The sequence below is a fragment of the Micromonospora sp. SL4-19 genome (assembly GCF_047921475.1).
In the GTDB taxonomy this organism is placed as follows: domain Bacteria; phylum Actinomycetota; class Actinomycetes; order Mycobacteriales; family Micromonosporaceae; genus Micromonospora.
In genome coordinates this window covers 113,996-169,402 of the sequence record NZ_JBLROB010000005.1, presented here as the reverse complement: position 1 = coordinate 169,402, position 55,407 = coordinate 113,996, and the positions used below count along the sequence as shown (strand labels likewise).

The window sequence follows — 55,407 nt, the reverse complement described above, 5'->3', positions numbered from 1 at the left end:
GTCGGGGAAGATCCAATCCGGCGGGACGACGGAGGCCAGCACCACGAGCGCGACGCCGGTGAGCACGTACGGCAGCACCCGGGCGCCCAGCCCCCGGGCCCGGGCGACCCGCAGGTATCCGCCGGCGATCACCACATATGCCACCACCATCGCCGCCAGCCAGTAGAACCCCACGGCCTGAAACTCGACCTTGCACACCTGGCCGCCGTCCACCACGTGGCAGTCGCTGACGGCCCGGTGGCCGAACCGGTGAACGGGAATCGCGCCAAAGGTCACCAGGGCCAGCACCAGCAGCGGCAGCCACGTCACCCGCTGGGCAAGACGGACCCGGCGCGCGAGGTCACGCGCGTCAGCCAGCAGCCGGCGTGGGTCACCGCCGGCGGGTATCGGATCGGTAGTCATGCAGATAGGTTTGCACAACAAACCGATTGGCGCTAGTGGAGTGCGCGAAGTCCTTCGAGCGTGCCCCTGCCCCTTGCCCGCGGCTCATGGAAGCTGGCTCAGCTGTTCCTTGCGGGGTAGCAGAGCCGCCCCCGCACGTCGGGCGGTGCGCAGATTGGCGATGGCCAGGACACCCAACGCCAATTCCACGACCACCAGCGACGGCTCGAGCTTGTGCCGCAGGGTGGTGATGACCAGCCCGCCGACGGTGAACAGCAGCCAGGCGCCCAGTCCGAGCCAGCCCGCGACGACGCGATCCTGAGCGAACATCGGCGCCCGGCGGGTCACGGCCCAGCCGCCGAAAGCCGCCCAGCCCAGTCCGATCGTCAGCAGTACCGCGAACGCCACCATCGTCCGTGGTGGCAGCCCGGGCTCGGTTGCCCACAGCAGCGTCTCAATGCGGTGTGCCGGCTTGTCGCTGTGGACCAGTGGTGACCTCTGTATCGGGCACGCTCAGCCGTCGACCGTCACAGTCGAATGCTGGGTCAGCATAGCGCGCGTGCTTGCCATATACGCTCTACGCGTATATAACTTCGTCATGACTATGGGACAAGGGAGACTTCAGGCTCCGAGCTACTTCGTTCTGGCGTCGTTGCTCGACGGCCCGCGCCACGGTTATGCGATCCTCGGCCAGGTCGAAGCCCTGTCCGAGGGGACCGTGCGGCTGGCCACCGGCACGCTGTATGCCGTACTCGACCGGCTCCATCGAGCCGAGCTGGTCGAAGTCGTCAGCGAGGAAATCGTCAATGGACGCACCAGGCGCTCCTACGCCTTGACTCCTGCCGGTCGGGACGTCCTTCGAGCCGAGGCTGCCAGGTTGGCCGCTGCCGCAACCGTGGTGACCGATCCCGCTAAGCGGTCGGCCGTTCAGACGTCAGCGGTGAGGTTCGCGTGAGCGACAAGCTGGCTCGCCGGTACGAGATTCTGCTGCGCGCCTACCCCGCCCGGCACCGTCGGCAGTGGGGCGACGAACTGCTCGGAACGTTGCTGATGCGAGCCGATTCCAGTCGACGCTGGCCCCCGGCTGGTGAGGCGATAGCGCTGCTGACGTCCGGGGTGCGTGTTCGGCTGAACTCGGACAAGGACCGGGCACCACGGGCCACCTGGGCCGCTGGGCTACGCGTTGCGGTAATCCTCCTGTTGGCGTCCCAGTTGGCGGACCTGATCATTCTGACCACGCTGGACGGGCTTGTGTATCGCGCCGGCCTCGCCAAGCTGGCCTTCGGCGTGCTCGCCCTTCTCGCCATACTGCGAGACCGTCGCTGGGTGGCGCTGCTGGCCTTACTCGGGTGGCAAGCGATTTATCTGCAGGGGTACCACTCGGTGTCCTTGCCGGTGGCTACCGAGATCATTCTTCTAGTGGTCGTGGCTCTCATCCAGCGCACGCATCGAGCTGTGTTGCCAGGCCTCTGGTGGCTCGCCGTGCCGGCGATGATGGCAATATTTTGGGGGCCGCAGTTGCTCTCGTCCGAACCGGTGTTCCCCCCTCACTACGAGCAAGTGATGACGCTGACTGTTGTGGCGCTATGCGCCGTCGCGACCCTGCTCGACTCGCGGGCAGCGTTCGCAGCGGTAGGCCTACTCCTGGCCAAAGTCTTGACTGACACAGTGTCCATAACGTGGGCGGGCGACATTCCGGCTGGCGGCATCTTCTATCACGCTCCGTCCTCATGGAACACGGTTATGGGCACCGCAGCGGCGGCCCTGCTCATCGGCGGGCATCTGGTCACTCGGCGCAGAGCCAGCCTGTAGAGCCCTTGTCGCCTGCGTCGCGATGAGGTCGTGGTGGGATGCGGCGCGTGTCCCCTAGGCAGGCCCCTGGCGTGCCGGCGATCGCCGGCCGGAGGGGCGGCGCCGCACTCTCCGCGCCGCATCCTCCCACCACGACCGACCGTGACTCGCCCTACGGCACGGCGGTGTCGCCGCGCCCCGGCCGGCTGCTGGCACACCAGTTCCCCACCAAACGGCCTGTCATCGTGCGGCGGCCCTCCGGGCGGGTCGGTGCCGAACTGCTGCAGCTTCGGAGAGCGTGCCAAACACAGGAGGGTCAACGCTGGCGGCCGATCCACTGCTGTACTTCGCTGCTGTGTGCGCGATCGCGGCAACAGCGGCCCTGGGGCGGGGGACCTGCGTACGAGTGGGCCGCCAGGGACTCGAACCCTGAACCCCTCGGGAGACATCTCGATCATCTGCTATCGGACGGATCGGCCTGCTGATCTGGGCGGCGTCTGCTGTTGCCTTACAGCGGTTGACAGCCCTTGTCGGCGTCAGTTGTGCCCGGCTTGTGCCCGATGATCTCGCCAGTCCATCACTCACCGTCTACGTCCGTCCCGCCCGAGCCGTCCGTCCGCAGGCCTCCGCCGCGCGCTTCGCCCCGAACGCGTGCAAGGCGCGGCAGAGGGGCTGGATGCGGGCCCAGTAGGTCGTCAGTCGGTCGATCCGCGGTCGCGCCAACTCCCGTCGATCCGCCGGCCTCACCTTCGGCCCCGCGCTGACTTGATCGCCCGCACTAGCCTCGCTGCATGTTTCCCCGGGCCTATCCAGCGGTCCCCATTTCGGGGCTGGTGGCATCCCTGTTGATCCTTTTGGCCGGTCTCTTCTCCGACCTGGGGCCGCCCCCGCCGGCGGGGGAACTGCTTCGCGGCACCGTGATAGCCGTCCAACGGGACAGCGGCGGCCAGCTGGTGACGGCGCTCGTGGAGGTCGACACTGAAGGCGGTCCGGTCATCTGCGGCATCGACCGGGCGGCGTTTGCCGGCCAGGGGCTCCCGGCGCTACACGCGGAGCTGAGCGTCGATTACCAGCCCATGGGCTGCGCGCTCCCCCCGGTGTCGCGGCAACTACCCCGTGGGGCGATCCTCGCGCTTGGCGGTATCGGCGCGGCGCTCATGGTGCTGTGGCTCCGCGCGGGCCGCTGAGGCACCCAGCCTGCCGTTCGTCACTGGCCGGCACGTCGCCGACCCCTGCCTTGCAGAGGCGGATCGATGCAGCTAACGCTCGCCGATCAGGGTCGGTGAGTGGCGCTCGCGTCGGGCCTCGCTGTCCAGTGCCAGCGGCTATCGCTTGTTGTCGCACATCTCGCTGACTTCTTGCTGACGATGGGGCCCATGAGGTGGGCCATTCGGCACTAGCCGGGACACGGTACCCCTACCTGGTGGAACCAGATCACGAACGGCCGTGTATCGGGCCGCGTAGGCCCTTCACGATCCAGTCGCCTGGTATCTGCGGAGCGCAGCTTCGGCGAGCTGGATGAGGTACTTGTCGCCGCCGGGTTCGTTGCCCTGCTCCTTGACGACCACCAGAGTGGTGCCGATCCGGACGAGTACGCTGTCCCATTCCAGGGTGCCAGAACCGGACGTCGTGCTGCAGCTGACGTGGATGCTGTCATCGCCCAGCCGCGGCCCTGCTGCCACTGCGAAGCGATACCTGTCGCCGATGCCAAGGCCGGACGACACGACGAGGGTGGGGCAACGGCTGATGAAGGTCCGTAGGTCGGTCATCGCTCGTCGTGCACCGTCATCGGCGTAGGTCCTGAGGACTTCAGTTCCCACCCAGCCCCAGCCATCGGGGTCCCCGTCATAGCTGAGGGTCGCTGCGGCCATCGCTGACGGGGTCCCGGTTAGCCGCGTGGCCGACAGCAGCGGGATCATGCTGTCCGAACAGGCCACGCCGGCGCCTGAGGGTTGATCGCCAGCATCCGACGCCATGACTGTCGCGATCTCCACAGTGAATCCAGGCGGCAGTGAATCCGTGGTCACCAAGCGTGCGGACAGCGTCGCGGAATAGCCGGATCCGCCGGTCGCCGGAACTGCGGTGGGAGCCGGCTTCGTGGCCGTGGCCGAGCCTGTCGCCTGCGCCGTGGAAGCGATCGCTTCGTCCGCTGATCCATCCGCTGTATGAGCCGTTGAAGAATCGCACGCCGCCACCATGCAGGCGGCCGCCACCGCGACTAACCTACGCAGCACCATCCAGAGCACGTGGCAGACCCAATCTCTCACGCGAGCCGCGTCAGGCTACCAGCGCATGTGACGCTGTCAGCTTGGGAAGCTGATCAACGATCGCTACTGGGCGGAACTGTGGGCGGGCTGGCGCGAGGCCGCTGGCTGGCCGAAGGAAGGGACCTTCCATTCCTGCGCCACTTCTTCGCCACCACGCTCATGAGCAACGGCTTCGAGCCGCAGGACGTGCAGAAGGCGCTGAGGCACGCCAACCTGCGGATCACCTTGGAGACCTACGTCCACTGGCTGCCGAAGAAGGACCGGCCTCGTGGCGTGGTGGGAGCCCTTCTCCGGTAGGCCGACAGCAAACGGCGAGACATCTCCGCGAGTCAAGATCAGCGCTAGGTTGTGCCCGATGATCTCTTCTCCGCGTTGCCGCAGCTCAGAGACCGTCTATGGTGGGCCGCCAGGGACTCGAACCCTGAACCTATGGATTGCCGGCAAGCCGGGCGGATCAGGTGCCTTGCGAGGTCATCCGGGCTGGTGGCGCACTTCTCGGCTCGGTTCGGCTGGCACGGTTGCTGTACATCGCTGCTGTACTGCTGGCGTCGGCCGAGCGGCCTCCCTGGTCCAGCCGAGAAAGCGGCGGTGCAGCACGCCGGCCGGCGTCCACGGCATGTCCTCGGTGGCTTGGACGAGGTAGGAGCCAAGGTAAAGGGCCAGCGACACCGGAGCATCCGCATACTCCGCCCGTAGCTCCCGCTTACGGGTCGGGCAGGGCCAGGGCAGGTCGCAGCCTCCGCAGCTCCAGATCGGCAGGACCGGGCCGTGGGTGGTCACCGCACACCCTGCAGGAAGCGAGCGGTGATCGTCCGGGCCTGCCGGCTGGTTGCCCAATCCACCTGCCAGCACGGGTACGGAGTCAACCGTGACCACCAGGCGCGGCAACCGACGCACATGCCGTCGAGCCCGCGAACGTGTACGGCCAGGATCGCGTGCTCTTGGTCGTATTTCACTGCGCCTCCTCTCCTGGCCAGTGGCCACGATTGATCGGCATCCGGTGCCGGGCGCGACACGGCAGCTCGGCACCGCAGCGGCAGATCCGCCGCCACTTCCGCCAGGACCAGATCGGCCGGTGCCGGCGGGCAAGGGTGAGGGCGACGGCTATCAGGTACTCCTCGTACGAGACGCGCCGCACCGGATCTCCCCTCAGGCATGGGTCGACGGCGCGGCGGCCGGGCCTGAGCTGGTCATCCGGTCGCCGCACCTGCACGTTCACCGTACCGACGTAGGACTGTAGATACAATAAGATGTAGAACTGTTGGACACGTAGCGTCACATTCGTGATCGACCCCAGCTCGGATCGGGCCGTGTTCCGGCAGCTCGCAGACCTCCTGCGGGACCGGATCACGTCTGGCGACCTCGCGCCCGGTGCGTCGCTGCCGAGTGAGCTGCGGCTGGCTCAGGAGCACGGGCTGAGCCGCACGAGTGTGCGGCAGGCGATAGCGCTACTCCGGTCGGAAGGGCTCGTGATCGTAAAACCGCCGCGCGGCACGTTCGTCCGCGCCGTCGAACCAACCGAAACGGTGACTCTCCTCAAGGGCGACACCGCCACCGCGCGGATGCCTACCCCTGCCGAGCGGCGCGAGCTAGAGATGGGCGAGGGCATCCCGGTCATCGTGATCTTCCGCGCCGACGGCTCCCGCGAGCTGTACGCCGCCGACCGTATCCGCGTGGGAAGGTAGAGCTGGCGACGGCCTACGTTGCGCCTGGGCGCTGTTGCGCTAGGGAGTCGATCACGCCTTGCCTGCAAACTGCCCGGCAACGCTGATCGCAGTGGCCACGATCGTGGAAAGCATCCCCACGATGGCGCCCAGTGTCGTCAGTCCTTCCCTAGGCGACGCCCAAAGCCCGCGGTTCATCTGCCGCCAGGCATGTGGAACGAACGTCATTCTGAGCTTCTGCCACTTGTGCTGCCGCTTGCTGCAGGAAAGCAGCAGGCCAGCCGAGTTGTTACGGCACAAGGTCCCATCGCGGTTCACGGCGCAGCACCAGACAGGCGCCTGGAACAGGAAGAAGCCGGTCACCAACAGCGATAGCACGAGTAGCGCTACTGGCCCCACAGAGCGAGTCCACCAAGCCGTGACGAGGATGACGAACGCCAGATAGCCCAGTACCGCGCCAGACCCTTCATGGAGATCGACCGTAGTGGATCGCGTGCGGCCAGTAAGGGGCATCTGTCCGGGACCCGACAAGCGGTCTGGGCCGCTGCAGAATCCGGCGTACAGGTCGACTCGTCCGTCGCCCACCAGGTCAGCCGTCAGAACATGGTGGCTGACCTGCTGTTTCCTCGGGCGCTGATAGGGGTTGCCGGCCGTCTCTGGTCGTTGTCTGACGGCCCGTAGACGGCCCAGGCAGAGACCCCTCGCTTGTAAGTTCTAGGCGCTACGTCCGGCGTTGTCCGTCCATGCTCGGGGCCTCGGGGCGACTGTCCGCGCTCGGCCGCCGGCGGCTGCCCGTGTCCCGGCTCGTTGCTGTCGCCGCCACCCACGGGTGGGAGAGTGAGCGCGTGGGGCTGAACACTGAGACCGCAGCGCAGCTCGCCGAGACACGCCTAGCGGAATGACGACGCAACGGCTATGACGAGTGGCGCGCAATGCTCGACGACAAGGAGATGCGCAACACACGTCTGCGACCCGTACACGGACATGATCGGATCGACTAGGGAGCGCATTTTACATCAATAACATTGAGTGTGTCCGTAGCGCTGCGACGATAAACCTCGTCAGGCATCTCTTTGATTAATTGTCGAGCGAGTTCAACCTGATTCTTGAACTCAGAACAGTTCCCGGCTCGCCGCTCGGTCTCTGCCCAGTAGGTCCGGGTACTTGTTTGGGACCACTGTCTTATCCGCAACGGTTCGGCATTTTCCAACTGGAGGGCACGTTCGAACTGGTCTCGGCCCTTCGCAGCGTCACCGAGGTTGAAGTAGCATGTGCCGAGGAGCCTCAATAGGCCGTTTCGGATCGTGGCATTAGCTGGTCGCTCAAGCCCCTTCCGCGCTAGTTCAATTGCTCGCGAATACTGCTCGGAGAAACGGAAGGCGTCGGCGATTACCAGGTACTCGGAGGATAGGCCATCACCGCCGGGTACTTTCTCGATAAGAACGGCCGCCTGCTCAGCAAGTGCAAGATTTTCAGCGTTCACATCGCCGGAATACGAGTAAGCAATCAACCGGCCGTCATCATCCTTCAGTTCGGCGGCCACGTCCCTCGCCGACAGCGATTGCAATCGTTGGATAATCTGACTCAACTCGGTTCGCACGGCAACTTGTTGCTGCTCGCGGGTTTGCGCGAAAGAGATATAGGCTGCACCGGCAGATGCGATCATTGCCAGAATTGCAACAACCACAGCGGCTTCTCGATACCATGGAGCCTGACGCCTTTCACGTTCGGCTTCGAGCAGGGATAGCCTGGCCGTGATCCGCTCGATGTCGCGCTCCTGATCAGAGTGCAATGAGGGCGACCGGTCGCCGGAGGTAGTGCTTACAGTTCGGGGCCTACTATTTGAGCCTTTACGTCGAGCCAATTTCTCTCCTACGCTGGCGATCTCACTAGACCAGAGCCACGCTTGCGAAGGTATCAATGGCCCGCAAGACTGGCCACCTCCCGAACCCGGGAACGGCCTTCGGCCTGTGTGGGCGATACTGCGATCGAACCAGTGACCTCTTCGGTCTGAAAGAATGATCAGCCGTCGATGAGCTGGGCGAGTAGCCGGGGTGAGCTGCCGGAACAGTCCACCGTCGTCCGTGGGCGTCCGGCGTCGGCCGCCCCGGTCGTCACCCAGCTAGTCACCCCGGGCCGATCCGCTGGGACGGCCCTCCAAGATGGTTCGCGTACGGAAGTCACGCTCCAAGGTGCGTTGAACCTCGTGAGCGATCTGGCGCATCCATGCAGTCACGAATGCCCGCCGAGGAATCGTTGCATGCCGGCCATTTACCACCAGTCCGACGACCCCATCGTGGTCTACCAAGGCACGGTAGTGTTCCGGCATCTGCGGGTCCACATGCGCACCGCCATCCTTGTTCGCCATCTGGAGCACTACGTTCCGCCGGCTGTAGGTGAAGGCTCTCCGCCCACCACGGAGAGGTGACTCGTTGGTCAGGAACCGGGTGACCCACCACTCATCGAAGGCTTGAAGCGGGTTGGTCCGATCGGGGCCAAGGTCGTCCAGCACGGGAGTGGGCGCGGCAGTGCCGACGTCAAAATTTACGCGAATCGTACATAGTCCCGGATTGACGACGAAGGAACCCGGGGGGAGGTCCGGCAGCTGGAGGGCCGTGTTCACGAACCGCAGCCTCTGCGGCAGAAGCCCGAGCTGGTGCAACAGGGATCGGCTGTTTGCCGTCTGGTGGCAGAGAACGCGAACCGTCGTCGCGAGCCGGAACGCCTCGTCTATGGCACCCTCGTCGTACGCGGCGGCGGACCGTCTGAGATAGGCCACCTGGCGGCGCAGGTGCTCCTCCAGGTCGGCCAGGGCAAGTACATGCTGTCCACTCATGTCGGCCCCTCCATTCGGCGGTGTTCCGATCCGGTGCCGGCGGTACACAGTAGCCCGGGCGGCACAACCTCCAACAACGCCAACGGTCACCCCGGCTCCGCTTGTCAGACGTTGAAGCGGAGCTAAGAGCCGCTAGCCCCGCCACCAGCGGAAACAGGACTTGACACCAGCTCACAGGGCGTTCGGGCTGTCATCGCTGGTCGCTGGTTGACAATGTTTCACGCTGTCTTGTGGCCCGTGTGTGCCGCAGGTGACCCCTTGCCCCCCACAAGATCGGTAAAGCTTTTCGGTGAGGGTGGATGCGAGCACAAGCGGCACGATCAACACCGGTGGGTCGGCTTCGGCCTGCAACGTTGCTGTACTGGCAGAGCCCGACTCCTTGCCCCATGCACCTACCTGCCACGTTCCGGGTCGTACGCTGCACTCGCGTTCGCCACGGTCCACGGGCGTCCGGCCGGATACTCCCCCACATAGGCGCTCACACGGCCTCTGCATGCGGTACCTTATTTGCCTACCTCGACCGCGATCTTTCTCCCGGGTGGCCGTATGTCGTTCAACGTGCAAATAAGAGAAGTGCGCTTCATGGATGGCAGTTCTGTGGTCGCGCCCCCGGGCGGTGCGCTGATTGTCGTTGGCGCGAATAACAGCGGGAAGTCTCTCCTCCTGCGGAGTATTGCAAATCGTCTAGTGAATGAGCCATCACCCGATGACCGGGCACTCTTGGACGATGTCGAAATAGTCAAGGAGGGCACCTCCGAAGATATACTGGATTGGTTTCGCCGGAATATCTCGGAAGAGAGGCGACGGCCTTATGAACATTACACCACCTATTTTAAGAACTCGTTTGGAGAGATAGCTCGCGATGCAGTGATTTCTCGCCATGGGCAGCCACGCCTGAGTGAACTCGGCGGCTTCCTTGTCGCTACGCAATTTGCTGAAAGTCGACTCGGACTGATACCCGAGAGCTCACTGTACGACATGCTCGCAGATGTACCTGGGGATCCGATCCAAGCTCTCTACGCCAACCCGGACATGATGCAGCGCCTATCGAGCTGGACCCAGGACACCTTTGGGTTCAAGGTATGCATGAATCGGTACGGAACAACGCTCAGGCTGTTAATCGGCGAAGATCCGAAAGAACTACCTCCGCCGCCTCCGCCAACGAACGTCCTGAAGCATTACGCAGCATTACCGCCAGCCGCATCGCAAGGCGACGGCGTCCGCGCTTTCGTGGGCCTACTGTTGCAAGTCATGCTATTGCCGCGTCCAATCGTAATAATTGATGAGCCTGAAGCATTCTTGCATCCGCCACAGGCTCGCCGGCTCGGCAAGTTGCTGATGGATGAATCGCCAAAGTCCTCTCAACTTATTGTCGCTACCCACAGCGAGGACTTTTTGCAGGGAGTTCTAGACTCCCGCGATCGGCCCGTGCAGATCGTACGAATGAGCAAGAAGGGCCCTGTCTTTAAGCCGCGCACGGTGGCCCCAGAGCGAATTCAAGAGACCTGGGCTGATCCGTTGATGCGCTACTCCAACCTACTGGATGGCCTATTCCATGCCGGGGTCGTACTCTGTGAAGGAGACAGCGATTGCCGGTTCTATCAAGCCGTAATGGATGAGCACCTCTCGGATCTGCCGGGAGCAAGGGATCTCCTCTTCACCCACGTGAACGGCAAAGCTCGCATCGGGAAGGGCATTCGGCAACTTCGTGAGTTCCACGTCGAGTGCGCGGCGATCGTTGATATTGACATCCTAAATAGTCAGCGGCTGCTTCAGTCAATTATCGAGGACGCGGGAGGTAACTGGGCTGATTTCGAGAAGGACTTTGAGGCGGTCAAGCTTGCAGTTGAAAGCCTTGGTCTTTCCGTCCCAACAACTGAATCCACTCGAACCAAGATTGCTGAGCTGTTCAAGGGGTTGCCCGGAAAAGAAGCGGTGCCCGACAAGATCACAGAGGCAATCAAGGATGCCCTAGCACCTAAGTCGCCCTGGCATCTGCTAAAAAAGGGCGGAGCAGACATCATCCCCGATGCCGGCGCAGAGTCAGCGCCGCGATTGTTCAGCCAGTTGCGGGAGATCGGAATATTCATCGTGCCAAAGGGGGAGCTTGAGCGCTGGATTCCGTCGAATGTCAACAAACAACATTGGCTAACGCACGTCCTGGAAGGGAACCATTACCGCCAGCCCCCCACTCCGCTGATCGACTTCTTGTCGTCCGTGGCTGGCTATCTGAACAGGACGCTATAAGCCATTACCGGCTTGATCTAGACTTTGCCATCCCGTCTGCCCTCGACCCGCCCCTTGGGGAGCGGGCCGCCGCCCGGCCCGCCACGTCAAGCGGACCTTGACGGCTCGTACGGACGCTGGCGGGCCGGGCGGTGGTCTGCTCGGCTTGCCCGGGTCGATGGCAGGCGGGATGGCCTACCGCAACCACCCACGGACCGCGACCCGCCGACGGAGCCCCGGCCATCCTGGAGCCGGAGCGCCCCCGCCGGAGGCGCAGTAACCGCAACCCCGCGACCGCCGCCAGCTCGCCGACGCGGCCGGCGTGCGCTCCCTGGCGCCGCGCGGGCTGCTGGCCGCGCGGTCCGGCCGGCTGCCGGCCCACCACACCACCAGCAAACCGGCTTCCGTTCGCGGCGGCACTCCGGGCTTCCCGCTCTCCGCGCCAGCCGCCGGGCATTCGGCGTGACGGCCGCAGAGCGACAGCGGCAGCGGCCGGCGCGCGCCCAGGCGGCGGCGCGTGCGGCCCGTCAAGGGCCGCCTTGATAGACGTACGGAAAGTCCTCCCACACCGGCCGGCAGCCGGCCGTCCCGCCCGGCCCGGGGGATCACGGCGGGTTGACGTGTCGGTACCCGGTGCTACTCTTGCGCTCGTCGAGCACGCTAGCGCGGTCTTCCTGCCGGATCGCTGGACTCGACGTCGGAGATGCCGAGCGGCCTTCTTGCCGCTGATGCGGGCCACGTCCCGCCGGCTCTCGATCGCACCGGCCGTAGTGCCGGTTTCCCGGATCCATTGAGCGGCCCAGCACGGCCTGTCCTGCCGTCCACGATGGCCCGGATTCGCTCAACTGGACGGGTGGGTGCAGTCTGCGGCCACCGCCGGATGCCGATATCCCAGGCTCCCCACCCGTGCCGGCCCCGATCACCGAGTCCACGAGCGCGAAAGGACACGACCCATCGGCGGGACGTGGCACCACCACGACTCCGCCCTCCGGCGTCAGCCGCCCTCTCGGCGGTGCCAGGAGACACGACGAACACCACCAGCGGACCCACGTCCACGGCTGGTGGTGCTTCGTCTCCCCTCCCTGCCACCCCCTGATGAGGAGACAGTCGTGTCCACCATCCCGCTCACCATCTACCGGCCCGACCTCGCTGTTGGCCGGGACGCCCAGGTCCTGCACCGCGCCGCCACGCCGGAGTTCTCCGGCTGGCTGGAGCACACCCGACCCGCCAGCGGCTGTGCTCGCCCGATCCGCCTCATCGGCACCATCGCCGCCGTCGAACGAGACACCGGCCGCATCACCAGCCAACGGCACACCGACGAGCTGCCCGACCGGACGCTCTACAAGGCGTGCGGCAACCGCCGCGAATCGGTGTGCCCGGACTGCGCCTGGGTCTACCAGGGCGACGCCTACCAGGTCGTCTGTCGCGGGCTGACCGGCGGCAAGGGCGTCCCCGAATCGGTCGGCCTTCACCCGGTCGTCTTCGCCACCTTCACCGCCCCGTCTTTCGGCCCGGTCCACCACCGGCACGTCGCCCGCCACACCTGCCGCAGCCGGCAGCGCTGCGACTGCCGTCCCGCCCCCTGCCGCGCCCGCAGCAACGCGGGCACCTGCCCACACGGGCAGCCCGCGGCGTGCTTCGCCCGCCACGATGCCGACGATCCGCGGCTCGGCCGGCCGTTGTGCCTGGATTGCTACGACCATGACCACCAGGTCGTGTGGAACTACTTCTCAGGGGAGTTGTGGCGGCGCACCAAGCAGGCCATCGAACGTCACCTCGCCGCCCTCTGCCGCCGACGCGGCATCCCGCTCGTCCGGGTCGTCACGGCCTCGGGCAAGGTCCGCTGGGTGCCGCCCGTGCGGGTGTCTCATGGCAAGGTCGCCGAGATGCAGCGCCGGTCCGCCGTGCACTTCCACGTCCTGCTGCGCCTCGACGGCGTCGACCCGGACGACCCGGACGCTCTCGTGCCGCCGCCGGCCGGCATCACCGTCGACGACCTGGACGACGCGGTCCGCGTCGCCGCCCGGCAGATCACCGTCACCACGCCCGCGCACCCCGACCGGCCGCAAGGTTGGCTGGTCGCCTGGGGCGAGCAGGTCGACGTCCGCCGCATCAACACCGCTGGCGGTGAGCTGACGGACGGCAAGGTGGCCGCCTACCTGGCGAAGTACGCCACCAAGGCCACCGAAGCCACGGACCACTCATTCCCCCGGCTCACCCCGGCCACGATCGACGACTACGCCGACCCCGAAGGCGACCACATCGCTCGCCTCATCGACGCCTGCTGGCATCTCGGCCGCCCCACCCACACCGACACCAGTAGCGGCGCCGCAACCGCCGTCGACCGTCAAGACAGCCTTGACAACAAACCTCGCCCCTACGCCGGGTTGCGCCGTTGGGCGCACATGCTCGGCTTCGGCGGCCACTTCCTCACCAAAGCCCGCCGCTACTCCGTCACCTTCGCCCTGCTCCGGGACACCCGCGCCACCTACCGTCGCACCGAAGACAACGAACCGCCCGACACCTTGACTGTCGGCACCCTCACCTACATCGGGTCCGGCTGGCTCACCGAAGGTGACGCCCTGCTCGCCAACACCGCCGCCCGGCAGCGACGTGAGAGCAGGCGCATCGGCAGGGAAGAACTCGCCCACGAAGCCTGGCTCATCGGGGCCGCCGCATGACCCATGACCTCCGCCCCCGCTGGTACTCGCCGGCAGAAGTCGCCGTGCTGCTCGGCTTCGGCATCTCCAAGGTCAAGATGAAGATCGCCACCGGCGAGCTGCGCTCCATCAAGGACGGCAAGTACCGCCGCATCCTCCCCGAATGGGTCGACGACTACATCCGCGAGCAGGTCGAACGCCAGGAGGCTGCCTGATGCCCGCACGCGCACGAGCCAACGGCGAGGGATCGATTTTCCCGTACCGGAACGGCTTCGCCGCGTACGTCTGGGTCGAGAAGCCCGACGGCAAGCGGGGCCGGAAGTGGGTCTACGGCAAGACCCGCGAGGAGGTCCACGACAAGTGGATCAAGCTGCACGGGCAGGCGAAGGCCGGCCCTGTGGCGACCCGCTCCCCGACGGTAGGGGAGTACGCCGGCTACTGGCTGCGCGAAATCGTCAAGCCGAACCTGGCCCCCGGCAGCTACGTCACCTACGAGGTGGTGGTCCGGCTCTACCTCGCACCCGGGCTGGGCCGGAAGCGCCTCGACAAGCTCCGGGTCAGCGACGTCCAGACGTGGATCAACGAGGTCGGGCGGACCTGCCAGTGCTGCGCCCAGGGCAAGGACGAGCGGCGCAAGCCCGCCCAACGTCGCTGCTGTGCCCTCGGCCGCTGCTGCCAGGATCTGCCCTCGGCAACCAGCGTCACCCACCTCCGGACCGTGCTCCGGACGCTGCTGTCCCAGGCGATCACCGAAGGGCTGATCACCCGCAACGTCGCGTCCCTGGTGAAGCTGCCACCGGTACGGAAACGCAAGCGGAAGGCGTGGACGAGCGACGAGGCACGGCGCTTTCTGGAGTCGGCCCGCGCCGACGACGATCCGCTCTACGCCGCGTACGTCCTGGTCCTGGTGCTCGGTCTGCGCAAGGGCGAAATGCTGGGGCTCACCTGGGCCGACGTCGACCTCGACGCCGGGGAGCTGACCATCGACCGGCAGCTCCAGCGGGTCGGTGCCGAACTGCTGCACCGGGAGACGAAGACGGCCGCCTCGGACGCCACCCTGCCGCTGCCGGACATCTGCACCGTGGCCCTCGACCGCCGCCGCGCCGCACAGTCGGCCGCCCGGGACACCGCCGGCCCGGCTTGGCAGCCCTCGGACCTCGTCTTCACCACCCGCTACGGCCGGCCGGTCGAGCCGCGCAACTTCAACCGCTTCTGGGACCGGCGTTGCGACGCGGCAGGAGTCCGGCGGATCACCGTGCGGGACGCCCGGCGGACCTGCGCCTCGCTCCTGGCTGACCTGGACGTGCACCCCCCGGGTGGCGATGCAGATTCTTCGGCACGCCCAGTTCGCCATGACCATGGAGATCTACACGGTGGTGTCCTCGGCGGCCACCCGCGACGCCCTCAAGCGGCTCGGCAGCGCACTGGACCGGTAAGGCGCTACTGCTGTACTTCGCTGCTGTACCGGCCCGACTCACCGCAACAGCGGCCCCGCGAAGGGCCGCTGACCTGCGGAAGAGTGGGCCGCCAGGGACTCGAACCCTGAACCTATGGATTAAAAGTCCACAGCTCTGCCATTGAGCTAGCGGCCCGCCCGCTCAGGCTACCGGACCCCGTCCGCGCCGGGCTTCCGGCTTCCGCCAGCCATCGATGCCCGGCCTCGAACGCCGAAGCGAACCGCTTTTCGGGGTGGCTCGGAGCGTCGTTCTCCGCTTGGCTCGGGGCATGACGATCTTACGTACGGGGGTGCTGGCCGCGGCGACCTTGCTGACCGGGCTGATGGCGGGATTGTTCTTCGCGTACTCGTGCTCGGTGATGCCGGGGTTGGCCGCGACGGACGACCGGAGCTTCGTGGGCACCATGCAGTGGATCAACCGGCGGATCCTGAACGGCTGGTTCCTCACCGCGTTCCTCGGGTCGATGGTGCTGCTGGTGGCGGCGGTGGCGCTGCATTTCACGGACGGACCGGTGCTGGTCTGGACCGGCGCGGCCCTGGTCCTCTACGGGGCCACGTTGGTGATCACCATGCGGTGGAACGTGCCGCTGAACGACCAGCTCGACCAGGCCGGCCCTACCGACGATCCGGCCGTGGTCCGCGACCGCTTCGAGGCGCCGTGGGTGCGGTGGAACCTGGCCCGGACGATCACGTCGGTCGCGGCGTTCGGTTGCCTGATCGCCGCCCTGGCCAGCGATTGACCCGCGCCGGATCGGCGATGTGGGGGTGTCGCGCTGGCGAGGACACCGCCGGATCGGCGATCTGGCGTCGCACTACGCGCCGCCCGGCCGATCCGGGGTTGGGGTCGGTTGCAGCGGGTACCGCAGCCGTATGCGCATCGTGATCGTGGGGGCCACCGGCAACGTCGGGACCGCGCTGCTGCGCCGGTTGCGGCGGGAGTCCGAAACGGAACTGGTCGGCGTCGCGCGCCGGTTGCCCGGGCTGGACCCGGGGGAGCCGTACGACCGGGTGGAGTGGCACTCGTGCGACATCGGGAGCCCCGAGGCGGTCGGGCGGCTCGCCGCGATCTTCGCCGGGGCGCGGGCGGTGGTGCACCTGGCCTGGCAGATCCAGCCCAGCCACGACCAGCGCACCTTGTACCGGACCAACGTCGGCGGCAGCCGCGCGGTGCTCGGCGCGGCCGTCCGGGCCGGCGTCCCCGCCCTGGTGTACGCCTCGTCCGTCGGCACGTACGCGGCCGGCCCGAAGGACCACCCGGTCAGCGAGCGCTGGCCGGCGACCGGGGTGCCCGAGTCGTCGTACAGCCGGGACAAGGCCGAGGTGGAGGCGCTCCTCGACGTGGTCGAGCGGGAGCACCCGGAGCTGCGGGTGGTCCGGCTACGGCCGGGACTGATCTTCCAGCGGGATGCCGGCACCGAGATCAGCCGATACTTCCTCGGCCCGCTGGTCCCGGTCCGGCTGCTGCGGTACGGCCGTATTCCGCTGGTACCCGCGAACCGCCGCCTCCGGATGCAGGCGGTGCACGCCGATGACGTCGCCGACGCGTACGCGAAGGCGGTCCTGGGTGAGGCGCGGGGTGCCTTCAACCTGGCCGCGGACCCGGTGCTGACCCCGGAGTTGGTGGCCCGGCACTTCCACGGCTGGACGGTGCCGGTGGCCGTGCCGCTGCTGCGCGCGGCGGCGGCGCTGACCTGGCGGGCACGGCTGCAACCGGTCGACGCCGGCTGGGTGGACCTGGCCTTGAACGTGCCGCTGATGTCCAGCGAGCGCGCCGAGACCGAGCTGGGCTGGACCCCGCAAGTCGACTCGGTCACCGCGCTCCGGGAACTCCTCACCGGCATGGCCCACCGCGCCGGCACCCACTCGCCACCCCTGTCGACCGCCCCCGCTCTCCCCGGCCGCCCCGCCGCCCTGCTCCACTCCCGACCGCCCGGCCAGGCCAACCCCTACTGACCGTCGTCGATCACGAAGTTGCCGTCGCCGGCTACGGCGTGCCGGGCCGACAACTTCGTGGTCAACGCCGAGGTGCGGGGCGGTCAGCGGAGGGTGGCGGCAACCAGCGTGGGTGGGCGGGCGCCCAGGAAGAAGATGCCGGGGAAGCCGTTGGTCTCGAAGCCCTGGCTGGGGTTGCGGCGCAGGGTCGAATCCTCGATCCGCAGGGTGCCGGTGCGGTTGTTGCTGACGAAGAAGATCGCGCCGCCGCCCTCGCTGGCGCGGTTGCCCTCGATGATCGTGCCGGCGATCCGGACGGTGAACTCGTTGCCGTCGCAGTAGATCGCGCCGCCGCTGCCGCCGCCGGCGGTGCCGGCCCGGGCGGGGTTGGCGCCCGTGCCGACCGCCCGGTTGTCGCGGAAGACGCTGTTCAGCACGGTCCAGGACACGCCGATGCTGCTCGTCGCCGCGCCGTTGGCGCACAGCCCGCCGGTGAAGGTGCTGTTCACCACGTACACCGGCTTGTTCTCGTACTGGCTGAGCACGCGGAGTGCGGCGCCGCCCAGGTCCGGCCCGGTCCGGTCGCACCGGTTGTCGACGAACCGGGAGTTGACCACCTTGAACCGCCCGCCCCGCACGAAGATCGCGCCGCCCCCGCCGCCCTCGGTCCGGTCGCCGGTGGAGTCGCCCTCGGCGAAGGTCAGGTTCTGCACGGTGAGCTGCGGGTGGTCCTGGTTCTGGCAGTGGGAGGTGGTCCAACCCTGGGCCTGGTCGCAGGTGTTCAGGTAGAGGATCCGCCGCTTGCCGCCACCGCTGAGGGTGACCTTGCCGCCGCCGTCCAGCACGATCCGCGGCCCGTGGGAGTTGACAACCTTCGCGGTGGCCTTCATCCGGATGGTCACCGGCGTCGGGCCGCAGTCGAAGGTGATGATCCCGCCCGCCGCGACGGCCCTCACCACCGCCTCGGAGGTGCAGCTCGCCGCGGTTCCGGTGCCGACCGTACGGGTCGGGCGCGAGGTGTCCACCGCCCGCGCCTCGGCCGGCACGGCCGCCCCGCCGCTCGGGTTGCCGGCGCGGAACGGGGACGCGCTCGGCTGCGCGGCACCGAGACCTGTCCGCGCGCTCGGCCCGGCCGTCGGGGTGACCGTCGGGCCGGCGGGGCTGCCGGTGTCGGCGACGGGTGCGGCGGACGGGCGGGCCGGGTCACTGGAGCCGCAGCCGGGCAGCGCGGCGGTGACGACACCGAGGGCGAGAAGGGCGACGAGGGACTGCACGCGCACCCGCCCGATGCTAAGGGCCCGCCGGCACCCGCACGGAAGTCCCACCAGATCCTTAACCCACCGCTAAGCCTCCACCCCGACGACCGACCCCCGGCCCCGCCCGGATCCGCGCTGATTCACGGAAAGAGTGGCCTCCGCGCGCCGGACAGCCACTCTTTCCGTGAATTGGTGGCGGTGGTGGGAGGTGGCGCGCGGCGAGCGTGGTGGCGCGCGGCGAGCGTGTGGGGCGGTGCGGCGGGGGGTGGGGCGAGGTCAGGCGTGGGAGAGGGCGAAGGCGACCAGGAAGCCGAGGACGGTGATCAGGCCGACCAGCAGGTGGGCGTCCTCGAACGCCTCCGGGACCATCGTGTCGGTGATCATCGCGAGGATCGCGCCCGCCGCCAGCGCGGTGATGCCGGCCAGCAACTCGGGCGGGGCACCGCCGAGCAGCGCGTACCCGGTCAGTGAGGCCACGCCGCTGACCAGGGCGATCGCCGCCCAGAGCAGGAAGACGTAACGTCTGCTGCGGCCGGCCTGCCGCATCCCGGCCGCGCTGGACAGGCCCTCCGGCACGTTGCTGAGGAAGACCGCGATGACCGTGACCAGGCTGACCGGACCGCCGGTCAGCAGGCTCGCGCCGATCACCACCGACTCCGGTACACCGTCCAGCAACGCGCCGACCGCGATGGCCGTACCCGAGCCGGGCTGCTCCTGCTCGGAGGGCTGCTCGTCGCCGGAGCGCTTGCGTTGCCGCGCGCCGCGCCGGGCCAGCAGGACGTTCGCCCCGGTGTACGCGAGCGCCCCGACCCCCGCCCCGATCGCCACCGGCACCAGGCCGCCCTGCGCGTGCGCCTCGGCGATCAGTTCGAAGGAGACGGCGGAGAGCAGCACACCCGCGCCGAACGCCATGACCGACGCGATGATCCGGCGCGGCACCCACGCGAAGTATCCGGCGACCGCCCCGATCAGCAGCGCGGACCCGGCCAGCAGCCCCCAGAGGCCCGCTTCCAACCACTCCGGCACCCGCAGGACCCTACTCCCGAGCCGGAACGAGAAACAGGTTCAGAAATCGGCGAAGAGGTACGGCAGCTCGCGCGGGAACATCCGGCGTAGCTCGGTGGCCGCGTCCGCCGGCACCTCACCGAGCCCGCGGATGGCGACCTCGGCCGGGTCCAGGACCCCGTACGCCAGGGCGGAGAGCCCGGCGGCGGTGAGCCGCGCGGCCGGGACGGCGCCCGCCGCGGAGTCCCCGGCGGTCACCTCGAGCCGTCCGGTGCCGCCGTCGAGCAGGTGGGTGCCGGCCAGCCACCGGTCGCCGACGAGCTCCACGGTGACCCGGCCGGTCCCGACCGGCAGGCCGGCGAGCGCGTCCAGGCTCAGCAGCCGGGCCATCGGGGCGGGCGAACCGGGCCGGGACACCCGTGCCTCGACGTGCACGGCGAGGTCGGTGAGCCACAGCTCGGGCAGCTCGTCGGCGGGCAGGTGGACGCGGATCCGCTCCACCTGGTCGACGTGACGGGCGAAGAACTGGAGCAGTGACGCGCGGGCGTACGGGTCGCTGACGAGCAGGTCGTCGGCGACCAGGTCACCGCCGTGGTCGTCGATCCGGTAGGTGACCGCACCGACGGTCTCGCCGTCGCGGACGGCGGTGAGCAGCCAGCGATCGTCCCGGTCGCGCAGGCCGACCGCCCGGAAGTCCGGGAAGAGTGCCAACCCGTGCCGCTCGTGCAGGCAGCGTTCGGTGTACGCGCGCCACGTCTCGTAGCCGGCGCCGATCCGCCCCCAGACCACCTCGCCGGGCAGCTCCGCGCGGAGCAGCGGGGCCAGGTCGGCCGGGGAGAAGACCGCGGTACGCCGGCGGGGCAGCCCGACGTACCCGAAGCGCTCGTAGAACGAGGCGCGGAACGGGTAGAGCGCGGTCAGCGCGTGCCCCTCCTCGCGCATCTCGTCGAGGAGCCGGTGCAGCAGGGCCCGGACGTGCCCGCGCCGGCGGGCCAGCGGGTGGGTCGCCACCCCGGCCACGCCGGCCATCGGCTGGACGCGGCCGCGCAGGTTCTGCCGCATCGGGACCGCCGAGGCGGCAGCTGTCGTGACCCCGTCCTCCTCGACGACCAGCGTCCGGTTGCCCGCGTTGTACGGCAGGTACTCGCGGAACTCCTCGACCCGGGAAGAGGCCATCGGCGACGCCTCGAAGGCGTACGACTGCAGCGGGAAGCTGGTGATGAGGCGTTCCTCGGCGGCGATCAACCGGCGGATGAGCATCTGCCCATCCCAACCCGGCCCGGGGACCCGTGCAACCGAAATGACCCGCTCAGACCGTGGTGACGTCGGACACGACGACGGTGACGTTGTCCGGCGCGCCGGCCTGGTGGGCGAGCTTGACCAGCTGTTCGCCGCACTGCTGCCGGTCAGAGTAGGTGGCGAGCGCCGAGGCGATGGCGTGGTCCTCGACGTAGTCGGACAGGCCGTCGCTGCACAGCAGCAGCCGGTCGCCGGGAACGACGGCGAGCGCCCCGATGGCCGGCGGCGTGTCCGAGCCTTGCACGGCGCGGGTGACCAGGGAGCGCTGCGGGTGGTGCCGGGCCTGGTCGGGGGAGATCGCACCCTGGTCGACCAGCGCCTGCACGAAGGTGTCGTCCCGGGTGAGCTGGGCCAGCTCGCCGTTGCGGAGCAGGTAGCAGCGGGAGTCGCCGACCTGGGCGAAGACCAGGGTGTCGCCGGCGAGCAGGCCGGCGGTCAGCGTCGTACCCATGCCGTCGCGGGCCGGGTCCACCGTGATGGCGGCTCGGATGCGCTGGTTGGCGGTGCTCACGACGGCGCGCAGCGCGTCGGCGGCCTCGTCGGGGACGGTCGGCGGGGTCAGCTCGTCCAGGATCCGGATGACGATCTCGCTCGCCACTTCGCCGGCGGGGAGCCCGCCCATGCCGTCGGCCACCGCCACCAGGCGGTCGCCGGCGAGAGCGGAGTCCTCGTTGTTGGTCCGGACGAGGCCGACGTCGTTGCGAATGGCCGAGCGGAGGATCAGCGTCATGGGTCAAGCTTGCCAAGAAGACCCGCTCCGCGTCTCTACGCACTGCTCTCTCGGATGAAAAGAATTGCTGCCGGCCGCCACGACCAGAACTGTCCACAGTGGTCAACGGAGCCGGCGCGGCGGGGTCAGCGACGCGGATAGCGCAGCAGCAGGCTGGCGTGCACCTCCTCGTCGCCGACCGCGGCGTAGCTGTGTGGTACGTCGGAGGTCCAGCGCAGGTGCCCGCCGGCCGCGGCGGTCAGCGGGGCGTCGACCGGCCCGGCCCGCAGGACGCCGGCGAAGACGGTGACGTGCTCGGTCACCCCGGGCTGGTGTGCGGGGGAGAGCTGGCCCGGTCCGGGGACGACCCGCATCCGGTACAGCTCGTAGGTCGCGTCGGTGTCGGTGAAGACCTCCAGCAGGGTGGCGCTCACCGCCGCGCCGCTGACCGTGGGTGCCGCCGCCGGCGCGGAGAGCACGGCGGTGAGCGGAACACCGAGCCGCGCGGTGACCGCGTACAGGGTTTCCAGGGTCGGGTTGCGGGTGCCGTTCTCGAGCCCGGAGAGGGTGGCCTTCCCGACGCCGGCCGACCGGGCCAGCGTGGAGAGAGACATCCCCCGCTCCTCGCGGAGGGCGCGGACCCGGCGGCCGACCGCCTCGGCTCCCGCCGCGGGGGTCCGGTCCCGGTCTGGTGGGGCTGCTGCCATGCGGCTATCGTGCTACACCGAGTCGTTCCGTAAACGGAACAGCAGACGGGAGAGTGGCGTGGCCGGTCGAATCCAACCCGTGCTGGCCGGTGTCGTGACGGCCCTCGTCGGCTTCGCCAGCTCGTTCACGGTCGTCCTCGCCGGGCTGCGAGCGGTGGGCGCGGACCAGTCGCAGGCGGCCTCCGGCCTGCTCGCGCTCTGCCTCGCCACCGGCTGCTGCGCGGTCTGGCTGGGCCTGCGGCATCGGCTGCCGCTGGCGATCGCCTGGTCCACCCCGGGAGCGGCGCTGCTCGTCGCCACCGGCCCGGTGCCCGGCGGCTGGCCGGCGGCGGTCGGCGCGTTCCTGCTCACCGGCGTGCTGATCGCCGCCGCCGGGCTGGTCCCGGCGCTCGGCCGGGCGGTCGCCGCGATCCCCGCCCCCATCGCCAGCGCAATGCTCGCCGGGGTGCTGCTGCCGCTGTGTACCGCGCCGGTCCGGGCGCTGGTCGAGGTGCCCCGGCTGGCCGGGCCGGTGGTGCTCGCCTGGCTGGTGCTGCACCGGTTCGCCCGCCGTTGGGCGGTGCCGGGCGCCCTGGCCGTGGCGGCGGTGGCGATCGCGCTGACCGCCTCCGGGCCGACCCGGGCGCACCTCGCCCCGGCCGTCGCGCTCACCGCGCCGACCTGGACCGTGCCCGCGGTGGTCGGGCTCGCGCTGCCGTTGTTCCTGGTCACCATGGCCGCGCAGAACGTGCCCGGGACGGCCGTCCTCGCCGGGTACGGCTACCGGGCCCCGCTGGGCTCCGCGCTCCGGGTGACCGGGCTCGCCACCGCGCTCGGCGCCCCCGCCGGCGGGCACGCGGTGAATCTGGCCGCGATCACCGCCGCCCTGGCCGCCGGCCCGGATGCGCACCCCGACCCCGACCGGCGCTGGATCGCCTCGGTCACCGCCGGGATCGGCATGGCGCTGCTCGGTCTGGGCGCCGGCGTCGCGACCGCCCTGGTGCTGCTCTCCCCGCCGATCCTGGTCGAGGCGGTGGCCGGGCTCGCGTTGCTCGGCGCGCTGGCCGGCGCGGTCTCGGCGGCCGTCGCCGAGCCGGACGCCCGCGAGGCGGCGGTGGTCACCTTCGTGGTCACCGCCTCCGGGGTGAGCCTGCTCGGGGTGGGCGGCGCGTTCTGGGGCCTGGTGGCCGGCTGGCTGATGCTCCTGCTGTTCCGTCGCCGCCGGGCCACCGACCGTCCGGAGCCGCCCTCGGCGGACCGGCCGGCGCCCGAGCCGGTCACCCCGGCGCGGGCCGGCTGATCAGGGCGTCGCCTGGACCTCGACGTCGGCGGTACGTCGGCCTGAATCGTCTACGACATCAGGTCGACAGCGAACCGTTCACTCCTCCTCGGGCAACGCCTCGGCCGGGACGTCGAGGCGTACCCCGTCGTCGGTGACGGCCGTGATCCGGTCGGCCAGCACGTAGACCGCGCCGGTCCGGGCCAGCTCGGTGGAGACCTTCAGGTAGCCGCTGCGCAGCAGCCGGGCGGCCAGGTCGGCGGGGACGTCCGGTTCCTCGACCGCCGCCGACTCGATCAGCTCGTTCAGGCTGCCACCCGGGTCGATCCCGGCGGGCGCCTGCACGGTCACCGCGTTCGGGTCGCCCCGCTGGACGAGATCCACGGTGCCGACCTCGACGCCGGCCGAGTCGACCACGCGCATGCCGGTGGTGACCCGGGAGATGGCCTCCTGCTGCTGCATGCCCCGCTGGCTCATACAGGCGCGGTTCCCGGCCCGACCCGGCGCTAAACGGGTGGGGTCCAGCCGCTGGGCGGCCGGGGCGAGAGCTCGCGCCAGGTGTCCGGCCCCTCCAGCAGCGCCCGGATGGTGTCCTCCGCCTCCTCCACGCTGTCGTACTCGTAGAACCGGGAGACTCCCTCGGCGCCGCCGGCGCGCTGCTCGACGTGCCAGCGGTCGCCGTCCACCCGGAGGAAGACGTCCCGCCGGGCCAGCCGTCCCCACTTCCCGTTCCACCAGTGCCTGCGCTGCTCCATGACCGGGGACTCTATCGAACATGTGTTCGACACACGCCGGCCCCCGCGGGATTCCCACGGGGGCCGGACGGGCGGGCGGTACGTCAGCGCGGGGCGGGCGGCTCCTGCCGGCGGCCCAGCGCGTCGTCCAGTGCGCCCCGCTGGACCGGCGTGGCGTGGCTGCCGGCGAGCAGCGCGTCCCGGATCTCGGTGAGCAGCTTGATCTCCTCGCTCGGGGCCTTCGGCGGCGGCTCCTCGCCGCGCCGCCGCCGCTCCGCGAGCCTGTTCATCGGGTACACCACGAGGAAGTAGAGCACCGCAGCGGTGATCAGGAAGGTGATCGCCGCGTTGATGAACCCGGCCCAGTCCATGAAGTTGCCCCTGCTGATCTCCCAGGCCCCTGCGAACTGGTCATTGCCGCCACCGACCAGCTTGATGATCGGCTTCAGGAACGAGGTCGTGAAGGCCGTGACCACGCCGGTGAACGCGGCACCGATGACGACACCGACCGCCAGGTCGACGACGTTGCCGCGCATGATGAAGTCTTTGAAGCCCTTGAGCATTCACACTCCCGTGCTGTCCGGTTTTCCGTCCGGGACAACCTATGCCCCGGACGGGGCCTCCAGAAAAGCGCCGGCCTCGATCGCCGCCCGCGCCGGATCACCGTCCCGGATCGCGTCGACCAATCGGCCGTGGTCGACGTACCGCTCGGGCTCCAGTGCCTCGCCCATCGCCTGGGCGACGGTGCTGCGCAGCGCGGCGCCGACCGAGGCGTACAGCTCGGCCAGCATGGCGTTGTGCGCGGCGGCCACCACCGCGCTGTGCAGCGCGGCGTCCGCCTCCACGAAGTCGTCCACCCGGCCGGAGCGCCACGCGACCTCCCGGTCGGCGAGCGCGCCGTCGAGCGCCGCCAGGTCCTCCGGGGTACGCCGCAGCGCGGCGAGCCGGGCCGCCTCCACCTCGAAAGCGCGCCGAACCTCGATCACCTCGGCCATCCGGTCGTCGGTGAGCCGGCGGGCCACCACCGGGGCCAGCTCGTCGGTCGACACCACGTACGTCCCGGAGCCCTGGCGGCACTCCAGCACCCCGGCGTGCACCAGGGCGCGGACCGACTCACGGACCGTGTTCCGCCCCACGCCCAGCGCGGCGACCAGCTGCGGCTCGGTGGGGATCCGCCCGCCGACGGGCCACTCGCCGCCGAGGATCCGGGCCCGGAGCTGCTCGATCGTCTGGCGGACCCGGTGGCCGCGCGGGGGCACGGCGACCGAATCGACGGAGGGTGTCACCGGTTACAACTCCTGCCGAAATTCATCCCATGATTGTAGATTGGAGTTCATGACGCCGCCAGCCACCTGCACCGATGCGCCCGCCCCCGACCGGGCCGCCGGGCTCACCGCGCCGACCATCGACGTGACGCCCGGCCCGGCTCCCGCGGTGGTCACGCCGCCGCGCCCGGTCACCGGCGGCGTGCTGGTGCTGGTCGGCATGCTGCTGGTCGCGCTCAACCTGCGCGCCGCGGTGACCAGCCTCGGTGCCCTGCTCGACGAGGTCCGCGGTGGGCTGGGCCTCTCCGGCACGATGGCCGGCTTCGTCACCACCCTGCCCACCATCGCCTTCGCCGGGCTCGGCGCGCTCACCCCGTGGCTGGTCCGCCGCTGGCCGGCCGCCCGGGTGCTGGTGCTGGCCATGATCGCCCTCACCGCCGGGCAGGTGCTCCGGGTGGTCACCGACTCGGCAGCGGTCTTCGTGCTCACCAGCGCGCTCGCGCTGGCCGGCATCGCGATCGCGAACATCATGCTGCCGATGCTGGTCAAGCAGTACTTCTCGCACCGCACCGGGCTGGTCACCGGGGCGTACACGATGGCGCTGACCGTGGGCACGACGGTGGCCGCGGCCTCGGCGGTGCCGGTGGCCCACGCCTTCGGCTCGTGGCGGGCCGGGCTCGGCGTCTGGGCCGGGCTGGCCGCGTTGGCCGTACTCGCGTGGGTGCCGCTGGCGCTGCGCGCGAACGCCGCGCGCAGGGCCGCGACCCCGACGGCGGTCGCCACGCACCCGGCGCGGGTCCGGCCGGCGCGGACCCGGCTCGGCTGGGCCATGGCGATCTACTTCGGGGCGCAGTCGCTCAGCGGGTACGCGATCATGGGCTGGCTGGCCCAGCTCTTCCGGGACGCCGGGTACGCGCCCGAGACCGCCGGGCTGCTGCTCGCCGGGGTGACCGCGCTCGGCGTGCCGGTGGCGCTGATGATGCCGACCCTGGCCGGCCGGCTGCCGACGCTGCGCCCGCTGGTGCTCTCGCTGACCGCCTTCTCCACGGCCTCGTACATCGGCCTGGCCCTCGCGCCGCACGGCCTCGCGCCGCTCTGGGTGCTGCTGCTGGCTCTCGGCCAGGGCGCGTTCCCGCTGATCCTGACCACCATCGGGCTGCGGGCCCGGACGGCCGAGGGCACCGTCGCGCTGTCGGCATTCGCGCAGAGCACCGGTTACCTCATCGCCGCGCTCGGTCCGCTGCTGGTCGGCATCCTCTACGAGGCGACCGGGGGCTGGACGGCGCCGATCGGCTTCCTGCTGGTGGCCCTCGCCGTGCAGACGATGGCGGGCCTGGTGATCGCCCGTCCCCGTTACATCGAGGACGAGCTGACGCGGGACGGTCAGGAGGAGGCCGGGCTCGGGTCGCCCGCCACGGCCTCGTCCACCGTCGGGTAGGTCTGCAGCACCTCGACGAGGCCGCTGACCTCCAGGATGCGGAGCACACCGCGCTGCGGGGCGGCCAGCCGGACCACGCCGCCGGCCTCGTCGCAGCTGTTCTTGGCGCGCACGAACACCGACAGCCCGGTCGAGTCGCAGAAAGACACGTCCGCCAGGTCGAAGACGAGGCGGTTGCGCCCTTTGTCCAGCAGATCGGTGATCTGGTCCTGGAGCTGCGGTGCCGTGGCCATGTCGAGCTCGCCCGCGACCGACACGACGACCACGTCGCCGCGCTGTTCCGTGTGCACCGTCAGGGACATTCGCCGACCTCCTGTTCGGTGGAACGGTATCCCACAAAGCGGGTGGAACGCAGAGCGGGAGCGGCGGGGAGCGGCCGGCGCCGGCCGGCGGTCATATTCTTTGCCGCGTGACAAGGAGTGCGACCGGCTCCGGTGATAGAGTCCGGCCCGGTCCAGAGTTCAGGGAGGTCGCCATGGCGCTGAGCGCCGAACAGAGTGGTCGTCTCGCCCGACTGCTCACCGAGCACGCCGACCGGTTGACCGCGCGCTGGACGGAAATCGTGGCCAGCTCCCTGCGGGGTCGGCTCAGCCAGGCGGAACTCGCCCGGCAGGTGCGGGAGCTGCACCGCAGCATGATCGACGCCGGTGAGCACGGGCTCACCGACCTGGCCGACGAGCACGGCGGTGAGCTGCGCGCGGTGCTGGCCGAGCTGTCGTCGGGGCGGGCCCGGCAGGGCTTCAGCGCCAGCGAGACCGCGATCAGCGTGTTCGCGCTGAAAGACGCCCTGCTGGAGCTGATGGAGGCGGACCAGAGCGCGGAAACGCTCCGCGACTATGTGGGTTACTCCGCCCTGATCGACCAGATGGGGCTGTTCACCTTCGAGAGCTACGTCCGCACCCGGGAGAGCCTCATCGCCGACCAGGCGGAGCAGCTGCTCGAACTCTCCACCCCGGTGGTGAAGCTCTGGGAGGGCGTGGTCGCCGTCCCGCTGGTCGGCACCCTCGACTCGGCCCGCGCGCAGGTGGTGATGGAGCGGCTGCTCCAGGCCCTGGTCGACACCGGCTCGCCGTACGCGATCATCGACATCACCGGCGTGCCGGCGGTGGACACCCAGGTCGCCCAGCACATCCTCAAGACCGTGGTGGCCGCCCGGCTGATGGGCGCCGACTGCATCATCTCCGGCATCCGGCCGCAGATCGCCCAGACGATCGTCGCGCTCGGCATCGAGTTCGGCGACATCGCCACCAAGGCCAGCCTCGCCGACGCGCTGCGCCACGTGCTGCGGCTGTCCGGCGTCGAGACCACCTCCCGCCGCCCGCGCCGGGAATCCTGATGGAGCGGGTGCCGATTCTCAAGATCGGCGAAATCCTGCTCGTCTCCATCCAGGTCGACATGTCCGACCAGACGGCGATGCAGCTCCAGGAGGATCTGGCCGAGCGGATCGTCGCCACCGGTTGCCATGGCGTGATCATCGACATCACGGCGCTGGACATCGTCGACTCGTTCGTCGGCCGGATGCTCTCCACCATCGCGTCCATCTCCAAGGTGCTGGATGCCGAGACCGTGGTGGTCGGGATGCGTCCCGCCGTCGCCATCACCCTGGTCGAGCTGGGACTGTCGCTCAGCGGCATCCGCACCGCGCTGAACGTCGAGCGCGGCATGGAGCTGATCGCGGCGGCCCGCGCCGACGAGTGGGACGAGGCGGACGGCGACGAAGACGCCGAGACGACGGCCACGTCATGACCACCGGTGTCGACCTGGGTGTGCCGTCGACCCAGGCGATCCGCACTGACGAGGACGTGGTACGGGTCCGGCAGCTGGTGCGTACCACCGCGGTCGCGGTCAAGCTCTCGCTGGTCGACCAGACCAAGCTGGTCACCGCCGCCAGCGAGCTGGCCCGGAACACGCTGATCTACGGCGGCGGGGGCACCGCCGAGGTCGCCACGGTCGACGATGGCCGCCGACGCGGCGTCCGCATCGTCTTCGCCGACGACGGGCCCGGCATCGCCGACCTCGACCTGGCGTTCACCGACGGCTACACCACCGGCAGCGGGCTCGGACTCGGGCTGAGCGGCGCCCGCCGGCTGGTCGACGACTTCGACATCAAGACCGCCGTGGGCGAGGGCACCCGGATCACCATCACCAAGTGGTCCCGATGAGCGGGGACGTGGTCGCCGACCACGGTCTCTGGTTCCGGGTGGAGAGCGGCGGCGCGGCCAGTGGCATACGCCGGGCGGCGGAGCGCCTCGGCCGGCAGTTGGAGCTGAGCGAGGAGCGCACCGCCGACCTGGCCATCGTCACCGCCGAACTCACCAGCAACCTGGTCAAGCACGCCCAGGAGGGGACGCTGCTGCTCCGGCCGGTACGTCGGGGCGGCCGGGCCGGGGTGGAACTGGTGGCGATCGACTCCGGCCCCGGCATGCCGGACCTCGCCCTCTCCTCGGTGGACGGGCATTCCACCACCGGCACGCTCGGGATCGGCCTCGGCGCGATCGTCCGGCAGGCGAGCTGGTTCGACGGATACTCGCTGCCCGGCCGGGGCACCGTACTCGCCGTCCAGGTCTGGGACGGGCCGCCGCCGGAGCCGGACTGGGCCGGTGGGCTGATCCGGCAGATCACCGGCGAGCAGGTCAGCGGCGACGGATACGCCGTACGAGTGGCCGACGGCCGACGCCAGGTGCTGGTCTGCGACGGTCTCGGGCACGGGCCGCTGGCGGCGATTGCCACCGAGGCGGCGATCACCGCGTTCCGGACCGCCCCGGCCGGGCCGCCGAGCACCGTGGTGCAGCACCTGCACCGCGCCATGTCGCACACCCGCGGCGCCGCGCTGGCCGTGGCCGAGCCGGACCCCGCGTCAGGCTTGCTCCGGTACGCCGGACTGGGCAACATCGCAGCCATGATCGTGGTGCCAAATGAGCGGCGGCGGGGCCTGGTCTCGCTGCCCGGTATCGCCGGTCACCAGCGCCCCGCGGTGCGCGAGTACGACTATCCGTTCCCGCGCGGGGCGACGCTGGTCATGCACACCGACGGCGTGGTCGACCGCTGGGACGTGGCCGACTACCCCGGCCTCGCCGGGCGTTCGCCGTTGGTGGCCGCCGCGGTCCTGCTCCGCGACGCCGGGATCCGCCGCGACGACGCCGGCGTCCTGGTCGCCCGGGCGGAGCCATGACCGAGTCGTACCCGCCGGACCCGCTGCTCCAGATGTCCCTCCGGGTGGAGCAGGACATCTTCCTGGTCCGGCAGCGCGGGCGGGAGGTGGCCGCCGCCGTCGGGCTGGAGAACCAGGACCAGGTACGCCTCGCCACCGCGCTCAGCGAGGTGGCCCGGGACCTGCTGCAGGCGGTCGACGGCGCGGACGTCACGTTCACGGTCGACGTCGGCGCCCCCACCGGCCGACCTGTGCTCCGGGTGGACCTCGCCCCGGTGCGTCCGTTGCCCGGCGGCCGGTACGAGCCACAGTCCGGCGCGGTGGCGCGCCTGGTGGACAGGCTGGCCGTGGTTGCGGACGAGGGGGATACCGTCGTGAGGATGTCCCGACGTGTCCCGGCCCATGCACCGGCGCTGCCGCCGGAGCGCCTCGCCGAGCTACGCGCCGAGTTGGCCAGCAGCGCCCCGGGCACCGCCCTGGACGAGTTGGCCGCGCAGAACGGCCAGCTCATCGCGGCCCTCGACGAGGTACGCAGCCACCGCGACGAGCTGGAGGTGCTCAACTCCGAACTTCAGGAAACCAACCGGGGCGTGATGGCGCTCTACAACCAGCTCACCGAGGAGCTGGAGGAGACCAACCGGGGCGTGGTGGCCCTCTACGCCGAGCTCGACGAGAAGTCCGCCCAGCTCCGTGCGGCCAGCGAGTCGAAGAGCCGGTTCCTGGCCAACGTGAGCCACGAGTTGCGTGCCCCGGTCACCGCGATCATCGGGCTGGCCCGGCTGCTCGCCGACTCCGCCTCCGATCCGCTCACCGCCGAGCAGGCCCAGCAGGTCGGGCTGATCCGCTCGTCGGCGGACGACCTGCTCTCCCTGGTCAACGAACTGCTCGACCTGGCCAAGGCCGAGTCGGGCCGGATCGAGCCGAATTGGGCGGAGGTGGACCTGCGGGCGGTCTTCGGGCAGCTCCGCGGCACGCTGCGGGCGCTGGCCACCCGGCCCGAGGTCGAGCTGGTGGTGGAGGAGCCGGCGGCCCACGCCACCGTCCGCTCCGACGAGGTGCTGCTCGCCCAGGTGCTGCGCAACCTGTTGCACAACGGCCTCAAGTTCACCGAGCGGGGCGAGGTCCGGTTGCGGGCGGAACGCCGGAACGACTCGTGGTGGCTGGCGGTCTCCGACACCGGCGTCGGCATCCCGCCGGAGCTGCACGAGCGCGTCTTCGAGGAGTTCTACCAGGTGCCCGGCGCGGTCCGGGTCGGCGGCACCGGTCTTGGCCTGCCGTACGCGCGCCGGCTGGTCAAGCTGCTCGGCGGGACGCTGGAGCTGTCCAGCGAGCCCGGTCGGGGCAGCACCTTCACAGTGATCCTTCCCGTGGGCGGAGCGTGACGGTGGACGGCGGGGCGGCGACCGTACTGGTGGTCGACGACAGTCGTACCAAGCGATATCTGCTGGTCAGCTGGCTGAGCCGGGCCGGGTTCGTGACCATCGAGGCGGAGAACGGCACCGAGGCGCTGGCCCGGATGGCGACCGACCGGGTCGACCTGGTGGTGCTCGACGTGCGGCTGCCCGACATGAGCGGCTTCGAGGTGTGCGAGCGGATCAAGGAGTCCTACCCGGTGATCCCGGTGGTCCACGTCTCGGCGCACGCCGTGGACGTGGTGGACCGGGCACAGGGGCTGACCCGGGGCGCGGACGCGTACCTGGCCGAGCCGATCGAGCCGGAGGAGCTGGTCGCCACCGCCCACGCGGTGCTCCGCTACTACCAGGCCAGGCAGCGGGCCGAGTTGCTCGCCGAGCGGCTGGCCGCGCTGGCCGACGCCACCGTGCAGATGCACGCCGCGCCGAACTTCGTCCGCCTGTTGGAGGCGGCGGTGGCCGGGGCGGCGCGGATCTTCAAGAGCCCGGCGGCGGTGGTCGCCGAGACCTTCGACGGAAGCTGCCTCGCCGGGGTGGCCGCCGGGCCGGACGAGCCACCGGCGGTGGTGCCGTGGACCGTGGACGACACGGGAGTGCCGATCGGCACCACCGTCCGGGTGGACGAACCGGGCAACTGGGGCCTGGTCGGCTGGCCTGCCGGTGACACCGTCACCGTGGCCGCCGCCCGGCTGCGCGAGGACCGGCCCCCGCTCTACGTGGTGGTGCCCACCGCCACCCAGACCGTCCGTACGCCGGTGCTGGTGCAGCTCGCCCAGGCCATCGCCTCGGCGGTGGAGGCCCAGCGCTCCTTCGACGAGGAGCACCGGATCGCGGTGACCCTCCAACGCAGCCTGCTGCCCCGCCGGCTGCCCGAGATCGTCGGCCTCGACCTGGCGGTCCGGTACGAGCCGGCGAGCGCCCGGACCGAGGTGGGCGGCGACTTCTACGAACTGGTGATGCTCGACGGCCACCTGCTGATGGCGATCGGCGACGTGGCCGGGCACTCGCTGCACGCCGCGACCGTGATGGCCGAGCTGCGGCACGCGGTGCGGGCGTACGCGGTCGAGGGGCACCCACCGGGGGTGATCCTGGACCGGGTCAACGAGCTGATGCGCGCCCTGCTGCCGAGCGAGCTGGCCACCATCTGCCTGCTGCTGCTGGACCCGGGCAGCGGGCTGGTCCGGCTGGCCAGCGCAGGGCACCTGCCGGCCCTGATCAGCAGCGAGGGACGGGTGGAGTTCGTGCAGCAGTCCGCCCCGCTGCTCGGCGTCCGCGCGCTCCGCCCACCGGACCTGGAGTTCGTGCTGCCGGCCGGGGCGACGTTGGTCCTCTACACCGACGGCCTGATCGAGCGCCGGGACGCCACGATCGACGAGGGGATGGCGGCGCTGGGCGCGGTCGCCGTTCGGGTGGACGACGACCTCGACCAGTTCTGCCAGCGGCTGCTGGTCGAGCTGGCGCCGCCGGAGATCCAGGACGACGTCGCGGTGGTCGCCGTCCGTCGCGGTTGACCCCGGGGTACGTCCCGTTGCGCGGTCGTTCGGCCTGGCCGTTGCGAAGCGTCACCGGCCGCCGTTGGCGATCAGCGAGCGGGCGTACGCGGCGGGGGAGACACCGGCGACCGCGGTGAACTCGCGGACCAGGTGGGCCTGGTCCGCGTACCCGAGGTCGACGGCGACCCGCGCCCAGTCCAGCGGCCCGGCGGCGGCCTGCTCGATGGCCTCCTGGAGCCGGTACCGCCGGATCACCCACTTGGGGCCGACCCCGACGTGCTCCAGGAAGAGTCGCTGCAGTCGGCGGGCCGAGACGCCGTGCCGCCGCGCGAAGTCGTCCACCCGCAGGATGCCCCGGTCGGCGCGGATCTCCTCGACCAGCGCGGTGGCCTCGGCGGCGAGCGGATCCGGTGCCGGCCCCCAGGCGGTGAGCAGGTCGTCCAGCCGGCGGCACCGGTCGTCGTCCGTACCGGGGCAGACCGGCTCGGCGGCGGGGAGAGGGTGGCGACGGCCGGTCAGTTCGGCCACCGACCGACGCCAGAACGGGCGGAAGCCACCCGGGCGGAACTGCACCCCGCTGACCCGGCCGGCGTCGTGGAGGGTGACGGTGAACAGGCCGGTGTCGACCCCGGCGATCTCGCCGGTCTCCGGGCCACCCCGTTGGGCCTGGAACGCCACGTTGACCGCCGGGTGCGGCACGACCCGCTGGTCGAAGGGCTCGGTCAGGTCCCAGTCGACCAGCCAGTAGTGCTCGACGTACGGGCGCAGCGCCGGGGCGGGCAGCCGGCGGCGGAAGCGGACCTGCCGCAGCATCCGGGCGGGATCGAGGATCCCCGAGTGGTCGCCCCGCGGTTCGTGTCGCATTTTTCCAAGACCACCCTCATACGCTGGCCCTATGACGACGAAGACTAGTGAGCTGCTGGCCGTCGCCGCGCCCAGGACGGTGGCGGTGGTCCGGGCCATCTCCGACGACCAGCTCGACCTGCCCACCCCGTGCATCGACTACTCGGTGCGCGACCTGCTCGGCCACCTCTACGACGTGGTGGTCAACTTCCAGGACCTCGCGCGGAGACGGGAGGTCGACTGGTCGGCGAAGCACGACCACCTGACCGAGGGCTGGCAGGACCGGTTCGCGGCGGAGACCGTGCGGCTGACCGAGGCCTGGTCGGACCCGGCGGCGCTGGAGGGTGTCTCGCCCGGCATGGGGCTGCCGCAGGAGACGGTCGGCGAGATGGCGCTGACCGACCTCACGGTGCACGGCTGGGACCTGGCCCGGGCCACCGGTCAGCACCTGGCCGTCGATCCGCCGGTGCTGGCCGCGCTGCACGGTTTCATGGACCGGATGGGCTCCACCGGCCAGCAGATGGGTGCCTTCGGCGAACCGGTGCCCAGCACCTCCGACGCCACCGACCTGGATCGTCTCCTCGGCCGGACCGGCCGGGATCCGTCCTGGACGCCCTGATGCCCTGACGCCCTGATGCCCTGAACCCTCGGCCCGCGTGGCACCACGCCGCGCGGGCCGCTCTTGACACTGCTATTCGCTGAGTGAATAGTGGCACCTGTGTCCACCCAGCACGTCGTGCTCGGGCTGCTCGCCGGCGGTGCCCGGCACGGCTACGAGCTGAAGCGCGCCCACGACGAGCGGCTGCCCCGGGCCCGCCCGCTCGCCTACGGGCAGGTCTACGCGACCCTCGCCCGGCTGCAGCGCGACGGCCTGGTGGTCCCGGCGGGGCAGGAGCGCGAGAGCGGCCCCGACCGCACGGCGTACGCGCTCACCGAGGAGGGACGGGACGCGCTCGACCGGTGGCTCTCCACCGTCGAGCCACCCATGCCGCACGTGGCGAGCACCCTCTTCGCCAAGGTGGTGGTCGCGCTGATGGTCGCCGACCCCGACCGGGCCCGGTCCTACCTCATCGCCCAGCGCCGGGCGCACACCGAACGGCTCCGCGAGCTGACGGCGGCGAAGGCCGCCCCCTCGGCAAGCCTCGACGACGTGATCGCGGCCGACTTCGCCATCAACCATCTCGACGCCGACCTGCGGTGGCTGCACACCACCCTGGAGCGGGTCGCCGACTGGCACCGGGAGGTGCACTCGTGACGTATCTGGAAGCGCGCGGTGTGGTCAAGGCGTACGGCAGGACGCACGCCCTGCGCGGCGTGACGCTCGACGTGGCGGAGGGGGAGATCGTCGCCATCACCGGGCCGAGCGGTTGCGGCAAGTCCACCCTGCTGCACTGCCTGGCCGGCATCCTGCGCCCCGACGCCGGGCAGGTCACCTGGCGGGGTGAGCGGATCGACACCTGGTCGGAGGGGGCCCGGTCCCGGTTGCGCCGCACCGACTTCGGGGTGCTCTTCCAGTTCGGTCAGCTCGTCGCCGAGCTGACCGCGGCGGAGAACGTCGCCCTTCCGCTACTGCTCGCCGGCACGGGGCGGCGAGAGGCGCGGACCGCGGCGCTGACCTGGCTGGAGCGGCTCGGCGTGGCCGAGGTCGCCGACGTCCGGCCAGGTGAGATGTCGGGTGGGCAGCAGCAGCGCTGCGCCACCGCGCGGGCGTTGGTCACCGAGCCCCGGGTGCTCTACGCCGACGAGCCGACCGGCGCGCTGGACACGCTCACCGGCGAGCAGGTGCTCACCCAGCTGGTCCGGCTCGCCCGCGAGCAGCGCACCACCGTCCTGCTGATCACTCACGAGCCGCGCATCGCGGCGTACGCCGACCGCGAGGTGGCGCTCCGCGACGGCGTGGTGGACCAGTCGGGCCTGGGTCTGGAAGTGCCGGTGCCGGGCGGCCACCGGTGAAGCCGACCGCCGTGTTCCGGCTCGCCCTGGCCGGCACCCGCACCGACCTGGCCCGGGTGGCCCTGACCGCGCTGAGCGCCGCCCTGGCCATCCTCGCCGGCCTGGCCGCGCTGACCGTGCTGGCCATCCCGACGCCGCCGGCCACCGCGGGCAACGAAAACCGCTGGTCGGAGCAGTACGCCAACCAGCTTCTGGTCGAGCCGGGGCTGCGCGGCGGCACCGCGTTCGCCCTGCTGCTGCTGGTCATCCCGGTGCTGGGGCTGGCCGGGCAGTGCGCCCGGCTCGGGGCCCCGGCCCGGGACCGGCGGCTGGCCGCCCTCCGGCTGGCCGGGGCCACCCCTGGCCAGGTCACCCTCGTCGCCATGGCGGAGACCGGGCTGGCGAGCCTGCTCGGCACGCTGGCCGGGCTGGCCGGCTACCTGGCCGGCCACCGGTTGCTGCACCGGCCGGACGCGCATGGCCGGCTCCCGCTGCCCACGGACGTGTACCCGCCGACCGCCGGGATGGCGGCGCTGGTGCTCGGGCTGCCGGTGGTCGCCGCGCTGGTCACCGCGCTGATGCTCCGTCGGGTGGCGACCACTCCGTTCGGCGTGGTCCGGAAGGTGCGGACCCGAGGCCCCTGGCCCTGGCCCGGCCTGCTGATCATCCTGGGCCTGGCCGCCTTCGCCGCCTTCCGGCCGGTGGGGATCTGGTATGACCAGCGGCACAGCCAGCCGCCGCTCTGGCTGCCGCCGACACTGCTGGTCGGCGGCGGGCTGGCCGCCATGATCGGCGTGGTCACCGGCACCGGCTGGATCTCCCACACCGCTGGTCGCCTGCTGCACCGATACACCCGGAGACCCGCCGCGCTGCTCGGCGCGCGCCGGCTGATGGCCGATCCGTGGGCGGGCAGCCGGACCTTCGCGGCGCTTCTCGCCGCGCTCATCTTCGGGGCCGGGGCCGCCGGGTTCCGCGCCTACTTCCTGGCGATGGTGGAACTCGACGGCCGGACGGGCGCCGGGATGCCCAGTCCGGACGACTTCTACCTCGGCACCATGGACCTGATCGACCTGGCGGTGGCGGTGGCGATGACGATCGCGGCGGGAGGGCTGCTGGTCGCCCTGGTGGAGGGGATCATCGCCCGGCGGCGGGCGTACGCGGCGCTGGTCGCGACCGGGGTGCCGCGCGGCACGCTCGGTCGGTCCATCCTCTGGCAGTCGCTCGCGCCGGCGGTGCCCGCGATCGCCATCGCACTGACCGTCGGTCTGCTGCTCATCCGGGGCGCTCTCGGCTCGCCGAGCAGTGGCGGCTTCTCGCAGGAGACCTGTGACGCGAGCGCGGCCCTCTGCAGTGACCCGGCGACGCGCGCCCAGTACGTCCGCACGGAGTGGGTCCCGGAGATGACCATGGTGCCGCACGTACCGGTGGAGCAGTTGGCCTGGCTCGCGGCCGGCGCCCTGGTCGCCGTGCTGGCGACCGCCGGCGTCGGCCTGCTCTTCCTGCGGTCCAGCACGGCGGTGGAGGAACTGCGGACGACCTGACGCGACGCCTCGGCGGGAATCAGCGACCGCCGAAGAGGCCGGCGGACCAGGCGACGGCCAGGCCGATCACCGCCGAGCAGCAGCAGACGACCAGGGCGGCCGCGACCACCGCCAGGATCACCCAGGTCGGGCCGCGCCGGGCCGCACTCGGCCCCGCATCCGCCGACGGTACGTCCGCGCCGGCTGGCTCGCCCTCCTCGGCCTCGCTCACCCGGGCAGTCTAGGTGCCGCACGAGCGGGACCTGTCGCAAGATCGCGCTCGAACCCGGAAGTAGTGGCCCCCGGCGCGGTGCGAGGGGACTCGTTCCACGATCGAGCGTGATCATGAGGGGCGCCGGGGCGCCGGGGCGGCGGGCGAGGCCAGAGCCGGGCAGGATGGGCCGATGGAGCTGATCTCGATCGAGGATGTCCGGGTCGCCGCCGACGACATCGCCGGGACGGTGGTGCGTACTCCGCTGCTGCCGGTGCCGTGGGACGACGAGCTGTGGGTCAAGCCGGAGAGCCTGCAACCGGTCGGGTCGTTCAAGCTGCGCGGCGCGACCCACGCGGTGGCCCGGCTCGACCCGGCCGCGCGGTCCCGGGGCGTGGTGACCCACTCGTCGGGCAATCACGGGCAGGCCCTCGCGTACGCGGCGCGGGCCTTCGGGGTCCGGTGCACGGTGGTCGTCCCGGAGGGAGCGCCGCAGGTCAAGGTGGACCAGATCCGGGCGCTCGGCGCCGAGGTGCGGCTCGTCCCGCGGGCCCGCCGGCTGCCGGAGGCGGAGCGGATCGCCGCCGACACCGGGGCCACGCTGGTGCCGCCCTTCGACGACCGGCGGATCATCGCCGGGCAGGGCACCATCGGGCTGGAGATCGTGGCGGACCTGCCCGACGTGGACGTGGTGCTGGTGCCGGTGGGCGGTGGAGGGCTCTCCTCGGGGATCGCCACCGCGGTGACGGCGCTGCGCCCGTCGGCGGTGGTCGTCGGGGTGGAACCGCTGCTCGCCGCGGACGCCCAGGAGTCGCTCGCCGCCGGCGAGCTGGTGGTCTGGGACGTCGAGCGGACCTACCGGACCAGCGCGGACGGGCTGCGCACCAACCTCTCCGAGCTGACCCTGGCCCACCTGCGGAAACGCCTCGACGGCATCGTCACGGTGGCCGAGGAGGAGATCGCCGCGGCGATGCGCCGGCTGGTCCGCGAGGCCCGGCTGGTGGTCGAGCCGAGCGGAGCCGTGGCCGTCGCCGCCCGCCTGTTCCACCCCGACGAGCTGCCGTCGGGGCGTACGGCCGCGGTGGTCACCGGCGGCAACGTCGATCCGGCGGTGCTGGCGTCGGCGCTCGCCGGATGAGTGCAAGGCGGGGCTCCTGCTGCACGGCAGGCGCCAGCAGGAGCCCCTCCTGACACCTCAGGCGCGGCCGAGGCGGTCGAGGATCCAGGCGTTGATGAACGCCTCCTCGCGCCAGGCGTCGTAGCGCCCGCTCGGGCCGCCGTGGCCGGCGCCCATCTCGGTCTTGAGCAGGTAGTCGCCCTGCGGCGCGACCGCCCGCAGCCGGGCGATCCACTTGGCCGGCTCGTGGTAGAGCACCCGGGTGTCGTTGAGGCTGGTGACCGCGAGGACGGCCGGGTAGTCGACCGGGGCCACGTTCTCGTACGGGGTGTACGACTTCATGTACGCGTAGACCTCGGGGTCGTCGAGCGGGTTGCCCCACTCCTCCCACTCGGTGACGGTGAGCGGCAGCGACGGATCGAGGATCGAGGTGAGCGCGTCCACGAAGGGCACCTGAGCGACGATCCCGGCGAACGCGTCCGGGGCGAGGTTGGCGACCGCGCCCATCAGCAGGCCGCCGGCCGACGCGCCCCGGGCCACCAGGCGGTCGCTGGCCGTCCAACCGGCCTTGACCAGGTGCCGGGCGCAGGCCACGAAGTCGGTGAAGGTGTTCTTCTTGGCGAGCAGCTTGCCCTGGTCGTACCAGCGCCGGCCCAGCTCGCCGCCGCCGCGGATGTGCGCGACGGCGAAGATGACGCCCCGGTCGAGCAGGCTGAGCCGGGCGATGGAGAACCACGGGTCCATGCTCGCCTCGTACGAGCCGTAGCCGTAGATGACGCAGGGGGCGGAGCCGTCGCGCGGGGTGCCGGTGCGGCAGACCAGCGAGATGGGCACCCGGGTGCCGTCGTCGGCGAGCGCCCAGTCCCGGTGCTGCTCGTAGTCGGCCGGGTCGTACGCCCGCCCGTCCGGGCCGGGGCGGACCGGCTTCTGCTTGCGCAGCACCATCTGGCGGGTGACCAGGTCGTAGTCGTAGACCGAGTCCGGGGTGACCAGCGACGTGTAGCGCAGCCGCAGCTCGGAGGTGCGGTACTCGGGATTGGCGTCCAGCCCGACGCTGTAGATCGGCTCCGGGAAGTCGATGTCGTAGGAGTCGCTGCCGCCGATCGGCAGCACCCGTAGCCCGGTCAGCCCGTTGCTGCGCAGCGAGACGACGAGGTGGTTCTCGAACGCGTCGACGGCCTCCAGCCGGGTGCCCGGCGAGTGCTCGATCAGCGGCGTCCAGTCGCCGGGCGTGTCCGCTGAGGTGAACGCCAGCGCGAAGTCCTCCGCGCCGTCGTTGTGCAGGATCAGGAACCGGTGCCCGTGGTGCTCCACCGCGTACTCGACGCCCTGCCGGCGCGGCGCGATGATGGCCGGCTCGCCGGTGGGGTTGGCCGCCGGGACGACCCGTACCTCGCTGGTGATCTTGCTGTGGATGTCGATGACCACGAACCGCTCGGAGCGGGTCAGCTCGACCCCCACCCAGAACCGCTCGTCGTCCTCCTGGTGGACCACCACGTCCTCGCTCGACGGGGTGCCCACGGTGTGCCGCCAGACCCGGTGCGGCCGCCAGGCGTTATCCACGGTGACGTAGAAGAGCGTCGAGGCGTCACTGGACCAGGCGGTGCCGTAGAAGGTGTCCGGGACCTCGTCGGGGAGCACCTCGCCGGTGCTCAGGTCCTTGACCCGCAGGGTGAACCGCTCGTCCCCGGCGAAGTCCGTCGAGTATGCCAGCCAGCGCCCGTCCGGGCTGACGTCGAACGCGCCGAGGGCGAAGAAGTCGTGCCCCTCGGCGAGCTGGTTGCCGTCGAGCAGCACCTCCTCGCCGTCGAGCGGGGTGCCGTCGGCGCTGATCGGCGGCGCGGTCTCGCCGTCCCGGACGGCGCGGCGACAGTGCACGCCGTACTGCTGGCCCTCGACCGTGCGGGTGTAGTACCAGTGGCCGCCCTTGCGAGTGGGCACCGACAGGTCGGTCTCCTGGGTGCGCCGGCGGGTCTCCTCGAACAGCGCTTCGCGCAGCTCCGCCAGGTGCGCGGTCCGCGCCTCGGTGTACGCGTTCTCCGCGGTCAGATGGGCGACCGTCTCGGGATCGTCCTTCGCGGTGAGCCAGGCGTACTCGTCGACGACGGTGTCGCCATGGTGGGTGCGTTCGGTCGGGACGCGCTTGGCGACGGGCACGGGCGACGGCTCAAGGTCGCGGCGCGGCGACAGACCGGCCGTCATTCGGTCCGGAGTGCCGCCTAGCGGCGCGGAGGCCGAATTATGGCCGCCAGCCGAGCTGGAGTTGTCGGGGGTCTCGGTGGTCACGCGGGTCAGATTACCGGCCGACCGGTGGGCATTCCGGACTCCGAGGCGCTCCGCCCGTCAGCGGGGGCGATGTTCGGCGATCTGCCGCCATCGCTTTCGAACACATGTACGATAATCGCCATGGCGGCTGCAGCGAGTTCCACGAACCGACCCGGAGCCCTCGAGATCACCCGGCGACTGGTGGAGATCTGCGGTCCGCCCTTCGCCCGGTTCGCCGGTCCGGCCGACGAGGTGGCCGGCCGGACGGCCCGCTGGGTGGCGGTGCCGGGCGGCCCGCACGCCGCCGCCGAGGTGCTGCGGCTCGCCGCCGCGCACGACCTCACGGTCGTGCCCCGAGGTGCCGGCACGAAGATCGACTGGGGTGCGGCTCCGGCGCAGGTCGACATCCTGCTCGACACCGGCCGGCTCGCCGGGGTCTGGCACGAGCCGCAGGGCTCGCCGCTGGCCGAGATCGGTGCCGGGACCCCGCTGCGGGCGGTCCAGGCGGCACTGGACCGCACCGGCCAGCGGCTGCCGGTCGACGCACCCTCCCCGGGCGCGACCCTGGGCGGGGTGCTCGCCGCCGACGAGTCCGGCCCGCTCCGGCACCGCCACGGCACTCCGTGCGCCCAGCTCGCCGGGGTCCGCTACCTGGACGCCGACGGAGAGCTGGTCAGCGTGGGCGAGTCCGGCACCACGCACCTCGGGCGCGCGGCCCCGGCGGGCGGGGGCGCGGCGGCGCTCTTCGGCCGGGCCGACCTGCCGGGGCTGGACGTGACCCGGCTGCTGTGCGGCTCGCAGGGCGGCCTGGGAGTGCTGGTGTCGGCCACCATGCGGGTGCAGGCCGTGCCGGCCAGCCGGGTCTGGGTGTCCCGCCCGGTGTGGACCCCGCTGGAGGTGCACGACCTGGTCCGGGCGGTGCTCGCCGCCCGGCTCGACCCGGCGGCCGTCGAGCTGGACCTTCCCGTGCCGGTGCCGCTGCCGCGCCGGCGGGTGCATCCGTCCCACCCGTCCGTGGTCGGGCGGCCCGACCATCCGGCGGTGACCGGGCGGTCGACGCGGCCAGCCGCGACGGGCAGCCTGGTGGTGCTGCTGGAGGGCGGCCCGGCGGACGTCACGGAGCGGGCCGAGCGCCTTACCGCCCTGCTCGGCGGCGAGGCGGTCGTCGGGCACTCGGCGCCGGAGTGGTGGGGGCACTACCCGTTCGCCCCGGGCGACACCGCGCTGCGCATCGAGGTGCCCATCAACGACCTGCACGCGGCCGTGTACGCGCTACGCGACGCGGCCGGCACGTCGGTGCCGGTCCGGGGCTCCGCCGGAATCGGCACGGTGCACGCCGCACTGCCCGGCTCGCTGGCACCCGATCGGGTGGCCTCGATCCTCGCCGCCGTCCGTGGGGTGCTCCTCGCCCGGCGGGGTCGCTGTGTGGTGGTCTCCGCCCCCGCCCCGGTCCGGCGGGCCGTCGACCTCTGGGGCGAGCTGCCCGCCCTGCCCCGCCTCCGGGCCGCCAAGGCCCACCTCGACCCGCATCAGCGCCTGGCCCCCGGCCGCCTCCCCGGCGGCCTCTGACCCCGGGTCTGTCAGAGGGCGTCGTTGCGGAGGACGAGAATGGCGATGTCGTCGCGGGGGGCCTCCACCGAGAAGCCGATCGCCGTGGCACGCAGCCGGGCGGCCAGCACGTCCGCCGAGTAGCCGGCGAGCGGGGCCGCCGACTCGCGCAGCCGTTCAACGCCGAAGAGTTCCCGGCCGCGCCGACGCTCGCTGACCCCGTCGGTATAGAAGATCAGCGCGTCACCCGGACCGAGCGGGATCTCCGCCGTCGGGGTGGTGATCGAGTCGAGCAGCCCGAGTGCCGTACCGCCCGTGCCGACGAAGGCGGCCCCACCGCCGCCGCGCAGCAGCACCGGGCGGTCGTGCCCGGCCAGGTGCAGGGACACGTCGAGCTGGTCCCCGTCGCCCGGCCCGACCGCCGCCAGCGCCAGCGTGCAGTATCGTCCGCTGCCCCGCTCGACCAGTGTCTCGTTGAGCCGGACCAGCACCTCCGGCAGCGGCTTGCCGTCGCCGGCCAGCACCCGGATCACGTCCCGGACGAGGCCGGTCACCGCCGCCGCCTGCACGCCCTTGCCCGAGACGTCGCCGATGACCACCAGCCAGCGGCCGTCCGGCAGCGGCAGCACGTCGTAGAAGTCGCCACCGACCTCGGCGTCGTCGCCGGTCGGGACGTACTCGGCGGCGAAGCCGATGCCCTCGACCACCGGAAGCACCGGCGGCAGCAGGGACTGCTGGAGGGCCTGGGCGACGCGTCGGCGCTCCGCGTGGATGCGGGCGTTCTCGATGGCGAGCGCGGCCCGCCGCGCCACGTCCTCCAGCACCGAGACCTCGGACGGGTCGTGTCGGTGCCCCTGGTGGCGGCCGACGGCCAGGGTGCCGAGCCGCTGCCCGCGGGCGATCAGCGGTACGGCGAACCCCTCCATCGGCCCGCTCAGCGGCACCTGGGCCGCGTTCCGGGACGCCTCCCGAAGCCGGGCCTGGATCGAGTCGGGCCCGGTCTCCTGCAGCACCCGGTGCAGGTGCGGCAGCACCGACTCGTCGGCGTGGCTGGACGCGGCGAGCCGCAGCCGGCCCCACTCGTCGGTGGTGTGCACCGCGCACCACTGGCCCAGCCGGGGCACCACCAGTTGCGGGATGAGCGCCATGGTCAGCTCGACGTCGAGGGACTGGGCGAGCAGCTCGCTCGCCTCGGCGAGGAAGGTCAGCCAGGCCGACCGGCGGACGTCCGCCCGGCGCAGCCGGTCGTTCTCCAGGTGCAGCGAGAGCCGCTCGCCGGCCAGCACCGCCAGCGGCCGGGCGTACGCCGAGGGCGCCGCGTCCAGCTCCAGCTCGCCGGCGTACGGCCGGTGCACGGCGAGCGGGATCCGGAGCAGCTCGTTCTCCTCCCGGGGCTGCCGGCCGTACCGGGCGAGCACCTGGCTGCCCTGGCCGTCGCCCCGGTCCAGCCGGACCACGCCGCCGGCCGCGCCCACCATCTCGGCGAGCCGGGCCAGCAGCCCGGCAGCGAACTCCGCCAGCGGATCGTCCGCGTACGGGTCGGGGCTGATCTGCATCAGCTCGCTCATCGCGGTGGCGCTCGGGGTGTCGCCCGCGGCCACGACCGGGACGGTGACCGCCGCGCGGGGCTCGCCCGCGACCAGTTGGGCGGACGGCACCGCGTCGGGTCGGTCGAGCCGGAACCAGATGCCCTTGCCCGTCGGCAGGTAGGTGGTGCCCCACCGGCTCGCGAAGTGATCCACCAGCAGCAGCCCGCGTCCGCGCTCGGCCACCTCGTTGATGTCGGACGCGACGTTGCGCACGCCTACCACCAGCTCCTCGACCGGACCGGCAGCGAAGTCGGTGACCATCACGGTCAGTCCGGTTGCGTCCGCCTCGACCTCTATGTCCAGTTCGGTGCGGGCGTGCTCCACGGCGTTCGTGGTGAGTTCGGTGGTGAGCAGCAGCGCCTCGTTGAGCAGTTCGTCCAGGTCCGCCTCGGCGAGGACGGACCGGACCAGCGCTCGGGCCGCGGCGGGCGTACGCCGGTCCGCGGGAAGCCGGACCCGCCGGACCTTCTCGTCCGGGCCGCCGTTCATGGCCGGCCCCGCCTCCGCTGACACCCTCGTATCCTCCACCGCCGCCGCCTCGGGTGCCAAACGCCCTGTCGATCGCCCGCGGCCGGTCCGGCCGGAACGGCCGCGGGCGTGGCGTGCGCTCGCCGGCCGTAGCCTCGACCTGACGCGGGCAGAATGGTGGGATGGCCGCGTGCCGGCACGAGCCAGTTGGCCCCGAGCTGAGCGAGGAATCATGACCACGGCGAAACAGTCCGTAGCCGCGGACCAGTCCGACCACGAGGTGCTCCTCGGTGACCTGGTGGAGGCGCTTCGGCGGGTGCGCCGCGGCGACCTCAAGGTCCGGCTGCCCCGGCGGGCCGGCCTGGCCGGTGAGGTGGCCGATGCCTTCAACGACGTGGTGTCGCTCCAGGAGCGGCAGCACCTGGACCTGCGCCGGATCAGCCGGATCGTCGGCCGGGACGGCCGGCTCACCGAACGCCTCGACGACGAGGGCCTGGACGGCTCGTGGGTGGAGGGGCAGCGCGCGATCAACTCCTTGATCGACGATCTGGGCCGGCCGACCACCGAGATCGCCCGGGTGATCGTGGCGGTGGCCGACGGCGACCTCTCCCAGCACATGGCGCTGGAGATCGACGGCCGCCCGTTGCGCGGCGAGTACCTGCGCATCGGCCGCACCGTCAACACCATGGTCGACCAGCTCTCGTCCTTCTCGAACGAGGTGACCCGGGTGGCCCGTGAGGTGGGCACCGAGGGCAAGCTGGGCGGCCAGGCCGACGTACGCGGAGTCGCCGGCACCTGGAAGGACCTCACCGACTCGGTGAACACCATGGCGTCGAACCTGACGTACCAGGTGCGGTCGATCTCGCAGGTGGCCGCGGCCGTGGCGATGGGTGACCTGTCGCAGAAGATCACCGTGTCGGCCAAGGGCGAGGTTGCCGAGCTGGCCCACACCTTCAACTCGCTCACCGACACCCTGCGGCTCTTTGCCGAGCAGGTGACCCGGGTGGCCCGCGAGGTGGGCACCGAGGGCAAGCTCGGCGGCCAGGCGGAGGTGCCGAACGTCGCCGGCACCTGGAAGGACCTGACCGACAGCGTCAACTCGATGGCGTCGAACCTGACCAGCCAGGTGCGCAACATCGCCCAGGTCTCCACCGCGGTGGCCCGGGGCGACCTCTCCCAGAAGATCACGGTGGCCGCCCAGGGCGAGATCATGGAGCTGAAGGACACCGTGAACACGATGGTGGATCAGCTCTCGTCGTTCGCGGACGAGGTGACCCGGGTGGCGCGTGAGGTGGGCATCGAGGGCAAGCTGGGCGGCCAGGCGCAGGTACGCGGGGTCTCCGGCACCTGGCGCGACCTCACGGAGAACGTCAACCAGCTGGCCGGCAACCTGACCAGCCAGGTGCGCAACATCTCGCAGGTGTCCACGGCGGTGGCGAAGGGTGACCTGTCGCAGAAGATCACCGTGGACGCGCAGGGCGAGGTCCTGGAGCTGAAGAACACCGTCAACACGATGGTGGACCAGCTCTCGTCGTTCGCCGACGAGGTGACCCGGGTGGCGCGTGAGGTGGGCACCGAGGGCAAGCTGGGTGGTCAGGCGCAGGTACGCGGGGTCTCCGGGACCTGGCGGGACCTGACCGACAACGTGAACTCGATGGCGTCGAACCTGACCGGCCAGGTCCGCAACATCGCGTCGGTGACCACGGCGGTCGCCAAGGGTGACCTGAGCCAGAAGATCACCGTGGACGCCCGGGGCGAGATCCTGGAGCTGAAGTCCACGGTGAACACGATGGTGGATCAGCTCTCGTCGTTCGCGGACGAGGTGACCCGGGTGGCCCGTGAGGTGGGCACCGAGGGCAAGCTCGGCGGCCAGGCGCAGGTACGCGGCGTCGCCGGCACCTGGCGCGACCTGACCGACAACGTGAACTCGATGGCGTCGAACCTGACCAGCCAGGTGCGCAACATCGCCCAGGTGTCCACGGCGGTGGCGAAGGGTGACCTGTCGCAGAAGATCACCGTGGATGCCCAGGGTGAGATCCTGGAGCTGAAGAACACCGTCAACACGATGGTGGACCAGCTCTCGTCGTTCGCCGACGAGGTGACCCGGGTGGCGCGTGAGGTGGGCACCGAGGGCAAGCTGGGTGGTCAGGCGCAGGTGAAGGGCGTCTCCGGCACCTGGCGGGACCTGACCGACAACGTGAACTCGATGGCGTCGAACCTGACCGGCCAGGTCCGCAACATCGCCTCGGTGACCACGGCGGTCGCCAAGGGTGACCTGAGCCAGAAGATCACCGTGGACGCGCAGGGCGAGATCCTGGAGCTGAAGTCCACGGTGAACACGATGGTGGACCAGCTCTCGTCGTTCGCGGACGAGGTGACCCGGGTGGCCCGTGAGGTGGGCACCGAGGGCAAGCTGGGTGGTCAGGCGCAGGTGAAGGGCGTCTCCGGCACCTGGCGCGACCTCACCGAGAACGTCAACCAGCTCGCCTCGACCCTCACCACCCAGCTCCGGGCGATCTCCCAGGTCTCCACCTCCGTGACCCGGGGCGACCTGACCCAGCGGATCAACGTCAAGGCGCAGGGCGAGGTCGCCGAGCTGAAGGACAACATCAACCAGATGATCGTCACCCTCCGGGAGACGACCAAGAAGAACGCCGAGCAGGGCTGGCTGGACTCCAACCTGGCCCGGATCGGCGGCCTGCTCCAGGGGCAGCGGGACCTCGGCGAGGTCTGCCGCATGATCATGGTCGAGGTGACCCCGCTGGTCGACGCGCAGCTCGGCGCGTTCTTCCTGGCCGACAGCTCCGAGGGGAGCATGCGGCTGCGGCTCACCGCCTCGTACGGCTACGTGGCGCGGGGACACGAGGTCACCTTCGGGCCGGGCGAGGGGCTGGTCGGGCAGGCTGCCCTCTCCCGGCGGACCATCCGGGTCAACGCCCAGCCCGACGGTCGCCTGGTGCTGCGCTCCGGGCTGGCCGAGACGCCCCCGGCCGACCTGGTGGTGCTGCCCGTCCTGTTCGAGGGCGAGCTGCTCGGCGTGATCGAGTTCGCCGGCGTGATCACCTTCTCCGAGCTGCACCTGTCGTTCCTGGAGCGGCTGGTCGCCACTATCGGCATCGCGGTCAACACCATTCAGGCCAACCGGCGTACGGAGGAGCTGCTGGCCCAGTCGCAGCGGCTGGCGCTCGAGCTCCAGGACCAGTCGGCGGAGCTCCAGCGCACCAACGCCGAGCTGGAGGACAAGGCCAAGCTGCTCTCCGAGCAGAAGACGAACATCGAGACCCAGAACCGGGAGATCGAGCTGGCCCGGCTCGGCCTGGAGGAGAAGGCGCAGCAGCTCACCCGGGCGTCGGCGTACAAGTCGGAGTTCCTGGCGAACATGAGCCACGAGCTGCGTACGCCGCTGAACTCGCTGTTGCTGCTGTCCCGGCTGCTCGCCGAGAACCCGGAGCAGAACCTCAGCCCGAAGCAGATCGAGTTCGCTCGGACGATCCACGGGGCCGGTTCGGACCTGCTCTCGCTGATCGACGACATCCTCGACCTGTCCAAGATCGAGGCGGGCCGGATGGACGTGGAGCCGACCGAGGTCCGGTTCTCGGAGATCCGCGGCTACGTCGAGCAGGCGTTCGCTCCCCAGGCCGAGGAGAAGGGCCTCGACTTCCAGGTACGGGTCAGCAAGGACCTGCCGCCGGCGGTGGTCACCGACGCCCAGCGGTTGCAGCAGATCCTGCGAAACCTGCTCGCCAACGCGGTGAAGTTCACCGACAACGGTGCGGTGACGCTGCGCATCGCGCTGGCCGCCGAGAACGCGGTCTTCGACGTACCGGCGTTGACCAACGCCCGGCAGGTCATCGCGTTCACGGTGATCGACACCGGCGTCGGCATCTCGGACGACAAGCTCTCGCTGATCTTCGAGGCGTTCCAGCAGGCCGACGGCACCACCAGCCGGCGGTACGGCGGCACCGGCCTCGGCCTGTCGATCAGCCGGGACATGGCCCGCCTGCTCGGCGGCACGATCACCGTTTCGTCGGCGCCCGGACAGGGTTCGACCTTCACCCTCTTCGTACCGGACGTGCTGGCGCCGGACGCGGTGGTGGCGCCGGCGCCACCCTCGCCGAGCCGCGCGGGGCTGCCGTCGTCGCTGCTCATGCCGATGGAATTGCCGCAGCCGCAGGAGACCCCGGCGACCCGGCGGCTGGAGGGCGTCACCGTGCTGATCATCGATGACGACGTCCGCAACGTCTTCGCGCTGACGTCAGCATTGGAACTTCATGGGATGACCGTGTTGTACTCGGACAACGGGGCGGACGGTGTCCGCCAGCTGGCCGAGCATCCGGAGGTGGACATCGTGCTGATGGACGCGATGATGCCGGACCAGGACGGGTACGAGACGACCCGGCAGATCCGCCGCAACCACCGCTTCACGGACCTGCCGATCGTCTTCCTCACCGCGAAGGCGATGCCCGGAGACCGGGAGTCGGCGATCGCGGCCGGAGGCAGCGACTACATCACCAAGCCGGTGGACCTGGACGAGCTGATCGAGATGATGGCGTCCTGGATCGGGCGAAGCCGAGGCGAGGAGAAGCTGTGATGCCGACGGCCAAGGCATTGCTGGTGGACGACCGGCGGGAGAATCTGATGGCCCTGGAGGCGATCCTCCAGGGGCTGCCGGTGCAGTCGGTCGCGGTGGAGAGCGGCGAGGCGGCGCTCAAGCAGCTCCTGGTCGACGACTTCGCGGTGATCCTGCTGGACGCCCAGATGCCGGACATGGACGGCTTCGAGACGGCCACCCACATCAAGCGGCGGGAGCGTACTCGGCACGTCCCGATCATCTTCCTCACCGCGGCGGACCGGGACGCTCAGCTCGCCCTGCGCGGCTACGCGGTCGGCGCGGTCGACTACCTGACCAAGCCGTTCGATCCCTGGGTGCTGCGGGCCAAGGTGTCGGTGTTCGTGGAGCTGTGGGCGAAGACCCGGCAGCTCGCCGCCCAGTCGGACCTGGTGCGGGAGCGCGACGCCCAGTGGCGGGTGCTCACCGAGGCGGTGGACGAGGCGACGACGCTGCTGCGTGCCGACGACGGCCCGGCGGCCCGGGACCGCGCGGTGGACATCCTGGAGCAGGCCCGTTGGGGCAACCCGACCTGATGTCTCAGCCGGCCCGGTCGCCGTGTCCGGTCGCGGCGCGTCGGGCGCGCCACCGTTCGCCGAGCGCGTCGATCTCTTCCTGGATGAAAACGTAGAAGTCCCGCATCTCGGCCACCCGCTCGCCGGCCGGGGTGGCCCGCCCGTGCAGCGCCTCCACGCCGCCGTTGGCGATGTCGATGAAACTCTTGTAGAGGCCGGTCTTGGTGAGGGTGGCCTCATACCAGGCGTTGTCCGGCATCCGGTAACGGTCCCGCCGGGAGCCCTTGACCGGCTCGCGGACCAGCATGCCGAACTGGGTCAGGTAGCGGACCGCGCCGGAGACGGCGGCTGGGCTGACGTCGAGCTGCTCGCCGATCTCGGCGGCGGTCAGCGGGTCGTCCGCGCTCATCACGGTGAAGAGCACCCGACCGGCCATCCGGGGAAAGCCGACGTCCGCGTAGGCCATCGCCATCCGTTCGACGAAGAGGTGGACCTCCTCCTCGTTCCGGGCCGGGCTGCGGTCGTCAGGCATCGGCGGTGGCTCCTCCCGTTAAAAAGTCGTGAAACCGATGGTGCCCCAGATCTCAGAGTCTTCACAAGTTTGTGAAACGAGCGTAGCTTCCGAAACATGGAAACCCCAATCGCGGTGTCCGGCCTGGTGAAGGCCTTCGGCCGGACCCGGGCACTCGACGGACTCGACCTGACCGTCCGCGCCGGGGAGGTGCACGGCTTCCTCGGGCCCAACGGCGCCGGGAAGTCGACCACCATCCGGGTGCTGCTCGGTCTGCTGCGGGCGGACGCGGGGGCCGTCCGGCTGCTCGGCGGCGACCCGTGGCGCGACGCCGTCGCCCTGCACCGCCGCCTCGCGTACGTCCCCGGCGACGTCACCCTGTGGCCGAGCCTCAGTGGCGGCGAGGTGATCGACCTGCTCGGCCGGTTGCGCGGCGGGCTCGACCCGAAGCGCCGCGCCGAGCTGCTGGAGTCCTTCGAACTGGACCCCCGCAAGAAGGGTCGGGCCTACTCGAAGGGCAACCGGCAGAAGGTCGGCCTGGTCGCCGCCCTCGCCTCCGACGTCGAGCTGCTCATCCTCGACGAGCCGACGTCCGGGCTGGACCCGCTGATGGAGGAGGTCTTCCAGCACTGGGTACGCCGGGCGAAGCAGGACGGCCGCACCGTGCTGCTGTCCAGCCACATCCTGGCCGAGGTGGAGGCCCTCTGCGACCGGGTGACGATCATTCGTAACGGCCGCGCCGTCGAGTCCGGGACCCTCGGCGAGCTGCGCCACCTGCAGCGCACCTCGATCGAGGCCGAGGTCGCCGCCCCGCTGAACGGGCTGGCCAGCCTGCCCGGCGTGCACGACCTGCGGGTGGACGGCAATCGGGTGCGCTTCGACGTGGACGCCGCCGCGCTGGACACCGCGCTGCGCCAGCTCACCGAGCTGGGCGTACGCAGCCTGGTCAGCCAGCCGCCCACGCTGGAGGAGCTGTTCCTGCGGCACTACGAGTCGGCGGCCACGGAGGCGACCCGATGAGCGAGCATCTCGCGATCGAACCCTCGGCACAGCGTGGTGGCCGCATGAGCACGCTCACCGGCACCCGCCATCTGGTCCGGCTGATCCTGCGCCGGGACCGCGTCCTGCTCCCGCTCTGGGTGCTGGTGCTCGCCGTCCTGCCGGCGTCGTACGCGGCCAGCTTCTTCGAGCTCTTCCCGACGGCCGCCGGGCGGGCCGCGTACGCCGCCGGCACCGCCCGCAACCCGTCGATCGTCGCCCTGCTCGGGCCGGTGTACGGCGACAGCATCGGCGCGCTGACCGCCCAGCGCGGCGGCTTCCTGCTGGTGGTCATCGCGCTGGCCAGCCTGCTCACCGTCATCCGGCACACCCGGACCGAGGAGGAGGCCGGCCGGCGGGAACTGCTCGGCGGCACGGTGCTCGGCCGGTACGCCGGGCTGACCGCCGCGCTGCTCGTCACGTACGCGGCCGACCTGCTGCTCGGCCTGCTCACGGCGGCCGGGCTGGTGAGCACCGGGCTGCCCGCGGCCGGTTCGTTCGCGTACGGCCTCGCCGCCGCGCTGACCGGCGTCGTCTTCGCCACGATCGGCGGCCTGGCCGCCCAGCTCACCGAGACGGCGGGCGGGGCGCGGGGCATCGCGATCGCGGTCCTCGGGGCGGCCTTCGGGCTCCGGCTCGCGGGCGACGCGGCCACGCACGACTGGCCGAGCTGGCTCTCTCCGCTGGGCTGGGCGCCCCGCGTGCGGGTGTACGAGGTGGAGCGCTGGTGGGTGCTGGCGCTGCCGCCGGCCGTGGCGGCGCTGCTCGCGGCGGTCGCGTATCCGGTGTCGGTGCGCCGCGACCTGGGCGCCGGCCTGCTCCCGCCCCGGCTCGGGCCGGCCACCGCCGGCCGAGCCCTCTCCGGGTCGTTCGGGCTGGCCTGGCGACTGCACCGGGGGCAGATCCTCTGGTGGTCGGTCGGCTTCGGCCTGCTCGGGCTGATCCTCGGCGGTGCGGCGCAGGCCGCCGGCCGATCGGTCGAGGGCAATCCGCAGCTGGAGGAGATCATGGCTCGGATCGGGGGCGCCACGGGGCTGGCCGAGGCGTACCTCGGGGCGACGCTGAGCCTGGCCGGCCTGGCGGCGGCCGGGTACGGCGTTCAGGCCGCGCTGCGGATGCGGGCGGAGGAGGCCGCCGGACGGACCGAGCCGCTGCTGGCCACCGGGACACACCGCTCGACCTGGCTGCTCTCCCACGTGGTGTTCGCGCTGCTGGGGCCGGTGGTGGTGCTGGCCGTGACCGGCTTCGCCACCGGCCTGACCTACGGCCTCAGCGTGCACGACGTGCCGGGCGAGCTGTCGCGGCTGGTCGGTGCCGGGTTGGCCCAGGTGCCTGCGGCCTGGGTGCTGGCCGGGTTCGCGGTGCTGCTCTACGGCCTGCTCCCCCGGCTCGCTCCGGTGGCCTGGGCGGGGCTCGCGGTCTGCCTGCTGCTCGGCCAACTCGGCGCGGTGCTGAAGCTGCGCCAGTGGCTGCTGGACGTCTCCCCGTTCACCCACACCCCGCAGGTGCTACGGGAGCACTGGAGCGCCACCCCCCTCTACGCGCTGGCCGTCATCGCGCTGCTGATGGCGCTGGCCGGCCTGGCGGCCTTCCGCCGCCGCGACGTCCCCACCACCTGATCCGTTGTCAACGGCACCGGAGGGAAGGGGGAGGGGAGGAGATCAGGGGGCGGTCTCGTTGCGGATCATCAGGGCTGAGCGGAGGCCGGTGATGTCCAGGACGCGGAGGAGGAAGTCGCCGACGTTGCTGAGCACCAGCAGGCTCTGCGCGTGACTGGCCTTGCGGCTGAGCACGACGAGAGTGCCGAGGCCCTGCGAGTCACAGAAGGTGACGCCGCCCAGGTCGAGCACGATGCGCGGCGGCGGATCGGCCAGCACCTCATTGACGACGGTCGACAGTCGGGTGGCCGTGAGCATGTCGATCTCACCGGCGAGGCGAAGCACGGCTTCATCGCCCGTCCGGTGTACCGCGATGGACAGTTCGGCACGATCCACCCGGTCAGCCTATCGCGATCTCGACCACTCGACCCGTCGACCGACCGCCGGTCGCCGGCCCGCGCCGCGCTGACCACGCGTGAGCCCGGTAACCCCTGGTACGGGGTGGTTGCCGGTCAGCCGTCCGGCGCTGACACAATGGCGGCATCGTGACCGATACCTTTTCCGCCGGATCCGGCCGTTACCCGGCCGACGCGCCGGCCTCCGAGGCCCTGTTCGACCGCGCCAAGGCCATCGTGCCCGGCGGGGTCAACTCTCCTGTGCGCGCGTTCCGTGCCGTCGGCGGCACTCCGCGCTTCATGGTTCGGGGGGAGGGTCCCTGGCTCTTCGACGCGGACGGGCGTCGCTACGTCGACCTGGTCTGCTCCTGGGGGCCGCTGGTCCTCGGTCACGCCCACCCCGAGGTGGTCGAGGCTCTGCGGGAAGCCGCCGCGCTCGGCACCAGCTTCGGCACTCCGACTCCCGGCGAGGTCGACCTGGCGGCGGAGATCGTCGCCCGTACCCCGGTCGAGCAGGTCCGGCTGGTCAACTCGGGCACCGAGGCGACCATGTCGGCGATCCGGCTGGCCCGTGGCTTCACCGGTCGCGCCAAGATCGTCAAGTTCTCCGGCTGCTACCACGGCCACTCGGACGCGCTGCTCGCGGCCGCAGGCTCGGGCGTGGCCACCTTCGGCCTGCCCGACTCGCCCGGCGTGACCGGCGCCGCCGCCGGCGACACCATCGTGCTGCCGTACAACGACCTCCGCGCCGTGGAGGAGGTCTTCGCCGCCGAGGGACCGCACATCGCCGCGATCATCACCGAGGCGGCCGCGGGCAACATGGGTGTGGTCGCCCCGCGTGACGGCTTCAACCAGCAGCTCGCCCGGATCGCCCATGCGCACGGTGCGCTGCTCATCGTCGACGAGGTGATGACCGGGTTCCGGGTCTCCCGCGCCGGCTGGCACGGCCTCGACCCGGCCGACGCCGACCTGTGGACGTACGGGAAGGTCATGGGTGGTGGCCTGCCCGCCGCGGCGTTCGGCGGGCGTGCGGAGATCATGGCGAAGCTGGCCCCGGAAGGCCCGGTCTACCAGGCCGGCACCCTCTCCGGTAACCCGCTGGCCTGCGCCGCCGGCCTGGCCACGCTCCGGCTCGCCGACGACGCGCTCTACCGTAAGCTCGACGAGACGGCCGCCGTGGTGGGCAAGCTGGCCGCCGACGCGCTGGCCGCGGCCGGGGTCCCGCACCGCCTGTCGTACGCGGGCAACATGTTCTCGATCTTCTTCACCGACGCCGACGTGACCGACTACGACAGCGCCCGCACCCAGCAGGTGCCGGCGTTCAAGGCGTTCTTCCACGCGATGCTCGCCGCCGGGGTCTACCTGCCGCCGAGCGCATTCGAATCGTGGTTCGTGTCGGCGGCGATCGACGACACCGCTCTGGAGCAGATCGCCGCGGCCCTTCCGGACGCGGCGGCAGCGGCGGCAGCGGCGGGACACGGGGGGTAGCGGTGAGCGCGAGGAGTGAGCCGGGTTTGCGAGCCCCGCAGTCGCGAACGAAGAGGACACGGTCGTGAGCGAGACGGTGGTCCACGTGCTGCGGCACGGCGAGGTGCACAACCCGGACGGCGTCCTCTACGGCCGGCTGCCCGGTTTCCGTCTCTCCGAGCTGGGCGTCCAGATGGCCAAGGCCGCCGCCCAGGCGCTCGCCGAGAAGACCGTGGTGCACGTGGTGGCCAGCCCGCTGGAACGGGCCCAGCAGACCGCCGAGCCGATCGCCGCGCAGTTCGGCCTCCCGGTCGGCGTGGACGAGCGGCTGATCGAGAGCGCCAACTGGTTCGAGGGCAAGAAGGTCTCTCCGGGTGACGGCTCGTTCCGCGACCCGCGCAACTGGTGGGTGCTGCGCGACCCGGTCACCCCGTCCTGGGGTGAGGCCTACCGGGCCATCGCCGAGCGGATGTTCGGCGCGCTGCACGCCGCCCGGATCGCCGCCGAGGGGCGCGAGGCCGTGCTCGTCTCCCACCAGCTCCCCATCTGGACGCTGCGTCGGTACGTCGAGCGCAAGCGGCTCTGGCACGACCCGCGCCGGCGGCAGTGCGGCCTGGCCAGCCTCACCTCGTTCCACTTCGACGGTGCCAAGATCGTCGGCATCGGATACAGCGAGCCGGCGGCCCACCTGGTCGCGATCTCGGCGACGGCCCGGACGGCCAAGGGCGCCTGATGCCCACCCGGAGGCTCGCCGCCGCCATGCTCGCCGCCGTCACCGCCGGCGCGGCGCTGGTCGCCTGCTCCTCCGGGAGCCAGGAGAGCCGTTGCACGAGCGACGGCC

55 protein-coding genes, 1 tRNA gene and 1 pseudogene (2 of these 57 only partly in view) are annotated in these 55,407 nt (G+C 71.1%); 32 read left to right on the top strand and 25 right to left on the bottom strand.

Translation table 11 applies throughout. The features are described from left to right. Window positions 1-402, bottom strand: the 5' portion of a protein-coding gene (locus ACNAVT_RS10135) for a hypothetical protein (RefSeq protein ID WP_416294990.1). 297 nt of this gene lie to the left of the window's left edge; 402 of the gene's 699 nt are visible here — the first part of the coding sequence; it begins with the start codon at window positions 400-402; its stop codon lies beyond the left edge, outside the window. 84 nt (window positions 403-486) lie between these two features. After that, complete coding sequence (locus ACNAVT_RS10130) at window positions 487-789, bottom strand: hypothetical protein (RefSeq protein WP_416294988.1); 303 nt, start codon at window positions 787-789, stop codon at window positions 487-489. 190 nt (window positions 790-979) lie between these two features. Here ACNAVT_RS10130 and ACNAVT_RS10125 point away from each other — a divergent pair, with 190 nt between their 5' ends. From ACNAVT_RS10125 to ACNAVT_RS10115, 3 genes are all read left to right on the top strand, one after another. Continuing rightward, window positions 980-1,336, top strand: a complete 357-nt coding sequence (locus ACNAVT_RS10125) for a PadR family transcriptional regulator (protein WP_416294986.1) — start codon at window positions 980-982, stop codon at window positions 1,334-1,336. Beyond that, complete coding sequence (locus ACNAVT_RS10120; RefSeq protein WP_416294984.1) at window positions 1,333-2,193, top strand: hypothetical protein; 861 nt, start codon at window positions 1,333-1,335, stop codon at window positions 2,191-2,193. Before ACNAVT_RS10125 ends, ACNAVT_RS10120 begins: the two co-directional genes overlap by 4 nt. A gap of 770 nt (window positions 2,194-2,963) precedes the next feature. Further along, window positions 2,964-3,359, top strand: coding sequence for a hypothetical protein (locus ACNAVT_RS10115; protein WP_416294982.1), 396 nt, complete (start codon window positions 2,964-2,966; stop codon window positions 3,357-3,359). A gap of 282 nt (window positions 3,360-3,641) precedes the next feature. Here the strand turns inward: ACNAVT_RS10115 and ACNAVT_RS10110 are convergent, their stop codons facing one another. Beyond that, complete coding sequence (locus tag ACNAVT_RS10110) at window positions 3,642-4,418, bottom strand: hypothetical protein (RefSeq protein WP_416294981.1); 777 nt, start codon at window positions 4,416-4,418, stop codon at window positions 3,642-3,644. A 99-nt stretch (window positions 4,419-4,517) separates the two neighbouring features. On the opposite strand from ACNAVT_RS10110, the gene ACNAVT_RS10105 reads away from it, so the two are divergent. Further along, window positions 4,518-4,736, top strand: a complete 219-nt coding sequence (locus ACNAVT_RS10105) for a tyrosine-type recombinase/integrase (protein ID WP_416294980.1) — start codon at window positions 4,518-4,520, stop codon at window positions 4,734-4,736. 174 nt (window positions 4,737-4,910) lie between these two features. Here ACNAVT_RS10105 and ACNAVT_RS10100 read toward each other — a convergent pair whose 3' ends face one another. Together ACNAVT_RS10100 and ACNAVT_RS10095 are read right to left on the bottom strand one after the other, a co-directional pair. Beyond that, entirely contained in the window at window positions 4,911-5,219 is a 309-nt protein-coding gene (locus ACNAVT_RS10100; protein WP_416294978.1) for a hypothetical protein, read from the bottom strand. Then, window positions 5,216-5,596, bottom strand: coding sequence for a hypothetical protein (locus ACNAVT_RS10095; protein ID WP_416294976.1), 381 nt, complete (start codon window positions 5,594-5,596; stop codon window positions 5,216-5,218). Before ACNAVT_RS10095 ends, ACNAVT_RS10100 begins: the two co-directional genes overlap by 4 nt. A 126-nt stretch (window positions 5,597-5,722) precedes the next feature. Here ACNAVT_RS10095 and ACNAVT_RS10090 point away from each other — a divergent pair, with 126 nt between their 5' ends. After that, window positions 5,723-6,124 carry a GntR family transcriptional regulator gene (locus ACNAVT_RS10090; RefSeq protein WP_416294974.1) on the top strand — a complete coding sequence of 134 codons (402 nt, stop codon included), beginning with the start codon at window positions 5,723-5,725 and terminating at the stop codon, window positions 6,122-6,124. A gap of 51 nt (window positions 6,125-6,175) precedes the next feature. Here ACNAVT_RS10090 and ACNAVT_RS10085 read toward each other — a convergent pair whose 3' ends face one another. The 3 genes from ACNAVT_RS10085 to ACNAVT_RS10075 form a co-directional block, all read right to left on the bottom strand. Further along, window positions 6,176-6,466: a hypothetical protein gene (locus ACNAVT_RS10085; RefSeq protein WP_416294972.1), complete on the bottom strand. Its 291-nt coding sequence runs from the start codon at window positions 6,464-6,466 to the stop codon at window positions 6,176-6,178. A 634-nt stretch (window positions 6,467-7,100) separates the two neighbouring features. Continuing rightward, window positions 7,101-7,895, bottom strand: a complete 795-nt coding sequence (locus ACNAVT_RS10080; protein ID WP_416294970.1) for a hypothetical protein — start codon at window positions 7,893-7,895, stop codon at window positions 7,101-7,103. Window positions 7,896-8,225: 330 nt separating this feature from the next. Continuing rightward, a complete protein-coding gene (locus ACNAVT_RS10075) occupies window positions 8,226-8,939 on the bottom strand; it encodes a hypothetical protein (RefSeq protein WP_416294968.1) in 714 nt (237 codons plus the stop codon). A gap of 546 nt (window positions 8,940-9,485) precedes the next feature. On the opposite strand from ACNAVT_RS10075, the gene ACNAVT_RS10070 reads away from it, so the two are divergent. The 4 genes and pseudogenes from ACNAVT_RS10070 to ACNAVT_RS10055 all read left to right on the top strand — a co-directional run bounded on the left by ACNAVT_RS10070 (window position 9,486) and on the right by ACNAVT_RS10055 (window position 15,261). Continuing rightward, a complete protein-coding gene (locus tag ACNAVT_RS10070) occupies window positions 9,486-11,186 on the top strand; it encodes an ATP-dependent nuclease (RefSeq protein WP_416294966.1) in 1,701 nt (566 codons plus the stop codon). Between the two features lie 1,088 nt (window positions 11,187-12,274). Further along, window positions 12,275-13,846, top strand: a complete 1,572-nt coding sequence (locus tag ACNAVT_RS10065; protein ID WP_416294964.1) for a replication initiator — start codon at window positions 12,275-12,277, stop codon at window positions 13,844-13,846. After that, complete coding sequence (locus ACNAVT_RS10060) at window positions 13,843-14,040, top strand: excisionase family DNA-binding protein (protein WP_107075187.1); 198 nt, start codon at window positions 13,843-13,845, stop codon at window positions 14,038-14,040. The genes ACNAVT_RS10065 and ACNAVT_RS10060 overlap by 4 nt, the downstream gene beginning before the upstream one ends. Then, window positions 14,040-15,261: pseudogene (locus ACNAVT_RS10055) on the top strand (tyrosine-type recombinase/integrase). Before ACNAVT_RS10060 ends, ACNAVT_RS10055 begins: the two are co-directional and overlap by 1 nt. Before the next feature lie 84 nt (window positions 15,262-15,345). Here ACNAVT_RS10055 and ACNAVT_RS10050 read toward each other — a convergent pair. Further along, window positions 15,346-15,417, bottom strand: a tRNA-Lys gene (locus ACNAVT_RS10050). A 133-nt stretch (window positions 15,418-15,550) separates the two neighbouring features. Here ACNAVT_RS10050 and ACNAVT_RS10045 point away from each other — a divergent pair. Together ACNAVT_RS10045 and ACNAVT_RS10040 are read left to right on the top strand one after the other, a co-directional pair. Continuing rightward, entirely contained in the window at window positions 15,551-16,021 is a 471-nt protein-coding gene (locus ACNAVT_RS10045; protein ID WP_416294962.1) for a DUF1772 domain-containing protein, read from the top strand. A gap of 130 nt (window positions 16,022-16,151) precedes the next feature. After that, the gene (locus tag ACNAVT_RS10040; RefSeq protein ID WP_416294960.1) at window positions 16,152-17,234 is read left to right on the top strand and encodes an NAD-dependent epimerase/dehydratase family protein; all 1,083 of its coding nucleotides are present in this window, start codon (window positions 16,152-16,154) and stop codon (window positions 17,232-17,234) included. Between the two features lie 83 nt (window positions 17,235-17,317). Here the strand turns inward: ACNAVT_RS10040 and ACNAVT_RS10035 are convergent, their stop codons facing one another. The 5 genes from ACNAVT_RS10035 to ACNAVT_RS10015 all read right to left on the bottom strand — a co-directional run bounded on the left by ACNAVT_RS10035 (window position 17,318) and on the right by ACNAVT_RS10015 (window position 22,189). After that, window positions 17,318-18,493 carry a hypothetical protein gene (locus tag ACNAVT_RS10035; protein ID WP_416294958.1) on the bottom strand — a complete coding sequence of 392 codons (1,176 nt, stop codon included), beginning with the start codon at window positions 18,491-18,493 and terminating at the stop codon, window positions 17,318-17,320. A gap of 252 nt (window positions 18,494-18,745) precedes the next feature. Further along, window positions 18,746-19,495, bottom strand: coding sequence for a ZIP family metal transporter (locus tag ACNAVT_RS10030; RefSeq protein ID WP_416294956.1), 750 nt, complete (start codon window positions 19,493-19,495; stop codon window positions 18,746-18,748). A 39-nt stretch (window positions 19,496-19,534) separates the two neighbouring features. After that, the gene (eis, locus tag ACNAVT_RS10025; protein ID WP_416294954.1) at window positions 19,535-20,734 is read right to left on the bottom strand and encodes an enhanced intracellular survival protein Eis; all 1,200 of its coding nucleotides are present in this window, start codon (window positions 20,732-20,734) and stop codon (window positions 19,535-19,537) included. A 49-nt stretch (window positions 20,735-20,783) separates the two neighbouring features. Then, window positions 20,784-21,503 carry a PP2C family protein-serine/threonine phosphatase gene (locus ACNAVT_RS10020; RefSeq protein ID WP_416294952.1) on the bottom strand — a complete coding sequence of 240 codons (720 nt, stop codon included), beginning with the start codon at window positions 21,501-21,503 and terminating at the stop codon, window positions 20,784-20,786. Window positions 21,504-21,628: 125 nt separating this feature from the next. After that, complete coding sequence (locus tag ACNAVT_RS10015) at window positions 21,629-22,189, bottom strand: helix-turn-helix domain-containing protein (protein WP_416294950.1); 561 nt, start codon at window positions 22,187-22,189, stop codon at window positions 21,629-21,631. Window positions 22,190-22,247: 58 nt separating this feature from the next. Between ACNAVT_RS10015 and ACNAVT_RS10010 the strand changes: the two genes are divergently transcribed. Beyond that, window positions 22,248-23,468, top strand: a complete 1,221-nt coding sequence (locus tag ACNAVT_RS10010) for a benzoate/H(+) symporter BenE family transporter (protein ID WP_416294948.1) — start codon at window positions 22,248-22,250, stop codon at window positions 23,466-23,468. Between the two features lie 78 nt (window positions 23,469-23,546). Here the strand turns inward: ACNAVT_RS10010 and ACNAVT_RS10005 are convergent, their stop codons facing one another. From ACNAVT_RS10005 to ACNAVT_RS09990, 4 genes are all read right to left on the bottom strand, one after another. After that, complete coding sequence (locus ACNAVT_RS10005) at window positions 23,547-23,909, bottom strand: hypothetical protein (protein ID WP_416294946.1); 363 nt, start codon at window positions 23,907-23,909, stop codon at window positions 23,547-23,549. A 44-nt stretch (window positions 23,910-23,953) separates the two neighbouring features. Next, window positions 23,954-24,202, bottom strand: coding sequence for a hypothetical protein (locus ACNAVT_RS10000; RefSeq protein WP_416294945.1), 249 nt, complete (start codon window positions 24,200-24,202; stop codon window positions 23,954-23,956). An 83-nt stretch (window positions 24,203-24,285) separates the two neighbouring features. Next, window positions 24,286-24,744, bottom strand: coding sequence for a large conductance mechanosensitive channel protein MscL (mscL, locus tag ACNAVT_RS09995; RefSeq protein ID WP_416294943.1), 459 nt, complete (start codon window positions 24,742-24,744; stop codon window positions 24,286-24,288). A 39-nt stretch (window positions 24,745-24,783) separates the two neighbouring features. Continuing rightward, window positions 24,784-25,467, bottom strand: a complete 684-nt coding sequence (locus ACNAVT_RS09990) for a FadR/GntR family transcriptional regulator (protein WP_416294941.1) — start codon at window positions 25,465-25,467, stop codon at window positions 24,784-24,786. Window positions 25,468-25,516: 49 nt separating this feature from the next. On the opposite strand from ACNAVT_RS09990, the gene ACNAVT_RS09985 reads away from it, so the two are divergent. Next, window positions 25,517-26,884, top strand: a complete 1,368-nt coding sequence (locus ACNAVT_RS09985; protein ID WP_416294939.1) for an MFS transporter — start codon at window positions 25,517-25,519, stop codon at window positions 26,882-26,884. Here the strand turns inward: ACNAVT_RS09985 and ACNAVT_RS09980 are convergent. Further along, window positions 26,830-27,186, bottom strand: coding sequence for an STAS domain-containing protein (locus tag ACNAVT_RS09980; RefSeq protein ID WP_416294936.1), 357 nt, complete (start codon window positions 27,184-27,186; stop codon window positions 26,830-26,832). The genes ACNAVT_RS09985 and ACNAVT_RS09980 overlap by 55 nt on opposite strands. Window positions 27,187-27,359: 173 nt before the next feature. Here ACNAVT_RS09980 and ACNAVT_RS09975 point away from each other — a divergent pair, with 173 nt between their 5' ends. Genes ACNAVT_RS09975 through ACNAVT_RS09950 form a run of 6 tightly spaced genes read left to right on the top strand, consistent with a single transcriptional unit; the run spans window position 27,360 to window position 32,958 of the window. After that, window positions 27,360-28,220, top strand: coding sequence for an STAS domain-containing protein (locus tag ACNAVT_RS09975; protein WP_416294933.1), 861 nt, complete (start codon window positions 27,360-27,362; stop codon window positions 28,218-28,220). Further along, window positions 28,220-28,630 (top strand): STAS domain-containing protein, encoded by a 411-nt coding sequence (locus ACNAVT_RS09970; protein ID WP_416294932.1) that lies wholly within the window; start codon window positions 28,220-28,222, stop codon window positions 28,628-28,630. Before ACNAVT_RS09975 ends, ACNAVT_RS09970 begins: the two co-directional genes overlap by 1 nt. Next, the gene (locus ACNAVT_RS09965) at window positions 28,627-29,046 is read left to right on the top strand and encodes an anti-sigma regulatory factor (protein WP_416294930.1); all 420 of its coding nucleotides are present in this window, start codon (window positions 28,627-28,629) and stop codon (window positions 29,044-29,046) included. The genes ACNAVT_RS09970 and ACNAVT_RS09965 overlap by 4 nt, the downstream gene beginning before the upstream one ends. Continuing rightward, a complete protein-coding gene (locus ACNAVT_RS09960; RefSeq protein ID WP_416294929.1) occupies window positions 29,043-30,056 on the top strand; it encodes a SpoIIE family protein phosphatase in 1,014 nt (337 codons plus the stop codon). The genes ACNAVT_RS09965 and ACNAVT_RS09960 overlap by 4 nt, the downstream gene beginning before the upstream one ends. Further along, a complete protein-coding gene (locus ACNAVT_RS09955; protein WP_416294927.1) occupies window positions 30,053-31,417 on the top strand; it encodes a sensor histidine kinase in 1,365 nt (454 codons plus the stop codon). Before ACNAVT_RS09960 ends, ACNAVT_RS09955 begins: the two co-directional genes overlap by 4 nt. A 2-nt stretch (window positions 31,418-31,419) precedes the next feature. Then, window positions 31,420-32,958, top strand: a complete 1,539-nt coding sequence (locus ACNAVT_RS09950) for a SpoIIE family protein phosphatase (protein WP_416295195.1) — start codon at window positions 31,420-31,422, stop codon at window positions 32,956-32,958. A 51-nt stretch (window positions 32,959-33,009) separates the two neighbouring features. Here the strand turns inward: ACNAVT_RS09950 and ACNAVT_RS09945 are convergent, their stop codons facing one another. Next, the gene (locus ACNAVT_RS09945) at window positions 33,010-33,804 is read right to left on the bottom strand and encodes a DUF6597 domain-containing transcriptional factor (RefSeq protein ID WP_416294926.1); all 795 of its coding nucleotides are present in this window, start codon (window positions 33,802-33,804) and stop codon (window positions 33,010-33,012) included. A gap of 31 nt (window positions 33,805-33,835) precedes the next feature. Between ACNAVT_RS09945 and ACNAVT_RS09940 the strand changes: the two genes are divergently transcribed. The 4 genes from ACNAVT_RS09940 to ACNAVT_RS09925 all read left to right on the top strand — a co-directional run bounded on the left by ACNAVT_RS09940 (window position 33,836) and on the right by ACNAVT_RS09925 (window position 37,256). Continuing rightward, the gene (locus tag ACNAVT_RS09940) at window positions 33,836-34,402 is read left to right on the top strand and encodes a TIGR03086 family metal-binding protein (protein WP_416294925.1); all 567 of its coding nucleotides are present in this window, start codon (window positions 33,836-33,838) and stop codon (window positions 34,400-34,402) included. 99 nt (window positions 34,403-34,501) lie between these two features. Further along, the gene (locus ACNAVT_RS09935) at window positions 34,502-35,038 is read left to right on the top strand and encodes a PadR family transcriptional regulator (protein WP_416294923.1); all 537 of its coding nucleotides are present in this window, start codon (window positions 34,502-34,504) and stop codon (window positions 35,036-35,038) included. Further along, the gene (locus ACNAVT_RS09930; protein ID WP_416294921.1) at window positions 35,035-35,736 is read left to right on the top strand and encodes an ABC transporter ATP-binding protein; all 702 of its coding nucleotides are present in this window, start codon (window positions 35,035-35,037) and stop codon (window positions 35,734-35,736) included. Before ACNAVT_RS09935 ends, ACNAVT_RS09930 begins: the two co-directional genes overlap by 4 nt. Then, window positions 35,733-37,256: an FtsX-like permease family protein gene (locus ACNAVT_RS09925; RefSeq protein ID WP_416294919.1), complete on the top strand. Its 1,524-nt coding sequence runs from the start codon at window positions 35,733-35,735 to the stop codon at window positions 37,254-37,256. Before ACNAVT_RS09930 ends, ACNAVT_RS09925 begins: the two co-directional genes overlap by 4 nt. Window positions 37,257-37,275: 19 nt before the next feature. On the opposite strand, the gene ACNAVT_RS09920 is transcribed toward ACNAVT_RS09925, so the two are convergent. Then, on the bottom strand, window positions 37,276-37,467 hold the full coding sequence (locus ACNAVT_RS09920) for a hypothetical protein (protein WP_416294917.1): 192 nt from the start codon (window positions 37,465-37,467) through the stop codon (window positions 37,276-37,278). A gap of 172 nt (window positions 37,468-37,639) precedes the next feature. Here ACNAVT_RS09920 and ACNAVT_RS09915 point away from each other — a divergent pair, with 172 nt between their 5' ends. Beyond that, on the top strand, window positions 37,640-38,584 hold the full coding sequence (locus tag ACNAVT_RS09915) for a threonine ammonia-lyase (RefSeq protein ID WP_416294915.1): 945 nt from the start codon (window positions 37,640-37,642) through the stop codon (window positions 38,582-38,584). A 57-nt stretch (window positions 38,585-38,641) separates the two neighbouring features. Here the strand turns inward: ACNAVT_RS09915 and ACNAVT_RS09910 are convergent, their stop codons facing one another. Then, on the bottom strand, window positions 38,642-40,765 hold the full coding sequence (locus ACNAVT_RS09910) for a S9 family peptidase (RefSeq protein ID WP_416295194.1): 2,124 nt from the start codon (window positions 40,763-40,765) through the stop codon (window positions 38,642-38,644). Window positions 40,766-40,969: 204 nt separating this feature from the next. On the opposite strand from ACNAVT_RS09910, the gene ACNAVT_RS09905 reads away from it, so the two are divergent. Continuing rightward, window positions 40,970-42,397, top strand: a complete 1,428-nt coding sequence (locus ACNAVT_RS09905; protein ID WP_416294913.1) for an FAD-binding oxidoreductase — start codon at window positions 40,970-40,972, stop codon at window positions 42,395-42,397. Between the two features lie 11 nt (window positions 42,398-42,408). On the opposite strand, the gene ACNAVT_RS09900 is transcribed toward ACNAVT_RS09905, so the two are convergent. Further along, window positions 42,409-44,478 (bottom strand): SpoIIE family protein phosphatase, encoded by a 2,070-nt coding sequence (locus ACNAVT_RS09900; RefSeq protein ID WP_416294912.1) that lies wholly within the window; start codon window positions 44,476-44,478, stop codon window positions 42,409-42,411. 187 nt (window positions 44,479-44,665) lie between these two features. On the opposite strand from ACNAVT_RS09900, the gene ACNAVT_RS09895 reads away from it, so the two are divergent. Together ACNAVT_RS09895 and ACNAVT_RS09890 are read left to right on the top strand one after the other, a co-directional pair. Then, a complete protein-coding gene (locus tag ACNAVT_RS09895; RefSeq protein WP_416294910.1) occupies window positions 44,666-49,024 on the top strand; it encodes a HAMP domain-containing protein in 4,359 nt (1,452 codons plus the stop codon). After that, a complete protein-coding gene (locus tag ACNAVT_RS09890) occupies window positions 49,024-49,578 on the top strand; it encodes a response regulator (RefSeq protein ID WP_416294908.1) in 555 nt (184 codons plus the stop codon). Before ACNAVT_RS09895 ends, ACNAVT_RS09890 begins: the two co-directional genes overlap by 1 nt. 4 nt (window positions 49,579-49,582) lie before the next feature. On the opposite strand, the gene ACNAVT_RS09885 is transcribed toward ACNAVT_RS09890, so the two are convergent. Next, on the bottom strand, window positions 49,583-50,089 hold the full coding sequence (locus ACNAVT_RS09885) for a GbsR/MarR family transcriptional regulator (RefSeq protein ID WP_416294907.1): 507 nt from the start codon (window positions 50,087-50,089) through the stop codon (window positions 49,583-49,585). A 96-nt stretch (window positions 50,090-50,185) separates the two neighbouring features. Between ACNAVT_RS09885 and ACNAVT_RS09880 the strand changes: the two genes are divergently transcribed. Continuing rightward, the gene (locus ACNAVT_RS09880) at window positions 50,186-51,088 is read left to right on the top strand and encodes an ATP-binding cassette domain-containing protein (RefSeq protein ID WP_416294905.1); all 903 of its coding nucleotides are present in this window, start codon (window positions 50,186-50,188) and stop codon (window positions 51,086-51,088) included. Further along, window positions 51,085-52,725, top strand: a complete 1,641-nt coding sequence (locus ACNAVT_RS09875; protein ID WP_416294904.1) for an ABC transporter permease — start codon at window positions 51,085-51,087, stop codon at window positions 52,723-52,725. Before ACNAVT_RS09880 ends, ACNAVT_RS09875 begins: the two co-directional genes overlap by 4 nt. Before the next feature lie 42 nt (window positions 52,726-52,767). Here ACNAVT_RS09875 and ACNAVT_RS09870 read toward each other — a convergent pair whose 3' ends face one another. Continuing rightward, the gene (locus ACNAVT_RS09870) at window positions 52,768-53,100 is read right to left on the bottom strand and encodes an STAS domain-containing protein (RefSeq protein WP_416294903.1); all 333 of its coding nucleotides are present in this window, start codon (window positions 53,098-53,100) and stop codon (window positions 52,768-52,770) included. 149 nt (window positions 53,101-53,249) lie between these two features. On the opposite strand from ACNAVT_RS09870, the gene hemL reads away from it, so the two are divergent. From hemL to ACNAVT_RS09855, 3 genes are all read left to right on the top strand, one after another. After that, window positions 53,250-54,587 (top strand): glutamate-1-semialdehyde 2,1-aminomutase, encoded by a 1,338-nt coding sequence (gene hemL, locus ACNAVT_RS09865; RefSeq protein ID WP_416294902.1) that lies wholly within the window; start codon window positions 53,250-53,252, stop codon window positions 54,585-54,587. Window positions 54,588-54,651: 64 nt separating this feature from the next. Next, entirely contained in the window at window positions 54,652-55,299 is a 648-nt protein-coding gene (locus ACNAVT_RS09860; protein WP_416294900.1) for a histidine phosphatase family protein, read from the top strand. Beyond that, window positions 55,299-55,407: the 5' portion of a TlpA family protein disulfide reductase gene (locus ACNAVT_RS09855; protein WP_416294899.1), read on the top strand. Its footprint extends 464 nt past the window's final position; only the first 109 of its 573 coding nucleotides appear in the window; the start codon lies at window positions 55,299-55,301; the stop codon falls past the right edge of the window. The genes ACNAVT_RS09860 and ACNAVT_RS09855 overlap by 1 nt, the downstream gene beginning before the upstream one ends.

Bases quoted from the DNA above. Each gene is read 5' to 3' on its own strand.
- ACNAVT_RS10125 (WP_416294986.1), top strand. From the start codon at position 980: ATGACTATGGGACAAGGGAGACTTCAGGCTCCGAGCTACTTCGTTCTG.
- ACNAVT_RS10115 (WP_416294982.1), top strand. From the start codon at position 2,964: ATGTTTCCCCGGGCCTATCCAGCGGTCCCCATTTCGGGGCTGGTGGCA.
- ACNAVT_RS10095 (WP_416294976.1), bottom strand. From the start codon at position 5,596: ATGCCTGAGGGGAGATCCGGTGCGGCGCGTCTCGTACGAGGAGTACCT.
- ACNAVT_RS10075 (WP_416294968.1), bottom strand. From the start codon at position 8,939: ATGAGTGGACAGCATGTACTTGCCCTGGCCGACCTGGAGGAGCACCTG.
- ACNAVT_RS10070 (WP_416294966.1), top strand. From the start codon at position 9,486: ATGTCGTTCAACGTGCAAATAAGAGAAGTGCGCTTCATGGATGGCAGT.
- ACNAVT_RS10060 (WP_107075187.1), top strand. From the start codon at position 13,843: ATGACCCATGACCTCCGCCCCCGCTGGTACTCGCCGGCAGAAGTCGCC.
- ACNAVT_RS10045 (WP_416294962.1), top strand. From the start codon at position 15,551: ATGACGATCTTACGTACGGGGGTGCTGGCCGCGGCGACCTTGCTGACC.
- ACNAVT_RS10040 (WP_416294960.1), top strand. From the start codon at position 16,152: ATGCGCATCGTGATCGTGGGGGCCACCGGCAACGTCGGGACCGCGCTG.
- eis (WP_416294954.1), bottom strand. From the start codon at position 20,734: ATGCTCATCCGCCGGTTGATCGCCGCCGAGGAACGCCTCATCACCAGC.
- ACNAVT_RS10020 (WP_416294952.1), bottom strand. From the start codon at position 21,503: ATGACGCTGATCCTCCGCTCGGCCATTCGCAACGACGTCGGCCTCGTC.
- ACNAVT_RS10015 (WP_416294950.1), bottom strand. From the start codon at position 22,189: ATGGCAGCAGCCCCACCAGACCGGGACCGGACCCCCGCGGCGGGAGCC.
- ACNAVT_RS10005 (WP_416294946.1), bottom strand. From the start codon at position 23,909: ATGCAGCAGCAGGAGGCCATCTCCCGGGTCACCACCGGCATGCGCGTG.
- ACNAVT_RS10000 (WP_416294945.1), bottom strand. From the start codon at position 24,202: ATGGAGCAGCGCAGGCACTGGTGGAACGGGAAGTGGGGACGGCTGGCC.
- mscL (WP_416294943.1), bottom strand. From the start codon at position 24,744: ATGCTCAAGGGCTTCAAAGACTTCATCATGCGCGGCAACGTCGTCGAC.
- ACNAVT_RS09985 (WP_416294939.1), top strand. From the start codon at position 25,517: ATGACGCCGCCAGCCACCTGCACCGATGCGCCCGCCCCCGACCGGGCC.
- ACNAVT_RS09980 (WP_416294936.1), bottom strand. From the start codon at position 27,186: ATGTCCCTGACGGTGCACACGGAACAGCGCGGCGACGTGGTCGTCGTG.
- ACNAVT_RS09975 (WP_416294933.1), top strand. From the start codon at position 27,360: ATGGCGCTGAGCGCCGAACAGAGTGGTCGTCTCGCCCGACTGCTCACC.
- ACNAVT_RS09970 (WP_416294932.1), top strand. From the start codon at position 28,220: ATGGAGCGGGTGCCGATTCTCAAGATCGGCGAAATCCTGCTCGTCTCC.
- ACNAVT_RS09965 (WP_416294930.1), top strand. From the start codon at position 28,627: ATGACCACCGGTGTCGACCTGGGTGTGCCGTCGACCCAGGCGATCCGC.
- ACNAVT_RS09960 (WP_416294929.1), top strand. From the start codon at position 29,043: ATGAGCGGGGACGTGGTCGCCGACCACGGTCTCTGGTTCCGGGTGGAG.
- ACNAVT_RS09955 (WP_416294927.1), top strand. From the start codon at position 30,053: ATGACCGAGTCGTACCCGCCGGACCCGCTGCTCCAGATGTCCCTCCGG.
- ACNAVT_RS09945 (WP_416294926.1), bottom strand. From the start codon at position 33,804: ATGCGACACGAACCGCGGGGCGACCACTCGGGGATCCTCGATCCCGCC.
- ACNAVT_RS09940 (WP_416294925.1), top strand. From the start codon at position 33,836: ATGACGACGAAGACTAGTGAGCTGCTGGCCGTCGCCGCGCCCAGGACG.
- ACNAVT_RS09915 (WP_416294915.1), top strand. From the start codon at position 37,640: ATGGAGCTGATCTCGATCGAGGATGTCCGGGTCGCCGCCGACGACATC.
- ACNAVT_RS09910 (WP_416295194.1), bottom strand. From the start codon at position 40,765: ATGACGGCCGGTCTGTCGCCGCGCCGCGACCTTGAGCCGTCGCCCGTG.
- ACNAVT_RS09905 (WP_416294913.1), top strand. From the start codon at position 40,970: ATGGCGGCTGCAGCGAGTTCCACGAACCGACCCGGAGCCCTCGAGATC.
- ACNAVT_RS09895 (WP_416294910.1), top strand. From the start codon at position 44,666: ATGACCACGGCGAAACAGTCCGTAGCCGCGGACCAGTCCGACCACGAG.
- ACNAVT_RS09890 (WP_416294908.1), top strand. From the start codon at position 49,024: ATGCCGACGGCCAAGGCATTGCTGGTGGACGACCGGCGGGAGAATCTG.
- ACNAVT_RS09885 (WP_416294907.1), bottom strand. From the start codon at position 50,089: ATGCCTGACGACCGCAGCCCGGCCCGGAACGAGGAGGAGGTCCACCTC.
- ACNAVT_RS09880 (WP_416294905.1), top strand. From the start codon at position 50,186: ATGGAAACCCCAATCGCGGTGTCCGGCCTGGTGAAGGCCTTCGGCCGG.
- ACNAVT_RS09875 (WP_416294904.1), top strand. From the start codon at position 51,085: ATGAGCGAGCATCTCGCGATCGAACCCTCGGCACAGCGTGGTGGCCGC.